Origin of the sequence: Fusobacterium perfoetens, assembly GCF_021531595.1 — a bacterium.
Classification (GTDB): domain Bacteria; phylum Fusobacteriota; class Fusobacteriia; order Fusobacteriales; family Fusobacteriaceae; genus Fusobacterium_B.
The window spans coordinates 1-57,671 of sequence record NZ_JADYUD010000010.1 but is presented as its reverse complement, the minus strand read 5'-3'; the positions used below and the strand labels follow the sequence as shown (position 1 = coordinate 57,671).

Genomic DNA, 57,671 nt, shown 5'->3' with positions numbered 1-57,671 from the left:
CTCTGCTTAAGAACTCCACCAATGTGATAAAGATGTATTATTTATATTTTTATTAAATTGATAAAACTTTTTCATAAATAACACACCTCCAATTTTTAGTCATAAAAATTTATATTCATTATGATATCATTGAGAGAAAAAAAATACAAGCATTTTTTTAATTACATTCATATTTTTTATTTTTTTACTTAATATAAAAATCATTAATAATTATTAAAAACTTTTATTGACGAAATTAATGGATTATGTTAAAATTCATTAGGTTATTTTTAATATATCTGTGTATACTTAAGTATTTTTTCAATAAAAAATTGAAAATCACAGCAACTTAAAAATTAAAATAAATTTATCTAGGGGGTAAAGATGAAAAACTTGAAATTAATTCACAAAGTTTTCATTGGTTTGGTTTTAGGTATTCTTGTAGGAGCTTTATTATATCCTATGAAAGAACAACCTTTTGTAAGCAAATATGTTATTGGATTTTTATTTGAACTTCTTGGACAAGGTTTCTTAAGACTTGTTAAGATGATCATTGTTCCTCTTGTATTTGCATCTCTTGTTACAGGTACAGCTGCAATGAATGATGTTAAAAAACTTGGAAGAATTGGAATAAAAACATTACTTTTCTTCATGGCTACTACAGCTCTTGGAATTATTGCTGCAATAATGGGAGCAAATATTTTAAAACCTGGTGTAGGAGTTGCTCTTGAAAATGTTCAGCAATCTCAATTTGTAGCAAAACAAGCTGATTCTTTTGTAAAAGTTCTGCTTAATATCATTCCTACAAATCCATTTGATGCTCTTGTGAAAGGAGAAATGCTTCAAGTTATATTCTTTGCTATAATGACTGGGGTTGTTATAACTCTTCTTGGAGACAAGGCTAAAAGACTTCAAGGTCTTTTTGAAGAAGCTAATGAATTAATGCTAAGAATGGTTAGTATTATAATGGAACTTGCTCCATTTGGAATATTTGGTCTTATTGGTAAAACATTCATAACTCTTGGATGGGCTGCTATGAAACCTCTTGCTTCATTTATAATAGTTACATATATACTTCTTATTTTCCATGGACTTGTTGTGTATCAAATACTTCTTCGTATTTATGCAAAAGAAAACCCTATAGTTTTCTTAAAGAAAATACTTGCTCCTATGACTCTTGCATTCTCTACATCAAGCAGTGCTGCATGTATTCCTCTTGCACTTAAAACATTAAAAGAAGAATTTAATGTTGAAGATAAAATATCTTCATTTACTATTCCTCTTGGAACAACTATAAATATGGACGGAACAGCTATTATGCAAGGAGTTGCTACTGTTTTCATTGCTCAACTTTACAATATTCATCTTACTACAAATGATTATTTTATGGTTGTTTTAACAGCAGTTTTAGCTTCAATAGGTACAGCTGGAGTTCCAGGTGTTGGAACAATCATGCTTTCTATGGTTCTTGCACAAGTAGGACTTCCTCTTGAAGGTATAGGACTTATCCTTGCTGTTGATAGAATTGTTGATATGGGAAGAACAACAGTAAATGTTATTGGAAACTTAGTATGTTCTGTTGTTATTGACAGAATTGAAAAGAGAACTGAAGAAAAAGAAAGAAGAAAAGCTGCTTAAGAATTATAAAATAATAGTTTTTGAAAATTGAAAAAAGAAAAAAAATATGCTATAATAATTCAATAAATAATATTGGAGATGAGGCTCTCCATGAAATTAGATTTAATTTCAGAATGCTTTTCTTAATTTATAATAAAAAAAGATGATAGCTTCTGCAGGTGTAATTTTTATATTTGCAGGAGCTTATTTTTTAATTTTAGGAGGATTTTTTATGCTTTTTAGTTTCGCTGTTTTTATTCTGACCGCTATGCTTCTAGCAAAAGGATTTGAAAAACTTCATATGCCCCCTCTTCTTGGAATGCTTTTTACAGGAATTCTTTTAGGATCTTATTCTAAAGATTATTTTGTAACTGAAAAAGGACTTACATTTTTAAATAGTTTTTTCATTTCTGACAAAATTCTTGATGTTTCTAATGAATTAAGAACTCTTGGACTTATTATTATCTTAATTAGAGCTGGACTTGGAATTGATAAAGAAGTTCTTAAAAAAATAGGAAAAACTGCTGTAAAAATGGCATCTCTTCCATGTCTTTTTGAAGGATTTACAGTAATGTTTGCAACTCATTTTATCCTTGGGTACTCTCTTCCTGTAGCTGGATGTCTTGGTTTTATTCTAGCAGCTGTTTCTCCTGCTGTTATTGTTCCTGAAATGCTTTCTTTAAAAGAAAAGGGACTTGGAAAAGAAAAAGAAATTCCTACTATAATTTTAGCAGGAGCTTCTATAGATGATGTTTTCGCTATCACACTTTTCACTGCTTTTCTTGGAATGTCTTTAGGACAAGAAATAAATATCTTTCAGGAAATTTTAAAAATACCTGTAAGTATTTTATCCGGTCTTTTACTTGGACTTGCTGCAGGATACATACTTTATCTTTTATTTAAATTTTTCCATATAAGAGATACTAGAAAAGCTCTTATTTTCATGACTGCTGCCATTATGCTTCACCATGTAGAAGAAATGAATATCTTTCCTATTGCAAGTCTTCTAGGAATTATGAGTATGGGATTTATTATTCTTGCTAAAGACAATTCTCTTGCAAAAAGAATAGCATTGAAATTTAATAAAATATGGGTTTTTGGAGAAATTCTTCTTTTTGTTCTTATAGGAGCTGCTGTAAATATTCGGGTTATTTTTGAATCAGGTCATATTGGAGTTCTTATTGTTTTAATTGGTCTTATAGGAAGACTTATTGGAGTCACAACGGCTCTTTATAACTCAAATCTTAATACTAAAGAAAAGCTTTTCTGTGGAATATCATATATTCCTAAAGCAACTGTTCAAGCTGCCACTGCTGGTATCCCACTTGCTGCAGGAGTCCCTCACGGAGATACAATTCTTGCTATAGGAGTCCTTGCTATAATAATAACAGTTCCTATAGGAGTTACTGGAATAAGACTTGGCAGAGATACCCTTTTATAATTTTTTAAAATTCTCAAATATAAAAATAAAATTTGGAGCTGTTGCATTTTCTAATTTATAAAAATAAAATTTTAGAATATTGAAAATATTTTCATAAGATAAAATTTTATTTTTATAGATTTGCAACAGCCCCTTCTATTTTGTTATCTTAATAATATCATTATTTATTTTCTAAAGTTTCTTTCATAAATACTTCCTGAGAATTTATATTCTCTTCATTTTCTTTAGGAAGCAATCTTATATATTTCTTATCATTTTGAAGTCTTCTTGCTTTAATATTATCTCTCATAATTACATCAAGAATATGTTCTATTTTTTCTTTATTTTCCTCTGAAGTAATAGGACATGAGATTTCAACTCTATGCTCTGTATTTCTTGTCATCATATCACCTGAAGAAATATATATTTTTCTCTCTTCTTTCATACCAAAAGCATAGATTCTTGAATGCTCAAGAAAGCGTCCTACAATACTTATTACTTTTATATTTTCAGTTTTTCCTATTACTTCTGGAATAAGACAGCATATTCCTCTCACAATAAGAGTCACTTGAACTCCTTTTTCAGAAGCTCTTACAAGGGCTTTTATAATATCTTTATCTGTAAAAGAGTTACATTTTATTATTACAGTTCCTGTCTTTCCTTCTTCACATTTTTTTATTTCCTCTTCAATAGAAGCAATTATATTATTTTTAAATCCTACAGGAGCAATCCATAATTTTTTATATACTCCTGAAAGATTTCCTATTGCCATATTCTTAAAAAATTTATCAGCATCTATACCTATTTCTTCATCAGATGTCATAAAAGAAAGATCTGTATAGATTTTTGCTGTTTTTTCATTATAATTTCCTGTTCCTATCTGAGTTATATATTTAAATTCATTCTCATCTTTATATGTTATAAGGCAAATTTTAGAGTGAACCTTAAATTTATCTGTTCCATATATAACTCTGCATCCTGCTTCTTCTAATTTTTGGGCCCATTCAATATTATTTTCTTCATCAAATCTTGCCCTTAGCTCCATTAACACTGTAACTTCTTTTCCATTTTCAGCTGCATTTATAAGATAACTAGCTAATTTAGATTCTTTTGAAATACGGTATAAAGTCATTTTTATTGCTTTTACCTTGGAGTTATTTGAAGCTTCTTTTATAAGATTTAAAAAAGGTTTCATCCTTTCAAAAGGAAAATGAAGTAATCTGTCTTTTTTTAAAATTTCTTCTATCATATTTTCTGTCTCTATAGTTTGAATTGGTGTAAAAGGAGTATAAGTAAGTTTTTCCTTTACATCTGCAGGAATAAAATTTTCTAAAGAAAAGCAATATATTGTGTCCAATGGAGTTTCTGAAATAAATAGCTGTTCTTTATTTAAATTTAATTTTTCCATAAAATATTTATTAAAATCTTTATTCATTTTCTTTTGCATTTCAATTCTTACTGGAGAAAGTTTTGAACGATTTTTTATAAGCTTTTTCATATGTTGTCTGTAATCTGTTGAATCATCATAGATTTCTAAGTCTGTATCTATATCTGCATTTCTTGTAATACACATTACAGTACTATCTATAAATTTATACATTGAAAAAATATCCTGTGCAAAATAGAGAATAATATCTTCTAATAAAAGAAAAGTATTTTTTTCTTTATCAAGAACAATTATTCTGTCAATACCTTCAGGTACAGGTATAATTCCTATAAGTTTATTTTTTTTATTTTCCAAATGAACTGCAATATGTAATTTCTTATTTTGTATAAATGGAAATGGATGCCATACATCTATAATTTGAGGAGATAAAATCGGAAGTATATTTCTTTTAAAATATTTTTCTATTTTTTTTATCTTATTTTCATCAAGATTTGACATTTTTTCAAAATTTATATTATTTTCTCTTAAAGAGACATCTAACTTTTTAAAAACATAATCACGAAGTCTGTAAAGAGTTTCTGTATTTTTATAAATTTCTAAAAGTTGTTCTTTAGCACTCATTCCTGTTTTATCATCTGAATAATCAGGAATATATTTCATATAATCATTAAGAGTACCAACTCTTACCATAAAAAATTCATCAAGGTTTGTTGTAAAAATTGAAATAAATTTAAGTCTCTCAAGAAGAGGGGTAGTTTCACAGTCTGCTTCTTCTAAAACCCTTTCATTAAATTTTAACCATGAAAGTTCACGATTGTCTATATAATCATATTTATTTTTAATTTTCATTATTTTCCGCCTTATTATTTATTTTACTTAAAATTCTATCTATAAAATATCCTTCTCTTATGCCATTTTTGCTTATATTTATTATTTCACAACCAAATCTTTTTACTACTTCATTTAAAATTACAAGTCCACCTGCAAGAGAAAAAATACGCTCAGGATTTATTTTATATATAGGTTTATATTCTTTAGGATCAGAACTTCTAAGTTTATTTACAATATCTTTAACATTTTCTTTATTAAAAGATTTTTCCTCAGAAGAAATTCTAAATAATTCTTTTGCTATCTCAAGAGCTGCCCTTGAAGTTCCTCCAACTGCATACATTGTTTCATAATCACTTTCAAAATCCCATTGAAGTTCATCTATTGCTTTGTTTATAATTTTTCTCATTTTTCTTATTTCTCTGTCTGTTGGAATAATTCCTTTTGTTGATTTATTTTGAAGATTTAAAGCCCCTATAGGTATACTTGCTAGCCTTTTTATTTCACCATTTTCAAATAAGACAAGCTCTGTACTTCCTCCTCCAATATCTATAAGAACACCTCTTGTTAATTCAGAACCATTTTTTACACCTATAAAATCAAGTCTTGCTTCTTCATCACCAAAAAGTATTTCAGGAACAATTCCTGTTCTTTCTTTTATCTCATTTAAAACTATTTCTCTATTATTAATATTTCTAAGAGAAGCTGTTGCAAATACAGAATATTTTTCTATTTTTTGTTCCTCTAAAATTGCTTTATATCTATTTAAAGCCATACAAGCTCTCACAACACCAATTTCTGTAAGGCCACCATCTTTTATACAAGATGCTAGACCTGCTATTGTTTTTTTGTTCTGAACAAGTCTTATTTTTCCCTCTTCATATCTAAATACAGATAATCTTATTGTATTAGATCCCAAATCTATTACACCATAATCCATAACACACATTCCTCCTCATACTTTTTAATATATGATAAAATCAATGTGTAATAAGAGCATATAACTTTTGTAAAGATAGTGTAAAAAAAATAAAAAATTGATAAAATTAAAAGGATTAACTTCTATAAATATAGAAATCAATCCTTTTTATAATTAAATATCATTTTTTAAAATCAACTAACTTTATTTATTTCATGCCAGTTCTTATTATAAAATATTTTCTAATTTTTATTTCGCTGTTAATGCAGCCATTGTTATATAATTATATGGTTGATTAAAATGTGGAAGGAATAAAATATCTAAAAGTTTTAATTTATCAATTGTCACTCCTTCTTGAATAGCTAGTGAGAACATATGAATTCCCATAGAAATATCTTCTTTTGAAGCCATTTGAGCTCCTAATATTTTTCTAGTATCAAAATCATAAACTATTCTTATTTTTACAGGATTATTTTTCTTAATAAATGCAGGCTTCTGAAGGTCTTCATAATCTGTTGCAACAGCATTCATACCTAATAATTTTGCTTTTTTCAAAGTTAAACCTGTTGAAACCATATTAAGACCATAGATAGAAATCCCATTAGATCCCTGTACACCTTCTGATTCTATTTCTGTACCACAAATATTATGAGCTGCTACAACCCCTGAACGAACTGCATTTGTTGCAAGAGCTATATAGTTTGTCTCATGAATAGAATTGTCAAATACTGTTGCACAATCTCCTATTGCATAAACATCTTTAATACTTGTTTCTTGTTTCAAGTCAACTTTATATGCTCCATTTTTATATAGTTCAAGTTTATCTTTTCCAAGAGCATTATTAGGTTTAAATCCTATTGCAAGAATTACCATATCTGACTTATATGTTCCTTTATCTGTAACAACTTCTTCTACTTTTCCATTTCCTTTTATTTCCTTTACTAGCTGTCCAAATTGAAGATTTATATTATGAGATTTTAAATTATTCTTCATCATTTCTGTAAATTCTTCATCATAATAATTTGGTAGACAAGTTTCAGCTGAATCTATAAGAGTTACTTTTTTTCCATGACGCTCAAAAGCTTCTGCAAGTTCTACTCCTATATATCCTGCTCCTACTACTGTTATATTTTCTATTTCTTTATGCTTTAATTTTTCAATTACTGAAGCTGCATCTTGATATAACTTTACAAATTGAACATTTTCTAAATCTTTACCTGGAATATTTGGAACTATTGGAAGAGAACCTGTAGCTAAAATAATTTTATCATAAGTTTCCTCTATATGCTTTCCTTCTTTTGTTACTGCATACACTATTTTATTATCAAAATCTATTTTCTCAATGTCAGTTTCCATATGGATTACTGCACCTTTAGCTTCTAATTTTTCCTTTGAAGAATAAAAAAGTCCCTCTGGTCCATCTATTTGATTTCCTATCCATAATGCCATTCCACACCCTAAAAAACTAATATTAGAATTTCTATCAAAAACAACTACTTCATTCCCTTTATAATTGTCAAGAATTGTGTTAATTGCAGCTGTTCCTGCGTGATTTGCCCCTACAACTACTATTTTACTCATAACTTTCTTTACCTCCTATTTCTTTATACTTTAATTATATACTAAAACACTATTTTATACAATGATTTTTAAATTTTTTTATTCTTAATATTTAGACTGAATTTATCTATAAAAAGACTATTAATAAAATATTTTTAAAAATATATTTGACATTCAAAATATTTTATGATATTATTAATTCAAGATTAATTTCTATTTCAAGGCAAGTGGTGATGAACAGCCTTGATTCCTACCCTAAACTTTAAAAAATAACAGAAAAAGCCGGCTTTCTTTGCAGAGTGAAAGGACGGCTTTTTCTGTTTAAAAATTTTTGACTTTTTCCTTAAAACCACTATAATAAAATAGAACATATATTAAAAATAAAAGGTAGTGATTTTATGACTAAAAAAAACTATGGATATGGCTCTTATTTTGAAAATGGAAAATTTTATGATAAAAGCGGAAATGAAATTAAAGATATAAAACTTTTTTATACAGAGCATAAAAAAATGTATTTAAAAAATAGTAAAAATAATATTAAGAAAAAATATGGTTATGGAGGAGACGGAAGTTATGAAAGAAATGAAAATATAAAAATAAATGATCTTGATGAAAATGATTTTCCTGAAAACTTATAAAATATAATATACAAAAGGGCTTATGAAACTTATCTTTCATAGCCCTTTATTAATTACTTATTTTTTAAAAAATTTTCTTTTCTTATTTTTATAATATATTCTGCCACCTGCATCATTTTTTCTATATTTCTTTCAAAAAAATATTTATAACTTTCACAAAATCTATTTTCAAGTAATCCATCTTCTACTATCTCTTTATGTCTTCTACATCCACCACGACATATTCTGAAATATCTGCACACTCTGCATTTTTTATCCACAGCAAGTGATGAATTTAAGAAAGCCATTTCCTTATCACTTTTAAATAGTTCTATGAAACTACTGTCATTTATATTTCCTACCTTATATTCATCAAGAACATAGAAATCACAAGGATACATACTTCCATCAGACTCAAGAACAGCATTCATATTGCAGTGTCCAACCATATCACAAGCTTCTGGTTCTTCACCTAAAAGGATTTTTATATAGTTATCAAAATGTCTTACACTTATCCTTTTTCCTGACATAATATCCTCATACCAAAGATTAAAAGTTTCATCTAAAAATTTTCCATAATCTGAAGCTGTAAGAGTATAGTCTTTTTCTTCTGAGTAGCTTAAACTGTCAAGACATGGTATAAATTGATAATACCTGAATCCATTATTTCTTAAAAAATTATATACAAGTTTTCCATTTTGAGCAGTAAGCTTATTTACTACACATAAAATGTTAAAATCTACATCTGCTTTCTTAAGCATTTTAGTAGCTTTTAATACTTTTGAAAAAGTTCCTTCTCCCTTGCTGTCTATTCTGAATGTGTCATGTATATCTTTATTTCCATCTAAAGAAAGACCTATCAAATAATTATATTTTTTAAATAATTCCAGCCACTTTTTATTAAGAAGTGTTCCATTTGTCTGAAGTGAAAAGTTTACAATAATATTTTTGGTATTATACTTCTCAACTAATTTATGAAATTTTTCAAAGTATTCCAATCCTGCTGCTGTAGGTTCTCCCCCTTGAAAAGCAAAATTTGCTGAATATTCTACATCTTCAAAAACTTTTTTGACCATATTTTCTAAAGTTCTATCATTCATAATTCCATAATTTTTTACTTCTCTGTTATCAGCTACATCATAATAAAAACAATATCTGCAACGAAGATTACAAGTACTTGACGCTGGCTTTATTAAAAGATTTAAATTTCTCATTATGCCCCCTAATTATACTTCTTTTTTACTGCTTATCTTTTATAATATCATCATTTTATCTATTTTCCAAGTCCAGTCAGAAAAATAAAAATTTATTTTAAAAATATATTAAATAAATTTGACTTTCATTTTATTTTGTAATACTCTTAAATCATAAATTATATCATTTAAGAGGTGACAGACATGTTTACAAAAGATATATACATTGAAAGAAGAAAAATATTAAAAGAAAAAGTTAAAAGTGGAATTATTCTAATATGTGGAAATGATCTTTCTCCTATGAATTGTGAAGACAATACTTATCCTTTTATGCAAGATTCTACATTCCTTTATTACTTTGGCCTTAATAGAGAAAATCTTTTTGGTCTAATTGACATTGATAATAACAAAGAATATATTTTTGGAAACGAACTTACTATGGATGAAATTATATGGATGGGACCTCAAATCACTCTTAAGGAACAGTGTAAAACTGTTGGAATAACAGAACTAAAATGCTTAAAAGAGCTTCCTGAATTTATTTCAAATGCACAGAAAAATAAAAAAACAATACATTATATTCCTCAATATAGACATAGCATTATGATAAAAATGGCTGATTGGTTAAATATTTCTCCTAACGATATTAATAAATATGTTTCTCAAGATTTATGTTTTGCTGTTGCTGATCAAAGAAATATAAAATCTGATGAAGAAATAAAGGAAATTGAAAAAGCTGTAAATGTTACTAGAAAAATGCATCTTACTGCTATGGAATATATTAAACCAGGAATGATGGAATACGAAATAGCTGCTCTTCTTGAAAATGTAGCAAAAAGTCAAAATTGTGGTCTATCTTTTCCAACTATCTGCAGTATAAATGGACAAACACTTCACAATCATTATCATGGAAATAAAATAAAAGAAGGAGATCTTTTACTTATTGATGCTGGTGCAAGACTTGAAAATGGATATTGTGGAGATATGACAACAACTCATCCTGTTTCAGGAAAATTCTCTGAAAAACAAAGAGATATTTATAATCTTTTAATTGCCATGTTTGATAAGGCTGAAGAATTAATAAAACCAGGAATAACTTATATGGATGTACATCTTGCTGTCTGCAAAGTACTTGCTGAAGGAATGATTTCAAGAGGAATATTAAAAGGAAATGCCGATGAAATTGTTAGGGAAGGTGTTCATGCTCTTTTCATGCCTCATGGACTTGGACATATGATGGGACTTGATGTTCATGATATGGAAAATATAGGAGAGCCTATTGTTGGTTATAATGGAAAAGAAAAAAGCACACAATTTGGTTTAAGTTCTTTGAGATTAGGAAGAATTTTAGAACCTGGATTTGTTTTTACTGTTGAACCTGGAATATATTTTATTCCTGAACTTATTTCTAAATGGAAATCTGAAAATAAATTTACTGAATTTATTAACTATGATATTCTTGAAAGTTATCTTGACTTTGGTGGAATGAGATACGAAGGAGATTATCTTGTAACTGAAGATGGAAACAGAAGACTTGGAGATTCTATGCCTAAATACGCTGATGAAATTGAAAAAGTAAGAGCAAAAGCTTTCTCAAAATAATATAAAAATTTATTGACAAAATAAAAAAATTGTTATATTATAATTGAGCATAAAGCAAATTGCCTGGATGGCGGAACAGGTAGACGCACGGGACTTAAAATCCCGTGGTACTTAGTACCGTGCCGGTTCGATTCCGGCTCTAGGCACCATTTGAAAATATTATTTTAGAAGCTATTTTCTAAAATATATAAATAGAAAAAGCAGAGAAAAATCTCTGCTTTTTATTTTTTCAAATTTAGTTTTAAAATCTTCATAAAATAATTTTGTGCTTCCTGAAAATCTTTTTCATTTGGATGAGGCTTTGCATCTTCTATTCTTTGAAGTCTTTCAGGAGTTAAAGGATGAATTAGTTTTAAAGGAAATTTTCCCATTTTTTCAACAAGTTTAGGATCTATTTTCCCTCTACATAGAAATTCTCCAAAAAGAGTATTATTTTCATTACATAATGCTGAGACTCTTTCTCTTACGGTTCTACCGTGATCTGAAGCTGGATCTGCCCCAAGAGTTCCAAAATATGCAACTTTTTTTCCTGATAACTTTTTAATAAATTCTCTTGTTCTCTTGTCAGCAGTTCCTTTATCAACCCAAAAACCAATGATTATTCTATCATATTCATTATAGTTTACACTATTAATTTCATTCAGAGAAATTATTGCTTTTTCTCCGTCTACTATTTCATAAATTTTTTCTGCTACCTTTTTTGTATTTCCTGTTAAAGAAGAATAAGTAACTAATGTTTTTTGTAACATTTTACCTCCTGTTTAAATTTATTTATTATCATTAATCATTTGTTCTGTAATACATGCTGTAATACTATTTCCCCAAAATACTCCATCTAATGTATATTCCATCATTTTATCATTTAACTTTATTAACCCTTCTTTTTCAAATCTCTTAAGTAAATTTAAAATATTTTCATAAGAATTACCTGATAATTCTTTTATTTCATCTAGTTTTACAGTCTTATACTGTAAAATTCCTGATAATTTTTTTACTCTCATTTTTAGTTCATTATCATAAGCATAAAAAGATATAAGTTTATTCAAATGGAAAAATTCATAGTTTTCTATTCTTCCTCCTGCTCCTATACCTATAGCTATAAGATCTGAAAAAGAATTTACATTTCTTATATATTTATATTTATCTTTTCCATTTGTAATTTTTGTATGCTCAAGAACAGAATATCCTCTTGAAAGAGCTATTTCAAGAAATTTATCATGAAGCTCTTTATCTCTTACAAGATTATATTTAAATACAACTTTATTCTCTTCTCTGTCTTTTGAAATCTGTGATCCTTCTTGAATCATAAGTGAATAAAAACTTATACTGTCTACTCCAAGTTCACATGCTGTTTCTGCATCATTTATAATTTCTTCATCTGTCTGATCAGGATAATTATATATTATATCTATACATATAAGACCTTTGAACTTTTTTCTTATATCTTTTATTTTAGATACAATATATTCTTTATCATATGTTCTGTTCAAAAGTTTTCTTCCTCTATCAGAAAAAGTTTGTATTCCTATGCTTATTCTATTAACTCCATATTTTTCCATAATCTCTAATTTTTCCCATGTAAGATTATGGAGAGTTGTTTCAAAAGTAAATTCACAATCTTCACTAATATTAAAATTTTCTTTTAGAGACAAAAGAATTTTTTCAAGCTGATGAGCTTTATATATAGTTGGTGTTCCTCCACCAAAAAATATAGTTGTTATCTTTTTTTCTTTTATATATTTTTTCTCTCCATATTTTTTAAATTCTTTACATAAAAACTCTGTGTAATCATCAAGATCATTATCTATCTGTTTTCTGTTCATATTGCAAAAAGAACAAATTTTATCACAGTAAGGAGTATGAACATATATTCCTCCCTCTTCTGATTCTGGCTTTCCTTTTAAAACTTTATTAAAAGTAAAAGGTGTTACAATTTTTCTTTTCATCATTTTTTCAATGACATTTTTCACATCATGGTGTGATTTATATCTTATTTTAAACATTTTCTTTCCCTTCTATATTGATTTTTTATTTTGGAGTAAATACAAACTCCTTATTAAAATAAACTTTTATTCCTTTACCATTATATTTAATAGGTTTAAATTTCCATTTTTTCAATGCAGAAATTACCTCTTTATCAAATCCAAATTTATTATGAGATTTTAAAATTTTTATATCTTCTACATCTCCTTCAAGATTCACTAGAAATTTAACTTCAACTTTTACAATTTGATTATATCTTGCAATTTCTGCTTGTCTTGGATAAGAAGGATCTATTTGATGTATAATTTCAAAATTTATACCTTTTGATGATACAGCTGTATAAGTTCCATCAGAATTAAGAGTAAAATTTCCATTTTCTGCAAGATTATTTTCTTTAACCTTTTCATCTTTTTTCGTTTTTATATCTTTTTTCTCTTGAAAATCAGATTTATTATTTTGCTTTTGCTTTTTAACTTCATTTTTCTTATTTTGACTTATCTTACTTTTAATTTCTGGCTCAGAAATTTTCTCTTTTTTCTTTTCTATTTCTTTTGGAGCAGATTCTGTATAAACTTTTTCAGAAGATTCCTTTTTCATTTTCATTCCATCTATTCTTTCATGAACACTTACAGTATTATAAGAAATAGGAATCTTACTTTTTTTTAAATTATCTGGCATTCCCAATGTTTTAGTTCTATCCATATTAAAGAAAAAAATTCCATGTAGAATAAAGGCTATTATAAAATATTTCATCATTTTCCTCAGCCCCTATTCATAAAAATTTATTCCTAAATTTTCTACACCTTGTTCTTTTACTTTAGTTATTGTATCCATAATTATTTGGTATTTTAAATTTTTATCTCCTGTTATTGAAACTTCTTTTATTCCTGCTAAATGATTTCCTAAATCTTCTATTTTTATAGGATATGTCTTTTCATCTTTTATAATAAAATAGTTTTGATTTTTATCTATTACAATTTCTATTTTAGATTCTTTACTTTCAGCTGTAACATTGGAAGTAGGAACATCTATTTCTATTTTTCCATATTTATTAAAGGTTGTTGATACCATAAAAAATATTAGAAGAAGAAAGACTACATCTATAAGAGGAGTTAAGTCCAATGACATTATATTTCTTTTTTTCCTGTATCTTCCCATTTTTTTCTCCTATTTTTGTCTTATGATATTTATTATGTTAGTAGTTACTTTATCTATATTTTCTTCTATTTCTTCTATCTTTTTATTTAAAAGATTATATACTACTATAGCTGGAATAGCTATTGAAAGTCCTGCTGCTGTTGTAAGAAGTGCTTTTGAAATTCCATCAGCAACAAGAGAAGGATCTCCTGCACCAAAAGTTGAAAGATTTCTAAAAGCATCAATCATTCCAGTTACTGTTCCAAGAAGTCCAATCATTGGAGCTATATAACCTATGATTGCAAGAAGATGAAGTCTTTTTTCTAAAGGTCCTATCTCCTCCATTCCTATTTCTTTTACAAGCTGATCAAAATGATGAAAATCCCCATTTTTATCGCATCTTGTAAGAAAACATTTCACAGTATCTCCTACTGTATTTTTTTCCCTCATGCAAATTTCAACTGCTCTTCCCATATCGTTAGAAGAAACTGACATAATAATATTAGATTTAAAGTCTTTACTAAGACCTCTTTCTCTTTTAAAGAAGAAAACAACCCTTTCTATAATAATAGCCGTAGAAGCTATTGAAAGACCAAATAAAATCCACATTAATGGTCCACCTACTTTTAAATAATACATCATTTTTTATTAACCCCCGTTTTTTAAAAATTAAATTTTTATTTTAATGTGCGAAGTTTCATAATATGAAAAGACACACTAATAAAAATAACTACAAAAAATATTCTTAAATATAAATTTTCAGTTTTCAATGTTGATATGCTCAAACTAACTGTAAGAAAAATAAAAGCATTTATTTTATTTTTCAGTGTTATTCCTCTTCTTTCTTGATAATCTTTTATATATTTCCCAAATAATTTATTATTTAAAATAAAATAATGCCATTTTTGAGATGATTTACTAAATAAATAAGCACTTAATAAAATAAAAGGTGTTGTTGGAAGAATTGGTGTTATTATCCCTATAATTCCAAAAGTTAAAAAAATAAAACCAAATAATATTAAAATATTTTTTTTCAGCACAAAGACCTCCTGTGTAGCATTTCAGAGGTATGATACTCTAAAATTAAAAATATGTCAATAGCAAAAAATTAAAATAAAAAATATTTTGACAAGCAAATTAAAATGTGATATAAAATTAGCAGAGTTTCAAGATAACAAACATCAATTTTTAGTAAAATCTATTCCTAATCATTTCAAAAGAAAAACAGAGATAATAAATTTCTCTGTTTTTCTTTTTTAATAAATATTAGATTTTTAATAATTTTATAAATATTCTCATTTAAATATCAGAAAGAATTATAAATTTATATCTAATATTATTTAATAAAATCCCAATTTGTGATATAATTCTTCGTATAGACTTATACGGGAGAGTATGAAAATGAAGAATGCAAAATACAGAATATATGGAAATATTTTATATTATTTACTTAAATTTATTTTTCTTACTTTAGATGTGAAAATACTAGGAGCAGAAAATAAAATTGACGGGAAAAAAAGTTATGTCTGTGGAATGTGGCATAATAAACTTCTTGTAATTCTTCTATGTCTTAAATCTCTGAAAAAAAGAGCTGGACTTGCAAGCCCTTCAAAAGATGGAGAACTTATATCTGTTCCTCTTGAAAAAATGGGATACAAAATGGTAAGAGGTTCTTCTGGAAAAGAATCAGTAAAAAGCCTTGTACAAATTATAAAACTTGTGAAAAATGAAGGATATAGCCTGGGAACTCCTCTTGATGGGCCAAAAGGTCCTGTTTATGAAGTAAAACCAGGAATGATATATGCTGCTCAAAAATCAGGGAAACAATTAGTTCTTGTTGGAGGAGCATACAGCAAAAAATGGATTTTTTCTAAAACATGGGATAAATTCCAACTTCCTAAACCTTTTTCAAAAGTTATATGTGTTGTAGGTGAACCTATTGATGTTCCAAATGATGCAGATCCTAAAGAATACAGTAAAATAATAAAAGAAAAACTTATGGAACTTGAAAGACAAGCAGAAGAAGAAATATTAAAATTAAAATAATAAGTTTAAAAATTACCGAGGGGGAAATATATGACAAAAAACTTTTATGTAACAACACCGATATATTATGTTAATGGAGATCCACATGTAGGAAGTGCATACACTACAATAGCTGCAGATGTAATTGCAAGATACAAAAAAACTATGGGATATGATGTTTATTTTCTTACAGGAACAGATGAACATGGTCAAAAAGTAGAGGAAACTGCTAAAGCAAAAGGAATGACTCCTCAACAATGGACAGATTCTATGGCTCCAAGATTCATGGAAATGTGGAAAAAATTAAATATAAAAAATGATGACTTTATAAGAACAACAGAAGAAAGACATAAAAAAGCTGTAGCAAAAATCTTAAAAACTGTTTGGGAAAAAGGAGATATATATAAAGGAGAATACGAAGGAAAATATTGTGTTTCTTGTGAAACTTTTGTTCCTGAAAACCAAGTTGTAAATGGAAACTGCTGTCCTGACTGTGGAAAAGAATTAAGAATGGTTAAAGAAGAATCTTATTTCTTTAGAATGTCTAAATACCAAGATGCTCTTTTAAAACACATAGATGAACATCCTGACTTTATTCTTCCTCGTTCAAGAAGAAATGAAGTAATCTCATTTATTAAACAAGGACTTCAAGACTTATCTATTTCAAGAAATACATTTGAATGGGGAATTCCTATTGAATTCGCTCCTGGTCATATTACTTATGTATGGTTTGATGCTCTTACAAACTATATTACAGCTGTTGGGTATGAAAATAATGCTGAAGAATTTGCAAAAAGATGGACAAATGGTGAAGTAGTTCATCTGTTAGGAAAAGATATTGTAAGATTCCATGCTATAATTTGGCCTTGTATGCTTCTATCTGCAGGAGTAAAACTTCCTGATAAAATAGTTGCACACGGATGGTGGACTTCTGAAGGAGAAAAAATGTCAAAATCTAAAGGAAATGTTGTTGCACCTCTTGAAGAAGTTGCAAAATATGGACTTGATGCTTTCAGATATTATCTTCTAAGAGAAGTTACTTTTGGAAACGACGGAGACTATTCTACAAAAGGGGTTATAACAAGAATCAATTCTGATCTTGCAAACGATCTTGGAAACCTTTTAAACAGAACTCTTGGAATGTATAAAAAATATTTTGGAGACGAAATTGTAAAAGGTGGAGTATACGAAGAAATTGACAATGAAATAAAAACACTATTTACAGAAACTCTTGCTTCTGTTGATGATGCAATGTCAAGACTTGAATTTTCAAGAGCATTAGAATTTATTTGGAAATTTATTTCAAGAATGAATAAATATATTGATGAAACTATGCCTTGGATTTTAGTAAAAGATGAAAGTAAAAAAGAAAGACTTGCTACTGTAATGAATATGTTAGTTGAATCTCTATATAAAATAGCTGTGCTTGTATCTCCATACATGCCTGAATCAGCTCAAAAAATATGGAATCAATTAGGATTTAATGAAGATATTGAAAAAGCTCTTATTGAAAATGTAAGAAACTGGGATATAATTCCTGCTGGACATAAGCTTGGAGAAGCAACACCTATTTTCCCAAGAATAGAAGTCCAAAAAGAAGTAAAAGAAAAAAATCCTGTAAATAAAGATTTAAAAATTGAAAATCCTATTTCAATAGATGAATTTGGAAAAGTTGATATAAGAGTAGTTGAACTTTTAGAAGCTGATAGAGTTAAAGGTTCTGATAAACTTTTAAAATTTAAAGTTAATGATGGAAAAAATATAAGACAAATAGTATCAGGAATTGCAAAATACTATCCAAATCCTGAAGAACTTGTTGGGAAAAAAGTTTTAGCTGTAGTAAACTTAAATCCTGTAACTTTAATGGGAGAACTATCACAGGGAATGCTTTTAAGTTCTGAAGAAAAGAAAAGAATAAAACTTGTTGAAATAGACAGTTCAGTAAAAGTTGGATCAAAAATAAAATAAGATTTTAATTAGGAGGGGACTATGAAAAAAGTAACTAAAGCAATAATTCCAGCAGCAGGACTTGGTACAAGAGTTCTTCCGGCTACAAAAGCACAGCCTAAAGAAATGCTTGTAATAGTAGATAAACCTTCTCTTCAATATATTGTAGAAGAGCTTGTTCAATCAGGAATTGAAGATATTATAATTATTACAGGAAGAAATAAAAATTCCATTGAAGATCATTTTGATTATTCTTTTGAGCTTGAGGAAACTTTAAAGGAAAAAGGAAAAGAAGAACTTCTTGAAAAAGTAACTCATCTTTCTTCAATGGCAAATATATTTTATGTAAGACAAAACCATCCTCTTGGACTTGGACATGCTATCTTAAAAGCAAAACCTTTTATTGGAGATGAACCTTTTGTAATAGCTCTTGGAGACGATATTGTTTATAATGATAAAACTGCTACAAAACAACTTATAGAAACTTATGAGAAATATGGTGGAAGTATTCTTGGATGTCAAGAAGTGCCTGAAGATGATGTATCAAAATATGGAATAGTAAAACCTGTAAAAGTCCTTGATGAAAGAACAACAGAAATAGAAGATTTTATTGAAAAGCCATCAAAAGAGGAAGCTCCTTCAAGACTTGCCTGCCTTGGAAGATATCTTTTAAGTGGAAAAATATTTGAATATCTTGAAAAAACAGAAGCTGGAAAAGGTGGAGAAATTCAGCTTACAGATGGTATTTTAAAAATGATGAAAGATGGAGAAAAAGTTCTTGCTCATAACTTTATAGGAAAAAGATATGATATAGGTAATAAAATAGGACTTCTTAAAGCTAATATTGAATTTGGTCTTAGAAATGAAGAGACTAGAGAAGAATTAATTAATTATCTTAAAAATGAACTTATAATAAAATAAATTTTTAAATAACAAAAAATATTTTAATATTTAAAAACAAACGAAATAAAGACCTAAATTATTTTTGAATTTAGGTCTTTTTTCATTTTAAAATATATGGTAAAATATTTTCATTGTTTTTTATTTTATAAAAAACAATGAAGTTATATAATTAGGAGGAATTACTTTGCCATTTTTTATTACTATTTTAGTTGGATTTATAGGGTCACACATTGCTCTCAAATTAAAATTTCCTGCAGGAGCTATGACTGGTTCTCTTTTTGCAGTAGCTATATTTAATATTATCACAGGAGATGCTTATATTCCACAAAATATTAAAATTATAACTCAAATAAGTACAGGAACTTTTATTGGAGCAAAAATAACTTCTGCAGATATTAAAGGACTTAAAGATATTTTTTTTCCTGCTATTTTCCTTGTAATTTCTATGGCCATTTTTAACTTTATAATGGGATTTTTTATTTATTATACAACTAATATTGACATAGTAACTGCTCTTTTTGCAACTGCCCCTGGAGGAATTACAGATATGAGTATATTATCCTACGATTTTGGAGCTGACTCTTCAAAGGTTGCAATTCTTCAGCTTATTCGTGTTATTTCAGTATTAGGATTTTTTCCTTTTTTCATAAAATTTTTAGTTAAAAAATTTGACAAAGCTGGGCAAAATAAACCTTCTTCTTATAATGGTATCAATGTAAATACAAAGAAAAAGCTTCCTTTTTCTATTATGTTAAAAAAATCTCTTATTACTGTTTTTATTGGAGTAATAACAGGACTTTTAGGATTCTTTTTAAAAATTCCTGCTGGTGCTATGAGTATTGCTATGACGGGAACTGCCCTTTACAATATTTTTTCAAATAATGCTTATATGCCTTTAAAATTAAGACAATTTATTCAAACTTTTGCTGGTGCTCTTATTGGAGCAAAAATGACAATGGCTGATGTTATAAGTTTAAAAAGTATTGCTATTCCTGTTTTAGTTGTTATTATTGGTTTTTCTCTTATGAACTTTATACTTGGAATGTTTATTTATAAAATTACAGATTTTTCTGTACAAACTTCTCTTTTTTCTGCTGCTCCTGGAGGAATTTCTGATATGTCAATTATTGCAGGAGAGCTTGGAGCAGATACACCAAAAGTTGCTGTTATGCAATTTTGTAGACTTGTATCAGTAATAGCATTTTATCCTATACTAATTAAAATAATTTCAACATTTTTTTAGAAAAATTTTTAATATAATATATTTTTTATTTATTATTTTCACATTTTTCTATTTTTTTTACTAAAGCCCCTTGATTAATCATGATTTACAAATTATAATTAATTATACAAAAAATTTCGGAGGGGATAATATGGAGAAATTTAAGTTAATAGGATTAGAAATGAAATATTTTATTCCTATAACAATTATTTTAATCGTAGCAATAATTTTAGGAAAATTGCCGCCAGGAATGTTAGGAGCCTTTCCTTTAATGATGATAATAGGAGCTGTATTAGATTATATTGGAAATAAAACTCCTCTTGTAAAAGATTACTTAGGAGGAGGGCCTATTGTTATAATCTTTGTATCTGCTGCTTTACTTTATTTTAATATACTTCCTGCCAAAGAAGTAAAAATTATAACAGATTTTATGATTTCACAGCGCTTCTTAGATTTTTACATAGCTGCTTTAATAGTTGGAAGTATTTTAGGAATGAATAGAAAACTTTTGATAAAAGCAGCTGTTGGTTATCTTCCAGTCATTCTAGGAGGAGTTCTTGTATCTCTTTTACTTACTGGAGTAGTTGGCGCTCTTTTAGGTTATGGTTTTAAAAAGGCAATATTTTATATTGCTATTCCTATAATGGGTGGTGGAATGGGAGCAGGTGCTGTACCATTATCTCAAATATTTGGACAAGCTTTAAATAAAGAACCAAGTGAATTACTATCTGTTATGGTTCCAGCAGTAGCTCTTGGAAATGCACTAGCAATTGTTTCCGCAGGACTTTTAGACAGAATTGGGAAAAAATATAAAAATCTTTCAGGAGAAGGAAAACTTTTAAAAGTTCAAGATGATTCAATGTGTCAACAAAAAGAACTTTCTGTTCCTACTTATAATGAATTGGGAATAGGTCTTATAATCGCTACTACATTCTTTATTTTAGGAAATATTTTAAGTAAATTTATCCCTATTCATTCTTATGCTTTAATGATTATATCAGTAGCTATTGCTAAAATATTAGGTATTATAAATGATTATTATGAAGAATGTTGTGCAAAATGGTTTAACTTTATAATGAAAAATTTTACAGCAGCTCTTTTAGTTGGAATCGGAGTAGCTTATACAAATCTTGGAGAGGTAATTTCTTCTTTCACACCTATATATCTTTTATTAGTAGCAACAACAGTAGTTGGAGCTATTATTGGGACTGCAATAGTAGGGCATTTAGCCGGATTCTATGTAGTTGAAGCTTCAATAACAGCTGGACTATGTATGGCTAACATGGGAGGAACAGGGGATGTAGCTGTAATGTCGGCCTGTCATAGAATGGAACTTATGCCATTTTCTCAAATCTCTTCAAGAATTGGAGGAGCATTTATGCTATTGTTAACTTCTCTATTAATTAATTTATTATAAACCACTTGAAATAAATTATTATTTTATATAAGTTTATTTTTTAATTTTATTATATCAAGGATTAATTTTTATTAAATATAAAGATTAATCCTTTTAATTTCTTTAAATTTTATTTTTTATAAAAAAAATGCATTTAAAAACTTAACTTTTAAGCTTTTAAATGCATTATAAAATTAATAATTAAAAATATATTATTTCTTTTATATTTATAATCTTATATTTTTAGGAATAGTTCCAAATGCAATATCTTTTCCTGCTGAAATTGATGAAATTAAAGATAAATTTAAAAGGAATTTATCTTCTTTTTTATTTTCTATCAACATAAAATTATCTTTTACCTCTAATATTTTTACATTGTAATATACTTTTTTACTGCACACAATATCATAGACTTCCGTATTAAGTTTTTTTAATAATTCTAGCATAATAATCCAGCCTCCTTTAATTGAGTATACTTAATTTTACCTTACAATTTTTGTTTTTTCAATAGAAGTCCTGAAATTTTTATTAAAAACTAATTTTATTCTGATTGAATATAATTTTTTTCTCTTATTCCTCTTTTCTTTATCCATAAATATCCAACTAATGTCATTATAAAAACCGTAAAGTCTGCTAAAGGAGGAGTAAGCCAAACACCATAAATATTAAATATTTTAGGATAAATAAGGATTCCTACAACTACAAAAAAGAAACTTCTTCCAAAAGACATAAGATTTGAAATTAAAGCTTTTTCCATTGATTGAAGATAAGAAATATTTATAAAGTTGACTGCTAAAAATACCATTCCACTTGTATAACAAACTAATCCTGAAGAAGCAAGTTTTACTAATTCTTTATTATTTTCAGTAAATACAGCAACTATTTCTTTATTAAAAATATTTACTATAAATATTATAATTACAGCTATTACTAGTGCTGTTCTATGCCCAAGAAGAAATATCTTTTTTAATCTATCTTTTCTTCCTGCCCCATAATTAAAACTTACTATTGGTTGAATTCCCTGTGCTAATCCATTAAATAACATTCTGAAAATATAAAATACATAAGCTACTATTGAAAAAGCTGCTACTCCTATTTCTCCTGTCATTTGCATTAAAACAATATTAAATAATAAAGTTACTATTGCTATAGCAAATTCTATAATAAAAGATGGAAATCCATTTATTATAATTCTTATTATAATCTTTATAGAAAACTTAAGTTTTTTCTCTATCTTTATATCTGATGTTCCATTATAAAAATGAAGCCATAAAAAAATAAATGAACATACTTGTGATATTCCTGTTGCTGTAGCTGCTCCCCACATTCCCCACTTAAATACAATAATAAATAGAGCATCTAATAATATATTTATAAGTGCTCCTAAAATCATAGCAAACATAGCATGTTTTGGTGCATTATCATTTCTTACTACAGCATTAAGCCCCATAGAAAGCATAAAAAATATATTAAACCATGCACTTGGAATAAGATAAGCTCTAATATCATTATATAAAATATCATTTCCACCTAAAAAGAAAATCAATTCTTTTTCAAATAATATAACTGCCATAAGAGCTACTATATAAGTAAAAAATGTGAGCAAAATTGTATGAGTAAAAATTCTATTTACCTCTTGATTTTCCTCTTTTCCTCTGGCAATTGAGATCATTGTTGCTCCTCCCACACCAAACATAAGACTCAATCCCACTAAAAAATTTGTAATCGGATAAGCTATATTTATAGCAGCAAGTCCATTGCTTCCTATTCCTCTTCCTATAAATATTCCATCTACAATTACATATAAGGCACTTACCATCATTCCTGTAACTGCTGGAAAAGAAAAATAAAAAAATAATTTTCCTATACTGTCTCTTTTTAAATCTACACTAGACATTTTTTCCTCCAGTTTATATAATCTATATTATAAATTATATATTTTAAATTCAATAAAATCAATTTTTAAATTATATCATTTAATATAAAAATAATTTTATATTAAAAAAGAGGAAAATAAAAGCAAATTTTTATAGATCTATAATCTATAAACTTACTTCTATCTCCTCTGGAAAAGTATTTAAAATCTAATTTTTAATTTTAGAAAAACTTAAATAATCCTGCTCCTATTCCACCACCTATATAAGGTCTTATCACAGGAGTCTTTCTTGTAAAATCAACACCAAGCCCAACACCTATTCCTGCTCCTGCTCTTGGTGTTACTCCTGAACATCCTCCTAAAATAAAAAGAAGTAGTCCTATTGTAATCAATTTTAATTTATTCATAAAATTCCTCCTTATTTATCCAATACATTTATAAAAAACTTTTAAATGTTACTTTCTAAATATTATTATATTATATCTAAGAAAAAATTTTAAGAATAATTATGAAATTTTTTCGTATATATAAAAATAGACGGACTGCTATATAAAATAAGCAACAGCCCGTCTGAACTATTTTAATTATCTGTTTACGCTTTCTTCTAACATTTTTCCAGCTTTAAATTTAATTACTTTTTTAGCTTCAACATTTACAGCTTCACCAGTTCTAGGGTTTTTACATACTCTTGCTGCTCTTTCAGAAACTTCAAATTTTCCCCATCCAGTAAAAGTAACTCCATCTCCATTTACAAGAGCTTCTTCAATTGTTGCTAAAAATGCCATAGCTTTTTTTTCTGCATCAATTTTTGTCTCAAATCCACCTTTTTCAAAATAAAGATTAACAAATTCCTTTTTAGTCATTTTTCCCTCCTCATTGTTCTTTCTTTCTGTAAAAATACCTTCTAGTAAAGGTTATATCATATTTCACAGTCTCTTGCAATGAGTTTTTTAATAAAATCATAAATTTACTTAAATAAGTCAAATATAGTACTTCTTTTTTATGAAAAAATTTATTTTTAATATAAATTTACAGACAAGTAACAAAAAAATAAAAAGATGATTTTAAAATTATTTTTAATTTAATCTATCATCTTTTTATCATTATTTTCAATTTTAGAAATTTTGTTCTAATATCTGTGCAAGTTGATCTGGACATGAAGTAGATTTTGCACCACATCTTATTCCTCTAAGTTTTCTCTTTACTTCTTCAACTTTCATTCCTTTTATAAGGCTTGCAAGTCCTTTGGTATTACCATCACAGCCACCTAAAAATTTAATATCTTTAATTATTCCATTTTCTACTTCTAATTCTATTCCTCTTGCACAAACTCCTGATGTTCTGAACATTGTCATAAATATCACCCCTAAATTTTTATAAAATATAATTATTTTTATTTGTTTTACATATAAAGAATTACTCCTAAAATACCTGAACCTATTATAAGAGGAATAACTCCTATATTCCATTTAAGAGAAAGAATTATAGATAATATAAAAATTATACAACTCTTAAAATCTATAAAATTTTCAGGCTTTAACAGGGAAAGCCCTGCAGCAAGAATAAGCCCTAAAACGACAGGTCTAAGTCCTTTAAATGCTCTTTCCACTACAATTGATTTTTTAAATTTATTTAAAAATATCACTATAAGAGACAACACAAGAAAAGAAGGCATTACAACTCCTAATGTTGTAAACAAAGATCCAAAAACACTGCCTGTAACTCTATATCCTATATATGTTGCTGAGTTTATTGCTATAGGTCCAGGAGTTATTTGTGAAAGTGCTACTATCTCTGTAAATTCACTTGTAGTTATCCATTGAAACTTTTCAACTACATCTTTCTGAATAAGAGATAGAATTGCATATCCTCCTCCAAAACTAAATAATCCTATTCTAAAAAATACATAAAAAAGCTGAAAGTAAATCATTTTTTACCTCCTCTTTTTTCTATATTCTTATCTTTTATTTTAAAATAAACATTTCCTAAAATCATTGCAAAAATAATAACAACAATAGGAGATACAGGAGTATAAGCTACAAGAATACCTACTCCCAGAGGAATTATTGCTGTTTTCATATTAATTTTTGTACTCTTTGCCATTTTTATAACAGATATAAAAATAAGAGCCACTGTTACCGGTTTTATTCCATTAAAAAATGAAATAAATATTTTAGAATCTCTCACTCCTGATAAAAAAGTTGCCAAAGCAAGAATCATTAAAAATGATGGAAGAACAGCTCCTAAAGTTCCTGCTATCGTTCCAAAAGGGCCTGCTATTTTATTGCCCGTAATAATAGCTGTATTAACTGCAAGTATTCCTGGTGCTGACTGTGCAACTGCAAGACCATCTACAAATTCTTCATCATTCAGCCATTTTTTCTTATCAACAAGAGCTTCTTTTATAAGAGGAACCATTGCATAACCTCCTCCTATAGTAAAAGCTCCTATTTTAAAAAATACAAGGAATAATTCAAAATATACACTTTTTTTCATATACAATATCCCTCTTCAAAATAAAATAGATACATAATAAGTTCAATAATGATTATAACATATATCTATATATTTTAAAATTTTTCTTTAATTATTTTATAAAAAAAGTTAAAATTCTCTACTAATTATGATATACTATTTAATAGTGTAAAAATAAACAGTATTTAAAGTGAGTGAGGAAAAATGAAAAAAGAAATACTAAAATATGTTAAACTTATGAGTGGACTTATATTATGTTCTTTCGGAATAGTCTCTATTCTTAATTCAAATTTAGGACTTTCTCCGTGGGATGTTCTTAATCAAGGGCTTAACAAACAAATTGGAATTACTTTAGGTCAAGCAAATATAGCTGTTGGATTTATTGTAATATTTATAGGTCTTTATTTTAAACAGCCTCTTGGCAGTGGAACAATTTTAAATGTAACTTTTGTAGGACTTTTTGTAGATTTATTTATATATCTTGATATAATCCCAGTCGGAAATACATATTTTCAGCAGGCTCTTCTTTTTGCTGAAGGAATAACTGTTTTTTCTCTTGGAAGTTATATGTATATATCTACAGGATGTGGTTGTGGACCTAGAGACGGACTTATGGTTGTCTTTACAAAAATGACAGGTTTTCCTCTTGGAACAGTAAGATTATGCCTTGAAGCTATGGCTCTTACTTTAGGATATTTTCTTGGAGGAAAAGTTGGAATAGGAACTGCTGCTTTTTCTCTTACCGCAGGATATATCATTCAATTTTTCTTCAAAATTTTTAAAGATGATGTCAAAAAAATTGAACATAGAAGTATTGTTTCTGAAGTTAAACTTCTTAAAGCATATTTATTTAAAAACTCAATAAAAGCAACTAAATAGAATTATAAAATAAAAATCTCTGATATTTAAACAGAGATTTTTATTTTTATATTAGTTATTCCTTGGAAAACTCATTAAATTTTTTATATAACATTTTAAAGCTTCTCTTTTTAATCCAAATTTATCAGTCTTTGTTATATAAGGGCTATCAAATAAAATATTAACAATATTCATAGACTTATTAAATTCATTCAATTCCTTATTAGTCAGCTCTAACTTTTTTTCCTCATTATTTTCATAATAGTGAAATGCTATTTTCCCTATATTTATAATATCAAAATATAATTCTTTTCCATCTTCAAGAATAACATCTGGCTTTAAAAATTTTTTGTTTGTATCTTTTTTCTTTCCTTCTGAAATACTTTGACATAATATTTCTTTAGAAGTTTTTAAGACTTTCACAAACTTAGAAATTTTAGATTCAGGAATAAATGAAATTCCTTCTTCTATCTCTTCTATTTTCTTCTTTGTTTTATAACCTGTAAGTTCTGCAAGTTGCTCTTGAGAAAAACCTTGTTCTTCTCTTAATCTTTTTACTATATTTATTTCTTCTGTAGTCTCATTTAAATCACTTCCATTATCTTCTTCCTGCCTGCTTTCAATAAGACTAGCTATATAACCTGAACTTATATTAAAATATCTTGCATAAGCCGAAAGATAAATTCCTGTAGGAGTTATTTGACCACTTTCCCATTTTGAAATCATATTTCTATTTATTTTTAAATCATATTCTTTATTAAATATTTCACAAAGCTCCTCTTTAGAAAATCTTTTTTCCAGTCTCAGTGTCCTTAAAATTCCGTTCTTACTCATTTGATGCCTCCTTTACACTCCTGCTATTTTACTATTTTATCAGTTAAAATTCAAATAAATTTTCCCGATAAAATAAACAACTTATAGAAAACATCAATATCATTTCTAATTTATTTTTTATATAAAATATTAAATTAAAATTCTTAATAAATATTTTATCTTTTGAAAATAAAATATTTTTATTTAATTGCTATAATTAAAAATAACCTTAATGCTTGAACAAGTACTAAGGTTATTAAAATTTTCTATAAATTCAAGATTATTGTATTATCCTAGAAGTTCAAGGAAAGCTTCTAATCTTATTTTTACTTGTCCTGAATCAGATAAAGAATAATCTGTTTCAAGAGCAAGATAAGGTATTTCTTTTTCTTTCATTACAAGTTTTTTAATGTTATATGCCTCAATATTATATGTGTGGCATGCTTGAAGAATTACTTCAACAACACCATCTATTTTATATTCTTTTATTACTTGTTTTAAAAGTTCTTCTCTTCCTTTATTAGGAGTCATTACAGAACATGGAATATTAAGATATTTTTCAGCTATTGCATCAATTGGATCTATATCTTCTCTCACAAGTTCTTCTAAGTTTTTCATACCACTGCAACTTTCATATGCAACTACAACTGCTCCCATTTCCTCTATAGGCTTTGCTACTTTATCAATAACTCCTCCCATAGGACAACCTGTAATAAGAATACGAGGAGCTGATGTAGGTATTTTACTTTCTCCTCTTTCATGAATTTTTTTAAGTTCTTTTATCATTTCTCTTATTCTTGCATTTTGTTCTTCTTTATCAAAAGTAAATTTTGCTCCATCAAGAACTTTATACATATCATATCCAGAAATAGGAGGAGGTACAAGTTTTCCTAGTGAATATAATTCCTTTAAGACTCTTCTTTCCTCATTACATAATTTTATTGCAGATTTCAGTTTTTCATCATCAATAACTACACCAAATTTTTCTTCCATTTTTTTTATAAATGCTTTTATCTCTGATTTCCAAAGTTCAAGAGAAAAACTATTGTTTTGAGAATTTGGAAGGTTCATAACATAAGTATCTTTTAATTCTCCAAGTAATTCATACATTTTTTTCTTTCCATCACAAGTAGTTTCACCTATAATTAAATCTGAAAAATACATATAAGGACATTTATCAGTCAGTGCAAAACCATAACTTGCTTTAATAAGTGGACATAAATTTTTAGGAAGATGTCTTTCTGCATCTGGAATAGTTTCTTCACTTGAAGCACAAAGAGATACAGGGTATGCCCCTGCTGCATATATTACTTCCTTAGGAGTGTATGTACAGTAAGTTCCTACAACATTTTTTCCAGCATCTTTAAGTTCTTTTACTTTTAAAAATCCTTGTCTTCTGGCATCGGAAAAAGTTTCAAAATTTTTAGGTAAATTATTCATTAGTTTTAGTTCCTCCATTAATATATTTTAATTTATTTTTTTATTTTTCCTGCTACAACAGCTGCTCCAACAGCTCCTGCATATCTTCCCATTTCATTTGTTACAACTTCACTTTGAAGTTGTTCCCTTAAAAGAGAAAGAATATATTTATTGCTGCTAAGTCCTCCTGTAAGGAAAAAAGTATTATTTTTTCCATGTTTTTTGCATAATGAAACAACTCTAGTCACAACTGAATTTATAATTCCAAAAGCAATATCTTCTCTTTTTTCACCACGCCCTATAAGGCTTATAACCTCTGATTCTGCAAATACTGTACACATTGAAGTTATTTTTACATCTTTACCTTTTTCTGCCAATTCTGTTAATTCATCTATTGACACTCCCAAAGTATTTGCCATAACTTCAATAAATCTTCCTGTTCCTGCAGAGCATTTATCGTTCATAGTAAAATCTGAAACCATACCATCTTGTATAGTTATAATTTTAGTATCTTGTCCCCCTATATCAATAACTGTACAATCTTTATCATAAAAATAATATGCACCTGCTCCATGACATGTTATCTCAGTTACAGTTTTATCTGCAAAAGGAACTGAAATTCTTCCATATCCCGTTGCAACATACTTTGAATTTCCTTTATTATAACCTTTCTCATTTAATTTTTTAAAAATATTTTCAGCAGTTTCAACACTGCTCCATCCTGTAGGCATAACAAAATAATCAATAATGTCATTTTTTTCCATAACAGCTACTTTAGCTGCAGTAGATCCTATATCTATTCCTATCTTATACAATTTTTCCTCCTAAAATTTAGTTTTTTTAGCTGTAATTTCTTTAAAAAAGGCTACCATAAATGGTATTGAACACAAAGCATTTAAAACATCTGCTATTGGCTGTGTTATTTGTATACCTGTAAGCCCAATTGTCTGTGAGAGAATCAAAATAACTGGAATAAAAAATATTCCTTGTCTTGCTGCTGAAAGAAATGTTCCTTGCCATGATTTTCCTACCATTTGCAATGTCATATTTGAAACAACAATCATTGGATGAATAGGAAGAGCAAGACACTGAGCTCTAATAGCAAAAGTTCCTATTGCAATTACAGCCATATCTTCTTTCCTAAAAAATTCCATTATATTCTCTGCAAATATAAAACCTAAAACAGCAAAAGATGTCATCACAAAAGTACCTACTTTACCAGTAAAAAAGATAGCTTCCTTTACTCTATCGTATTTTCTTGCTCCATAATTATATCCTACAACAGGCTGAAATCCTTGTCCTAAACCTATCATAGCAGACATAGTAAACATAAATATCCTTCCCACTATTGACATAGCTGCAACAGCAGAATCTCCATAAAAAGCAGCATTCACATTTAAAACTATAGTAGCAATACTTGCTAAAGCCTGTCTACATAAAGAAGGAAGACCTGTTTTTATTATTAAAAAATATGTCCCTATCTTCTTTGAAATATTTTTTACACGAAGCTTCGTAGTACTTTTTCCTTTTATGAAACATGATAACAATAAAGAAAAACTTACACATTGACTTAAAAGAGTGGCTATAGCAGCTCCTGAAATTCCTAATTTAAATACAAAAATAAAAATTGGATCTAAAACTATATTAAGAATTCCACCAAAAGTAATCCCTACCATAGAAAGAGCCGCTTTTCCCTCTGAACGAAGAATATTATTCATCACAAATGAGGCACACATGATAGGAGCTCCAAAAAGAATATATTTTGCATAATCCCTCGCATATGGAAGAATTGTTTCTGTAGCTCCTAAGTTTCTCATAAGTATATTTATAAAAATAGTTCCTGTAATAGTAAGAATTAACCCAAAAGTTATAGCTGAAAAAAATCCAGTAGATGCAATCATATCTGCATCCTTATTTTTCTGTTGTCCTAAAAGTCTTGAAATGTTACTTCCAGAACCCATCCCAAGTCCAAAACCCACAGCTTGTATTACAGCCATTAAAGAAAAAACTATTCCAACTGCTCCTGCTGCACTTGTTCCTAACTTAGCAACAAAAAATGTATCAGCCATATTATATATTGAAGATGTTAGCATACTTATAATTGTAGGGACAGCTAATGAACTTACTAATTTAGGAATAGGTGTTTCTGTCATTTTTAAAAATTGTATCTGTGAGTTATTTACCATAATTCCCATCACGCCTCCTTCCCTCTTAATATACCTATATTATGACAAAATTTTTTTAATCTGTAAATAAAATATAAATATTAAAAATAATCTTTTATAATTAAGGACGCGGCGGCACTGAAAAATTTTTCAAAAACAAATATCTCTTTTTAAAAATTTTTCTGATATACTATATAATAAAATCTATTTTTAATTTGAAAGGAAGATCTAATGAAAATAAATAAAATTTTAAACTGTGATATCATAGTTGTAGGAAGTGGGATAGGAGGACTTACTGCTGCTAAGAAAGCTGCTGAAAGAGGAAGAAATGTCATTCTTGTCACAAATGGAAAATTATGTGGAGGAGCTAGTTATTTCCCTCTAAAAGGAACTTTAGGAATACAAGCAACAGCTGACCAAAAAGAAGATTTAGATTTTTTTAAAAATGATATAAGAACAATAGGAAGAGGAATGGAAAACCCTCATATGATTGACACATATATAAAAGATATCAAAGAAAGTATAACTTCTCTTAATGAAATTGGTTTTAAACCATGGCTAAGAAACGATAAGAGACCTGCATGTTTTGCTAAATATGCCAGAGATATTTTCCTTATAAATGAATGGGAAAAGGCTAAAGAAGAAGCAAAAATAATATTTAAAAATATTGAAAATATAAAAATAAAAGAACAAGCTAAAATAATAAAAATTTTAAAATATAATAACAAAACAGCTGGAGCTGTTTTTCAAAGTAACGAAGGAGAACTTTTTATAATAAAAGCTCCTGTAATAATAATGGCTTCAGGAGGAATAGCTGGACTTTATGAGCACAATCTTTATCCTTCAGATATTGATGGATCAGGACATGTTGTTCTTCTTGATGCAGGAGCTCAACTTCAGAATATGGAATTTATTCAATTTATTCCTGCATTTATAAAACCTGTATATAATACTCTTTTTGGAGAACATACTTTAAAATATTGTCTTGGAATGTATACTCATGATGATAAAAAATTATTTTCAGGAATTGAGGATAAAAATATAAAAGATTTATGGCTGGAAAGAAGTTCCTATGCTCCATTTAGCTGTGATTTTAAAAGTTCTGTAATAGATTTAAAAATGGCAGATAATATAAATGGAGTAAAACTAAAATTTCATAAAGATTTATATTTAGATGAAGGAGAATTTTATAAAGTTTATCTTGATTGGCTAAAAAAAAGTATAGGTATAGATATGTGCAATGATGAAGTTGTTGTTGCTCCATTTGCCCACAGTTGTAATGGTGGAGTAAAAGTCAGCTGTAATGGAGAAACAAATATTCCTGGAATTTTTGCTGCTGGAGAAATTATATCAGGAGTTGAAGGAGCAAACAGACTTGGAGGAAACTCTGTAGGAGGTGCTTTAGTATTTGGAAGAAGAGCTGCCTGCACTGCTGATGAATATATAAAAAATAATCCTTTAGAAAATATTTCTAATGAGTATTTAAAAAATGAATTCACAAACTGGGTTAATTCATTAGAATCTAACAATACTACAAAATCTTCTTCTAAAAATGACATCATTAAATCTATAAAAAAACTTATAACAGAAAAAGGTGGAATTAAAAGAAATGGTGAAAAATTAAAAGAAGCTCTTATAGAAATTGAGAAAATAAAAAAAGACTACAATATAAAAACTTCTAATAAAATAGATTTTGAAATATATTTTAAAACAGAAACTGCTAAAGTTTTATTTACTGCAATGCTTAACAGAGAAGAAAGCAGAGGGGCTCATTATAGAGAAGATTTCCCTAAGCAATCAGATATAGTATATAAAATTATAGTTTTTAAAGAAAATGGCTATATAAAAGTAAAAAAAGAATATAATTAATTTTTATTAAAAAACAATTATTTCAAAAGATAGACAATCTCCTTTAAAATTGCAAAAATAATTTTAAAGGAGATTTTTATTATATCCTTTTTCATATCTTTATTAATTTTAAAAAAAGTTGGATATAAAACTAAATTTATGGTAAAATTTTTAGATGAGGGAGGAGGATAAAATGAAAAATAAAAAGCTGGAAAATACTCTTTTCAGTTATATTTCCAGGATAAGAATAAAAAGTTGTTGTTTTATTGAAAAAGAAGCTAAAAAAAAAGGTATAACTTTAAGTTATTCTTATATGAGAATAATTATTATACTTCACTTTAATAAAAAACTTTCTATGAAAGAACTTACAGAACATTTAGGACGAGATAAATCTACTGTTACAACTCTTATAAACAAACTTGAATCTGAAGGATATATCAAAAAAACAATATGCCAGTCAGATAAAAGAATAACTTATATAGAGCTAAAAGAAAAATCTCAAGAATTACTTGACACAATTTTTGAAGTATCAGAAATATTTCAAGATAAAGTGAAAGAAATAATAGGAGAAGAGGATTTAGAAACACTCTATAGAATAAATAAAAAACTTCTTGATAGTTGGAATGTATAATTTTTTTAAAGGAAAAAAGGATGGAAAAATAATATGAGTAGCGATGTCAAACATAAATTTATGGGAACAGAAAAAATTACAAAACTTTTGGTGCAGTTTTCAGTACCTGCAGTTATAGGAATGCTTGTTAATGCTTTGTATAATATTGTAGATAGAATTTATATAGGAAATATTAAAGAAATAGGACACTTTGCAATAGCTGGAGTTGGACTTACTTTTCCTGTAGTTATTTTATCTTTTGCTTTTGCAGTTCTTATAGGACTTGGTTCTGGAACAAATATATCACTTAATCTTGGAAGAAAGAAAAAAGAAGAGGCAGAATGTTTTCTTGGAAATGCTATAGGATATGGAATAATTGTTTCAGTAATTCTGATGATTCTTGTCTTAATTTCTATGGACAGCCTTGTTGATATTCTTGGTGGAAGTGAAAATACAGGAATTTTTACAAAACAATATCTATCTATTGTTGCATTTGGATTTCCTGCTGCTATTGTAGGATATGTAGCAAATGTTGGAATCCGTTCTGATGGTAACCCAAGAATGTCTATGGCAACTCTTCTTATAGGAGCAATAATAAATATAGTTCTTGATCCTATTTTTATTTTTTATTTTGAAATGGGTGTAAAAGGAGCTGCTCTTGCTACAATTATATCTCAGTATGCTTCAGCTGCATGGACAATATTTTATTTTAATTCTCGTTTCAGTGGATTAAAATTATATGCTTCAAATCTTATTCCAAAATTAAAAAGAGTTAAGGACATTACTATGATGGGATCTGCTCCTTTTGCTCTTCAGCTTGGATCTAGTTTTGTAAATTATACATAATAACAGTACTTTAAAAATTTATGGTGGTGATGCTTCAATAGGAGCAATGGCAATTATTCAAGGAATAGTAATCTTCCTAGCTATGCCTATTTTTGGAATAAACCAAGGTGTTCAGCCAATTTTAGGATATAACTATGGTGCAAGACTTTATGGAAGAGTAAAAGAGGCTCTTTTCAAAGCAATCTTTGCTGCAACTGCTATATGTGTTGTTGCTTTTATAACAACTCAATTTTTATCAAAGTATTTTATTTTTATTTTTACAAGAGAGCAAGAAATTTTAGATATAGCTATTAATGGTCTTAGAATAAATACTATAATGTTTCCTATAATAGGTTTTCAAATTATTTCTTCTGTATACTTTCAAGCTGTTGGAAAACCAAAATTAAGTTTATTTATAAGTCTTTCAAGACAAATAATCATTCTTATTCCATGTATTAAAATAATGGGAAAATTATTTGGCCTTACTGGAATATGGTTCTCTGCTCCTGTTGCAGATTTTCTTTCAACACTTCTTACTTATCTTCTTATAAAGAGAGAAATGAGAATTTTAAAAGAACAGCTTAGAAAAAGACATAAAGAACTAGTTAAATCTAAAGTAGAAGGAAGACTTCTTGAAGAAGAAGAAATTGAACTTAGAGCAAAAATAGATTAAAAATATATATTATTAAAATGGGGGCTATTGTAAATTCACAAAAATACAACAACCCCATTTTTTAATAATAAACTATATTGCTTTAAAATATTTCTCCAGCCTTTTAACTGCTTCTTTAAGTTTTTCCATATCAACAGTAAGAGCAATTCTTATATATCCCTCTGTTCCAAATGATATTCCAGGAACAACTGCCACTTTTACTTTTTCTAAAATATCCATTGTAAATTTAAAAGAATCTAATTTTGAAAGATCAGTATAATCTGCAAAAATATAAAAAGCTCCTTTAGGTTTTAAAACCTTAAAACCTATCTTCTCTAAAGCAGAAGCCATATATTCAGCCCTTTCTTTATAAATATCTGCTGTATTAAAATCTGAAAATTTTTCTAAGGCTATTTCAGCACCTTTAAGAGATAATGACATAGGACAGCTCAAAGTATAAAAAGTTGCATTTAAAAAATTTTTTCTATATCTTTCAGGACATAATGTGTAGCCTATTCTCCATCCTGTCATTGAATATGATTTTGAGAAACCATTTATTATTATAAGTTTATCCTTTATCTTCTCAAAAGAAGCAAAAGAATAAAATTCATAAAAAACAAGACTGCTATAAACTTCATCTGCTATTAAGAAAATATCTCTTTCTGATATAAAGTCTGCTACTACTTCCATTTCTTCCAAGGTCATAACATTCCCTGTAGGGTTACATGGATTATTTAATAAAATTGCTTTTGTTTTTGGTGTTATATATTTTTCTAATGTTTTACGGGTTATTTTAAATTTTGTTTCATGTATATTTAAAATTACTGGTATCCCATAACACAATTCAATCATTGGAGGATAAGCAGGATAAAAAGGTGAGGTTATAACCACTTCATCTCCTGGATTTATAATTGTTTTAAAGCATGAAGAAAGAGCCTCAGAAGCACCTACATTCATTACAACATTTTCTGCATTATAAGTTGATTTATATTTTTTATTATAATATTCAGCTACAAGAGTTCTTATTTTTTCACTTCCTCCTGCCTGTGCATAATTAAGCTGATTATTTTTTCCATATTCCATGGCTTCTTCAACAAGATTTTTAGGAGTAGGAATATCTGGCTCTCCTATTGTAAGATTTATTACATCCGAATATTTAGTTGCTTCTTCTTTAAGAACTCTTATTAAAGAATATTTTAATTTTTCTGTTTTTTTATTTAATCCTATCATAAAAAATATACCTGCTTACTCTTATTTTCTTAAGTCTTCTACAAGCTGTGTCTTTTCTAAAGTTTTTTTATCAACAGTTTTTATTATTTTAGCAGGATTTCCTGTTACAACTGCTCCTGCTGGAACATCTTCAAGAACAACTGCTCCTGCTCCTACAACTGCTCCTGCTCCTACTTTTACCCCCTCAATTATAACTGCATTTGCTCCTACAAGAACGCCATCTTCAATAATTACAGGATTTGCTGAAGGAGGTTCTATTACTCCTGCTAAAACTGCTCCTGCTCCTATATGACAATTTTTTCCAACAGTTGCTCTTCCACCTAGAACTGCTCCCATATCAATCATTGTATTTTCACCAATAACAGCTCCAATATTTATAACTGCTCCCATCATTATAACAGCATTTTTTCCTATTGTTACCTTATCTCTTATTATAGCTCCAGGCTCTATTCTTGCATCTATATTCCTCAAATCAAGAGTAGGGACTCCTGAATTTCTTCTGTCATTTTCAATATAGAAATCTAGTATTCTATCCTTATTTTCTTCTATTATTCTATCAATTTCAGAAGACTCACCTATTAAAATATAAGATTCGTCTCCCTTAAAAATTTTTGCTGAAGTTGAAATTCCTGAAAGATTTCCATTTATATATGCTTTTACAGGTGTTTTTTTCTCTGAACTTTTTATAAAAGCTATTATCTCTTCTGCTGTATTTAAACTGTTCATCTATTTTTGTCCTCCAAACATTTCATTAGTATCTAATTTAAAATATATCTTTCATTGAATAAAGTCCTGCTTTTTGTTTCACTAAAAATTCAGTTGCCTTTAAAGCTCCTTCTGCAAAAATCTTTTTAGATAGAGCTGTATGCTTTATTTCAAATATTTCATCATTTCCATAAAAGAAAACAGAATGTTCTCCAACTACTGTTCCTCCTCTTAAAGAATGTATACCTATTTCTTTTTTTTCTCTTGGATTATTTCCTTCTCTTCCATATTGTCTTTTTAAAATTTCTCTACAGTTTCTTTCTATAACTTCTGCAAGAGTTTTTGCTGTTCCACTTGGCGAATCTATTTTTTTACTATGATGAGTCTCAACAATTTCTATATCATAATTTTCATAAAGGACTGGAACTATTCTTGAAAGTATCTCTTGCATAAGATTTATTCCCAATGACATATTTGAAGAAAGAAGAATAGGTATTTTCTGAGATGCTTTTTTTATTCTTTCAAAAATTTCTTCTGAATATCCAGTTGTAGCCAAAATAACTGGAAGATTTTTTACTTCTGCAAATTCAAGTAAAGAGCTTATTCTTGAAAAATGAGAAAAATCTATAATAATATCTCCTTTTTCATTTGTAAGTTCATCTGCAAATCCAGTTACAGTAAAATTTTTACTTTGTTCTGCAGTTTCTTTTAAAATTTTCCCCATTGTTCCTGTTCCATGTATTATTATTTCCATTCAGATACCCCATGTTCCTTTAAAATATCATAAAGTATTTCTTTATTTTTATCACTCATAGAACCAAGAGGAAGTCTGCATCCACCTACTTCATATCCTAAAAAATTCATAGCTTCTTTTATAGGAACTGGATTTACCTCTATGAAAAGAGAATTTACAAGATTATTGTATTTAAGCTGAAGCTCTCTTGCTTTATCAATATCTCTATTAAAAAATGCCATAACCATATTGTGAACTGTTTCTGGGATTATATTTGCTGATACAGATATAACTCCCTTTCCTCCTATTGAAAGAAGAGGAACAGTCATATCATCATTTCCTGAATAAAGATCTAATTCTGGAACTTCTCTTGCAATTTCTGCTGCATAAGATATATTACCACTGGCTTCTTTTATTCCTGTTATATTTTCTATTTCTGAAAGAATTTTTATAAGATTTACAGACATATTTACTCCTGTTCTTCCAGGAACATTATAAAGAATTATAGGAATTTTTACACTTTCAGCTATTGCTTTATAGTGACTGTAAATTCCGCTTTCATTTCCTTTATTATAATAAGGAGTAACTACAAGAAGTCCATCTGCTCCTAATTTTTCTGCTTCTTTACTAAGCCATACAGCATGCTTCGTATTATTTGAACCTGTTCCTGCTATAATAGGAATTCTTCCTCCTGCCACATCAACAGAAAACTTTATTACTGCAAGTTTTTCTTCGTCAGACATTGTAGAACCCTCTCCTGTAGTTCCTGTAACTATTATTGCATCTGTTCTGTTTGCAATGTGAAACTCTAAAAGCTCTCTTAATTTTTCAAAATTTACCTCATTATTTTCATTAAATGGAGTTACAAGTGCAACCCCCGAACCTGTAAATAGTGCCATTTTTTCCTCCTTAAAATTTTTCTGTATTTTTAAAAAGTTCAGCTATCTGAACTGCATTTGTTGCTGCCCCTTTTCTTATATTATCAGCAACTACCCATAAATTTATACTTTTTTCTTTACTGAAATCTCTTCTTACTCTTCCAACCAAAACTTTATCTTGTCCTGTTGCATCAGCTGCAAGAGGATACATATTTTTTTGAGGCTCATCTATAAGAATTATTCCTTCAAAAGCAGCAAAATCCTTTTTAATCTCATCTATATCAAAATCATTTTCCAATTCTGCTGTTATTGATACTGAATGAGAATTTATAACAGGTACTCTTACACATGTTGCTGTTACTGGAAGATTTGGAAGACCAAGAATTTTTTTTGTTTCATTTATCATTTTCATCTCTTCTTTAGTATACCCATTATCAAGAAAAGAGTCTATATGTGGAAGACAGTTATTTACTATATCATGTGGGTAAGTCTTTGCTTTTAAACCTTTTAATCCATTCTGAAGATCTTCTATTCCTTTGTGTCCTGTTCCAGATACGGCTTGATATGTACTGTATATTACTCTTTTAAGTCCATATTTTTCTGAAAGTACTTTTAATGGAAGCATGCATTGGATTGTTGAACAGTTTGGATTCGCAATTATTCCCATGTGTTTAAAAGCAACTTCTTTATTTACTTCTGGTACAACCAAAGGCACTTTCTCATCCATTCTCCAAGCTGATGAATTATCAATAACTAAAATCCCTTTTTCTGCTGCTATTGGAGCATATTTTTTACTGATATCTCCTCCAGCTGAAAATAATGCTATATCTATTTCTAAATCAAAACTTTTTTCTGTAAGTTCTTTTACAATATATTCTCTTCCTTTAAATTCTATTTTTTTACCTGCACTTTTTGCAGAAGCAAAAAGATAAAGCTCAGTAATTCCTAAATCTCTTTCTTCCAAAACTTTTAAAAATGTTGTTCCTACAAGACCTGTTGCTCCTACTATCGCTATTTTCATAATGCCTCCTTACTTAATTCTCACAAGCAAAATTCTTCTGCTGCTGCATTTACAGCCTGTTCTATCATTCCTCTGTCTATGCTACATGAAATACTAATTTCTGATGTCGTCACTTGATAAAAATTAACCCCTGCTTTACTTAGAGCAGAAAAAAATCTTCCTGCTATTCCTGAATTATTAATCATTCCAACACCTATTACTGAAATCATACCAAGCCCTTCTCTATATTCAATATCAGCTTCTGGAAATATTTCTTCTACTCTTTTTATTACCTGATTAAGAAGATACTTTTCTGATGCTTGACAGCTAAAAGAAATTTCAGTTGTTCCGTCTCTTAAAATATTTTGAGTTATCATATTTATATTAAGTCCATAATTATCAACTGCAGTAAAAATTTCTGCAATTTTTTCTGATGAATAAGGTATATTTAAAATTGTTGTTATTAAAATATCTTTTGCAATACTAATTCCTGTCACAAGTTTTTCTTCTAAAGCTGTACTTCTGTTCATAATATATGTTCCTCCTGTTTCACTTAAAGTTTTTCCTACAAAAATAGGTATATCAAATTTTTTGCCAATCTCAACAGCTCTAGTTTCCATTACACCAGCTCCCAAATTTGACATTTCCATCATTTCTTCATAAGAAATTTCTTTTAAAAGTTTTGCTTTTGAATAAATTCTAGGATCTACATTATAAATTCCATCAACATCAGTATATATTCTACACTGGCATTTAAGAGAAGCAGCAAGAGCAACTGCACTTGTATCTGAACCCCCTCTTCCTAAAGTTGTAATATCTCCTTTCTCATTTATTCCCTGAAATCCTGCAACAATAACTATATATCCTTTCTTTAGATAGTTCTCTATTTTTTCAGTTCCTATACTTTCTATTTTACTTTTTGTATGGACTCCCATTGTTTTTATTTCTGCTTGATATCCTGTTAATGAAACTGCTTTTTTACCTTTTGAATTAATCGCCATTGAAAGAAGAGCAACTGTTTGTTGTTCTCCAGTTGCAAGGAGAGAATCAAGTTCTCTTTGATCAGGATTTTCTGATGTATCTTTTGCCATTTTAATAAGAAAATCTGTTGTTTTTCCCATTGCTGAGGCTACTACTACTATTTCATCACATATTTCTTTAAAATTTACTATATAATCTGCTATTGCTTGTATTTTTTTTATATCAGCAACACTTGAACCACCATATTTAAGTACAGCTCTCATTATATTCGTCTCCTTTACATAATTTTTTGCATAAAAAAACCAGCAGATTGTTCTCTGCTGGGTAATTTTAAAAATAATCTAAAAAAAATTATATTAAAAAAAACGCAACAGAAAGCACAACACTAGAACTCCTGCAAATTCTAGTGACAGTTATACAGATATTATCTGCATTCCCAGCATAAAATCTATCCCCATAAAATTTTACACTTCGGCAGTTTCTCCTTTCACTGTATATCAAAGCCGGGAAGCTCTATACAGCTACTATTATCAACTGCGCCTCAATCTGTTCATATTGATTTTGTAAGAATTTTACAGCAAATACTAAAAAAATAAAAGTTTAAAATATAAATTTTAAATATATATAAAATATATTGTACTTTTAAATATCTCCGTCTTACAATTATCAAAAATATAAAATAAAGGAGACCAACTATGGAAATTCAAAATATATTTTTAAAAGACAGTGAAAAATATTTACCTTGGGTTATTAATATAAGACATGAGCTTCACAAATATCCTGAACTTGATTTTAATCTTCCTGAAACAATAAAAATAATCACAACTTCACTTAAAGAATTAAATATTCCATTTAAAACAGGAATAGGGAAAAGTGGAATTATTGCTGAATTAAAAGGAAAAAATAAAAATATAACAATTGCACTAAGAGCAGATATGGATGCTCTTCCAATTATAGAAAAAAATAAATGTCCTTATACTTCCAAATTTCATGGAAATATGCATGCCTGTGGTCATGATGCTCATATGGCTGTTCTTCTTGGAGTAGCTAAAATTTTATCTGAAAATAAAGAATACCTTCCATGTAATGTAAAATTCTTATTTCAGCCAGCAGAAGAAACAACTGGAGGAGCTCTTCCTATGATAAATGATAATTGTCTTAAAGATGTAAGTGCTATTTTTGGACTTCATATGGATCCATCTTTAGAAACAGGAAAAATAGGAATAAAATATGGGGCAATGAATGCTTCTTCAACTAGAATAAAATTTAAAATAACTGGAAAAAGCTGTCATGGAGCATATCCAAGCAAAGGAGTAGATGCTATTGTAACTGCTGCACAAGTTATAAGCAGTATACAATCAATTATAAGTAGAAATATAGATTCTAGGGATTCTGCTGTAATAACTTTTGGACAAATATCTGGAGGAGAAACTGAAAATATAATTGCTCAAGAAGTTACATGTATAGGAACTATGAGAACCATATCAAATCATACAAAAGAAGTTTTAAAAAAACGACTTGAAGATATGGTTAAAATGATAAGCAATGCTTATGGTGCAAAAGGTGAAATTCTTTTTAAAGACAGCTATAATGCTCTTATAAACCATGATGAATATGTTAATATCATAAAAGAAAACAGTGAAAACCTTTTAGGTAAAGAAAATACTATTATAAAAGCATTAACTGATATGGGAGTTGAAGACTTTGCATATTATTTAGAAAAAGTTCCAGGTGCTTTTTTTCATCTTGGAACAAAAAATAAAGAAAAAGGAATCACAGCCCCTCTTCATAGTGAAAACTTTAGTATAGATGAGGATTCTCTTTTAATTGGAATAAAAATTCAAATACTTAACATTCTTTCAACATATAAAAAATTAAAATAATTTTCTTAAAAAAAAGGATTTTTTTATTTTTTTAGAAAAATTAATTAAATATTTTGTTAAGGGAGGATTTTTATGTTTATCAGAAAATTTAAAAAAGAAGATGCTGAAATTATTTCAAAACTTATAGAGCGAAATCTTATGGAAGTAAATATAAAAGACTATCCAAGAGAACATATGATTGAATTTGCTTCATATTATAACCCTGAAACAGTTAAAAAAACTGCTCAGGAAGGACATATGTATGTGGCATGTGAAAATGAAAAAATTATAGGCTGTGGAGCTATTAAACCTTTTAACAGTGAAAACGAAAGTATTATTGTCGCTTTTTTTATTCTTCCTGAATATCATGGAAAAGGAGTAGGAAAAAGTTTAATCAAAGAGCTTGAAAAAGATGAAATATTTTTAAGAGCAGAAAGAATTCAAGTTGATGCTTCTCTTTCTTCACATATTTTTTATAAGAAGATGGGATATGAGTATTCTGGTGGAATTGCAAAATCATGTAATGGTGAAAACTACAAAATGGAAAAATTTAAATAAAACCGGGAATTTTTATTTCCCGGTTTTATTTTGTATAAGCTTTATAAATTTTCATCTGAAAAAATCTTTGAACTTAAAGGTTCTATTGTAAAGTTTATTTCTTCTTCTGTTATTTTTATATTTTCCTTATCAAAAAATGATTTTAAAGAATCTGAAGAAATGTTTTTAAATATATAAGGATAATCTTTTATACTCAATTTTACATTAAACGAAAGAAGCGGATTTCTGTTAATAAATACAAAAGCAAAATGACTGTTGCTTTTTTTCAAATTTTTATTAAAAGAATCTTTTTCATTTAAAGAATAACGAAGAATTCCATAAACATCTTCATTTATCGGTATTTGTTTAAAATATCCTGTTGTAAAAAAATCATTTCTATTTCTTAAAGATGTAAGTGACTTATACCAATCTTGAATATTCTTATCTTCATTTCCCCAAGGGAATGTACGCCTGTTATCAGGATCAGCTCCTCCCCTTACTCCAGCTTCATCTCCATAGTATATGATAGGAACTCCTGGGAAAGTCATTTGCATAAGAATTATAAGCTTGAAAATTTTAATCTCAAGGTTTCTTAAAAGCCCTCCCTTTTGAAGAATCTTTTCCCTGTAAAGTTCTTTTTTATAAACTATATCTTGCATAGTTCCAGCTACACCTTCAGTCATAGTAAGTATTCTTACAACATCATGTGTACCTAATATATTTACAAGAGAATAAAAATTTTCTTTGGGATAATTTTCTTTCATTTTTTCAAAAAAGCCTGCCAATTTAAAACTGTCAAATTTATTTGAGAAAAAGTCAATAAAATAATTTCTGAAAGGATAATTTGTGACAGAATCAAGTTCTTCTCCACACATATATTCCCTTCTTACATTATAACTTATTTTATTTGTAGCATCTTCCCATACTTCTCCAAGAAGAATTGAATCTTTATCTGTTTCATGACATTTTTTTCTTAAAGCTTTTAAGAAAAGTCCTGGAAGTTCATCAGCCACATCAAGACGCCATCCTTTAATTCCCATCTTCATCCATTTATTTACAACACTATCTTCATCATTTATTATATAATCCATAAAAGATGGAGATAATTCATTTACACATGGAAGATCTTTAACTCCCCACCAACACTCATAATCATTTGGGTGTTTATAGAAAGTATACCAATCGTAATATGGAGATCCTACTGAATTGTAAGCTCCCACTGAATTATAAGTTCCACAGGCATTAAAATATCTGCTGTCCATTCCAGTATGATTAAAAACTCCATCAAGTATTATATTAATTCCTCTTTTTTCAGCCTCTTTTATAAGCTGTTTAAAATCATCTTCTGTACCAATCATAGGATCAATTTCTTTATAATCCCCTGTATCATATCTATGATTACTTCTAGCTTTGAATATAGGATTAAGATAAATAAGATTTATCCCCATTTCTTTTAAATAATCAAGTTTTTTTGTTACACCAAGAAGATTTCCTCCAAAAAAATCCCAACGAAGAATCTCTCCATTTTTACCTTTTATATATAAAGGAGTGTCACTCCAATCACCATAAATAAAACTATTTTTTTTATGGCAATTTATTTTCCCATCTGGATTTCCATTAAAAAATCTGTCTGGAAAAATTTGATAAATAATAGATTTTTTAAACCAATCTGGAGTTGTACTTTCAGGATAATATGTTGTTATTTGATATGATTTAGGAAAAGAATCATAAACATTTCCTCTTCCACTCATTTCATCATAATTATTACCGTAATACTTAATTACTCCTCCTGTAAGTTTTAATTCAAAATAATAGAATAAAAGATTTGGAACACTTGGAGAATCAATAGTGCATATATATTCCAAATATACTTCTTCTCCTTCTTTCTCTAGTTTATTTTTAACAGGAAGCTGTTCCATAGAATATTCTACTCTATTGGGGCAATTTGGATTAGCTTTGTTATCTTCAAGCACATGAAGTCTTACATTTTCAGGCATAGCCTTTTCATTGATTTTTATTTTAAAAGTTATTTTTTCCCCACAGGGTACAGCTCCATAAGGAGCTTTGTACTCTGTATCCTGTGAGTTAAATATTACATATTCATCTTTCCAGTTTAAAGCAAGATATTCCATAATTAGTCCTCTCTGTTTCAGATATAAGAATATTAAAAACTATTCACTTATTTTATGAGGTTTTATATTCCAGATTTCATCTGCATATTTCTTAATAGTATTATCAGATGAGAATATACCTGAATTTGCTATATTTGTTAAGCTCATTTTCAGCCATCTTTCTTTGTCTTTATATAATTCATCAACTTTTTCCTGAGCTTTTACATAAGAGTCAAAGTCTTTGAATACAAAGAATTCATCATTAGTATCAAATAAGTTTCTAAGTATAAGATTAAATTCATCTGCTCCTACTCCAAAGAAACCATTCTTTAATTGACTGATAATAAGCTGTAATCTTGGATCATTATTAAATGTTTCATAAGCATTATATCCTCCATGAGCATAATAATCCATAACTTCTTCTGAAGTTAATCCAAATACAACAATATTGTCTCTTCCAACAGCTTGATCAATTTCTACATTTGCTCCATCAAGAGTAGCCATAGTAATTGCACCATTCATCATAAACTTCATATTTCCTGTTCCTGATGCTTCTTTTGAAGCAGTTGAAATTTGTTCACTAATATCTCCTGAAGGAATTACTTTTTCAGCAAGAGTTACTCCATAGTTTTGAAGGAAAACAACTTTTATTTTTCCATTAATTTCAGGATCATTATTAACTTTGTCAGCTACACAGTTTATAAGTTTTATAATTTGTTTAGCTAAATAATAAGCAGGTGCAGCTTTTGCTCCAAAGAAGAATGTTCTTGGAACAATATCTTTTGATGGATTAGCTTTCAGTTCATTATATAAATTCATTATATGGAATATATTAAGAAGCTGACGCTTATAAGCATGAAGTCTTTTTACTTGAATATCATAAATAGAATCTGGACTTATTTCTATACCATAAGCTTTTTTAACAAAAGCAGCAACTTCTGCTTTTCTTTTGTATTTAATATTTCCTAATCTTTCAAGAACTTTTTTATCATCTATAAAATTCATTAATTTTTTTATTTGAAGAGGATTTTCTACCCATTCATCTCCAATTGTATCAACTAGAAGATCTGCAAGATCTGTATTTGCTTTTATAAGCCATCTTCTATGTGTTATACCATTAGTTTTATTATTAAATCTTTCAGGATACATTTCATAGAAATCTTTCAATTCTCTATGTTTTAAAATTTCAGTATGTAACCATGCAACTCCATTTATAGAATGTGATCCTATAATAGCAAGATTGGCCATTCTTATATTTCCATTTTGAATAATGGCCATATTATTTATCTTGTTCCAGTCTCCATAATATTTTTTAGAAACTTCAAGACAGAATCTTCTGTTTATTTCCTCAACAATCATATATATTCTAGGAAGAAGTTTTGCAAACATATCTTTAGGCCATTTTTCAAGAGCCTCTGCCATTATTGTATGGTTAGTATAAGCAAGTGTTTTCACTGTAATTCTCCATGCTTCATCCCATTCAAGTCCTTCTTGATCAAGAAGAATTCTCATAAGTTCAGCAACGGCAACAGCAGGGTGAGTATCATTTATATGAATAGCTATATAATTATGTAATTCAGTTATAGGCTCTCCTGTTTTCTTAAATCTGTTTACTATAGTTTGAATTCCAGCACTTACAAAAAAGTATTCCTGTTTAAGCCTTAATCTTCTTCCTGATTCGCTAGAATCATCAGGATATAAAACTTGAGAAATCTCTTCAACAGAATATTTATGTTCTAGATATCTTAAATAATCTCCTCTTTGAAGTGATGATAAGTTAATATCACTTTCATCAATTTCTGCACTCCAAAGTCTTAAAGTGTTAACATTTTTAGTGTGGAATCCTACAATAGGAACATCATAAGGGACAGCTCTTATAACTTCACAGTTTTCATAAACAGGCTGAAGCTTGTTTCCCACCTTTCTCATATAAACATTTCCACCAAAATTTATATTAATACCTCTGTTTGCTTTTTTAACTTCCCATACAAAGTCTGTTTTTAACCAGTCATCTAGTTTTTCTACTTGATAACCATTAACAATTTTTTGTTTGAAAAGACCGTGTTTAAAACGAATTCCACATCCATGTGCTGGTAAAGAAAGAGATGCCATAGAGTCCATAAAGCATGCAGCAAGTCTTCCAAGACCTCCGTTTCCAAGTCCTGCATCAGGTTCCATAGCAGCTAACTCATCTAAATCTATTCCTAATTCAGCAAGAGCTTCTGAACATAAATCTTTAATTCCTAAATTAATTAAATATGTATCTAAAAGTTTACCTATTAAGAATTCCATTGAAAAATAATAAGTTTGCTTTACTTTTCCCTCAGTATAAGCTCTGTTAGTTTCAGCCCATCCTTCTGTCACATAATCTTTGATTAGCTTACCAAGAGCTAAGTATTTATGGTCAATAGATGCTTCACTTACTCCCTCTGCAAAAGTAAATGTCAGTCTTTTTAAATAATCTTGTTTAATTTGTTCTTTTGTTATTTGCAATTTGTTCCACTTCTCCTTATCTTTAGCTAAATTACTGTAATTTGCTATACAAGTTTTTTGTAAAGCTCGTTATATTTTTTAGCAGAATCTTTCCAGCTAGTTTCAGCTTTCATACCATTCTTCTGAATAGCAAGCCATTCTTTTTTATTTTTATATGTTTCAATAGCAAGCTGAATAACATTAAGCATGTCATGTGCATTATAATTTGTAAATGAGAATCCATTTCCTTCTCCTGTATATTTATTATAAGGAGTAATAGTGTCTTTAAGACCTCCTGTTTCTCTTACAATAGGCACTGTTCCATATCTTAAAGCTATAAGTTGTCCTATTCCACAAGGCTCAAATAGTGATGGCATCAAGAACATGTCTGATCCAGCATATATAAGTTTTGCTAGTTTATCGCTGAAACCAATATTTGAAGATAATTTTTCTGGGTAGATATGTGAGTAGTATTCAAATAAATCTTCATAAGCCTGATCTCCTGTTCCTAATATTACAAGTTGCATATCAAGATGCAGGATTTCTTCGATTACACCTTTAATAAGATCTAAACCTTTTTGATTAACAAGTCTTGATACAAGCCCTATAACAGGAATATCTTTGTCAATAGGAAGACCTAATTGTTTTTGTAATTCAGCTTTATTTACTAATTTGTTTTTCATTGTAGTCAGTCCGAAATTTTTCGGAATATCTTTATCTCTTCTAGGATTATAAGCATCGTGATCTATACCATTTACAATACCGTAAAGTTTATAACTTATACCATTTAATAATCCATCAAGATTTTCTCCATAATATGGAGTTCTTATTTCATCAGCATAAGACTGGCTTACTGTATTTACTATATCAGAGTAAATTATTCCACCTTTCATAAATGAAATTGCATCATAGAATTTTAATTTATCTTCAGTAAAGTAAGAATCATCAAGTCCAAGAAGCTCATTTAAAACAGTTTTTGAGAAAATTCCTTGATATTTAAGGTTATGTATAGTGTAAATAGTTTTAATATCTTTGAATCTTACATCATATCTGTAAAAAGCATCAAGAAGAACAGGAACCATTCCTGTATGCCAGTCATTACAATGAATAATATCAGGAATAAAACCATCAATATATTTTATTGATTCTAAGACACCTCTTGAAAAGAATGAAAAAATTTCTCCATCGTCAAAGTGTCCATAAGGCTCATTTCTTTTAAAATAATATTCATTATCCATGAAGTAAAAGTCAACTCCATCATGTTTTAAATGATCAAGTCCACAATATTGATTTCTCCAACCTACAGGAACAGTATACTCAGCAATATGATCCATTTTTTCTTTAAATTCATCTGAGATTTTTCCATACTTAGGCATAATCACTCTAATATCAACACCTGATTTTTTCAGATATTTTGGAAGAGCATGTGCCACATCTGCAAGTCCTCCTGTTTTTAAAAATGGAGCAGCTTCAGACGCTACAAATAATACTTTCATCTTTGGTGCCTCCTAAATTTCTAAAATTACTATCCTACATAGAAAATTCTTTTTCTATTACAAGAGGATAGATGTCACTTCCTTTTAGCTCTGTTCCTGCATCAAGAGTAACATTTTTATCTATAATAACATTTTTAATTTTAACTCCACTTTTAATAGTGCAGTTTTGAAGAAGAATACAATTTTCTATTTCAGCTCCCTCTTCAATAACAGTATATCTTGAAACAATACTATGTTTTACAGTTCCTTTTATCACACATCCATTTGCAACAAGAGCATTTTTTACAACAGATCCATCATAATATCTTGTAGGAGGTGAATCTTTTGACTTACTGTAAATTGGGTTAGATTCGTTAAAGAAAAGTTCTCTTGTTATATCTACTGAAAGCATATCCATGTTTGTTTTATAATAAGCAAGAAGTGAATTTATACAAGCAAGATATCCTTTGTATTCATATCCTTTAACTACAAGTTTATCTATATTTTCATATATAACAGCTTTTAATTTGTAAGCATAATCTATATATGCACATTTTTCAACTAAAGATAGAAGAAGTTCTTTCTTCATTATAAAAATTTCAGCACATATATTTATATCCTTTTCATTTCCTGTATTTTTACAAACATCTATGACTCTGTTATCACTGTCAAATTTTAAACAGTCACATCCAATAAAGTTTTTATCTCCATCATTTATTTTTTTATAGATTACAGTTATATCTCTTCCAGATGATTCATGTTCAGCAACAGCTGCTTTTAAATCAAGATTTGCTATCATATAAGTAGAAGAAAAAATAACATTTTCTTCTTTTGCTTTATATAAAAACTCAAGATTATCTTTAATCATTTGTACATCATAATTAGCATTCATACTTCTGTTAAAACTGAATACAAAAATTCCTCCATGTCTTCTGTTTAACTCCCATGCTCTTCCTGTTCCTACATGGTCTCTTAAAGAACGAGAGTCATTATCTGTAAAAATTCCAATAGTTGTAATTCCTGCATTAGACATATTAGAAAGCATGAAATCCACTACTCTGTATTTTCCAGCTAATGGTATAGAAGCTACTGCTCTATGTGCAGCAAGTCTTCTTAAATTTTCTTTATTTTCAATAGCACTTAATATTCCAATATAATTTTTAAGCATAATTTACCTCTCCCTTCAATTATTTAACTATATTTTCATTTACTATTCTGTCTTCTTCAATAAGAAGGATTTCAGACTTACCTGCAACTTCAAGGTTATCCCCTACAACAACCTTTCTTCCAAATATAGCTTTATCTACTTTTGAATTTTTTCCTATTCTTGTATCACACATAATAACAGAGTTTGTAACCTTTGCTCCTTCTTCAATATATACTCCTGAGAAAAGAACTGAGTTATCAACTTCACCTTTTATTACGCACCCTTCTGTAATAAGAGAGTTTTTAATTGTTGCATTTTCACCTATAACTTGCCCTGGCTTATTTGGAGCTTGTGAATAAATTCTCCAGTTTTTATCATAGATGTCAAAATCAATGTCTTCATTAATTAAATCCATATTTGCTTCCCAAAGGCTTTCAATTGTACCAACATCTTTCCAGTATCCCTTAAATGGATATGCCATAAGTTTACGACCTTCTCCAAGCATTTTAGGGATAATATCTTTACCAAAGTCATTAGAAGAATTTGGATTTGCTTCATCTTCAATCAGTGCTTGTTTAAGAGCTTTCCAGTTGAAAATATAAATTCCCATTGAAGCAAGTGTGCTCTTAGGATGAGCAGGTTTTTCCTCAAATTCATAGATTTGTTTATCTTCTCTAACATTCATAATACCAAATCTTGATGCTTCTTCAAGACTTACTTCAATAACAGCTATTGTTGCATCAGCATTATGCTTTTTATGATATTTAAGCATTTCATTGTAGTCCATTTTATAAATATGGTCTCCTGAAAGAATAAGAACATATTCTGGATCATATTCATCAATAAAGTCCATATTTTGATATATAGAGTTAGCAGTTCCCTTATACCACCAACCACCATTTTCCTGCATATATGGAGGTAATAAACTGATTCCTCCAAAGTTTCTGTCTAAATCCCAAGCTCTACCTATACCAATATAGTTATTTAAAATCTGAGGCTTATATTGGATAAGAACTCCAACAGTATCAATTCCTGAGTTTGTACAGTTACTTAAAGGGAAGTCAATAATTCTGTACTTTCCACCAAAAGGAACAGCAGGTTTTGCATTATTTTTAGTAAGCAGTTTAAGTCTGCTTCCTTGTCCACCGGCTAGTACCATTGCAACCATTTCTTTTTTCATAAATATCTACTCCTTCCTAGTTTTTCAGTTTTATATGAATTACCAAATTATACATTTTTTAATATATATTTTATTTTATTAAACTATGCTTTGAAACAAATTTAGGCTTTAAAATTATAGTAGACAACGGAGGAATCTCTAAAGATACAGAATATGGCATTCCATGTTTTTCCTCTATTAAAGGTTTTATAATTCCTATATTTCTTATATTTGATCCTCCATAAATATCTCTGTCACTGTTAAATATCTCTTCATAATCTGTTATTCTAGGTATTCCTACTTTAAAATTAGAATAGTGAACTGGGGTGAAATTACATATAATCACAAGATAATCATCTTTATCTCTGCTTTTTCTGACATATGAAATTATACTTTGATCAGCATTATTATGGTCTATCCATTGGAAACCATCACTTGTACAATCTAATTCCCATAAAGATTTCTCTTTCTTATAAAGATGATTTAAATCTCTTACATATGATTTCATACTATCATGAATAGGATATTTAAGAAGTTTCCACTCAAGTTCTTCATAATATCTCCATTCTATAAACTGACCAAATTCCCCTCCCATAAACAGAAGTTTTTTACCAGGATGTGTGTACATATATCCATAGAACATTCTAAGTGAAGCAAATTTATTTTCATAATGTCCAAACATCTTGTCTAAAAGTGATTTTTTACCATGTACAACTTCATCATGTGAAAGTGATAAAACAAAGTTTTCAGAAAAGCTATACATTAAAGAAAATGTAATAAGATTATGATTATACTTTCTATAAATAGGATCTAACTCCATATATTTAAGCATATCATTCATCCAACCCATATTCCATTTATAATTAAATCCAAGTCCCCCTATATATGCAGGTCTTGTAACAAGAGGCCACGCTGTAGCTTCTTCAGCAATCATAAGAGGATTTTTGAAATATTCAAAAACTATCTTATTGAGAAGTCTTAAAAATTCAATGGCATCTAAATCTTCATCTCCTCCATATTTATTTTTAAGACCATGTATTTCTGGTTTTCCATATTCCATATATATAACATTGGAAATAGCATCTGCTCTTATACCATCAATATGATATATCTCATAAAGAAAAACAGCATTAGAAACTAAAAAACTTCTTACTTCTGGTTTTCCTAAATCAAAATTTGCAGTTCCCCAGCCATAATTTTCCCCTCTTCTATCATCTTCATATTCAAAAAGAGGTGTTCCGTCAAATCTATATAATCCGTGAGCATCTTTACAAAAATGCCCTGGCACCCAGTCCATTATAATTCCTATTCCTGCTTTATGAAATTCATTAACAAAATATTTAAATCCTTCAGGATCACCATATCTACTTGTTATTGAAAAATATCCTGTTACTTGGTATCCCCATGAAGCATCAAGAGGATGCTCTGCCAACGGCATTATTTCTATATGAGTATAGCCCATTTCTAATATATATGGTAAAAGTCTATCTGCTATCTCTTTATATGAATAGAATCCTCTTCCATCTTCTTCTTTTTCTTTCCCTAATTCTTTTTCAACAGCTCTTTTTCTCCACGATCCCAAATGAAGCTCATAAATATTCATAGGATTTTCATAGGAATTAAAACTTTCTCTTTTCTTTAACCACTCTTCATCTTCCCATTTATATGGAGAAAAAACATTTTTTACAACTGAAGCTGTATTTGGTCTAAGTTCAGAATAAAAAGCAAAAGGATCTGCTTTCAGAAATCTTTCTCCATTTTGAGGAAGTATCTCGTATTTATATATGTCCCCTTCTTTTATCCCTGGAATAAATAAAGACCAAATTCCATTTTCAGAATCTAGTTCCATCAAATGTTTTTTCCCATTCCAATTATTAAACTCTCCTACTACCCTCACTTCTTTCGCATTTGGAGCCCAAACTTTAAATTCTGCTCCTTTTCTATTTTTCTCAATAATAACTTTGCATCCAAGAAGATGATGAAGTCTAGGATTAATTTCCTGGTGAAATTTTTTCATTTCATCGTTAAAATTTAAAATATTTTTTGAAACCATATTTTCACCTCATTAATTTTGATGAATGACATTTGTTATATTAATAGATAAACAAAAAACCAAGTTCTTATACTTGGTCATTGAAAGACTGTTTTAAATAATTTTCATCAGAAAAAACTTTTATACCATTTTTAATAAATAATTCTGCAGTTATTCCATTACCATCTATTAAACATTTTGTAAAAGTACCATCATAAACAACACCGCAGCCACATGAAGGACTTCTTCTTTGAAGAATAGCCACCTTTATCCCAAGTACCTTCGCAACAGCAAGTGCTCTCTCTGCCCCAAGTATATATTCTTTTGTAACATCTTTCCCATCTTTTGTAACAACTCTTATTTTTCCCTTTGTATCCCTTACAATTTCAGCAGGTACTCTTGGTGTAGTAAGCCCTCCTAACTGTTCTGGACAGATAGGAATAGCTTTTCCCTCATTTACTAAATCTCTTATTGAAGGAACAAGATTATTTGCTCCACTATATTTGCAATTAATACCTGCAAGACATGAACTTACTAATATCATTTTAATCTCCTCCATATTAAAATGCAGGCCTATTATTTTTTAAACATTCCTAAAAACTTAACAGGTATTCCTGTTTGAAAAGAAAGAACTTTTCCTGTTTTAGGATGCTTGAATATTATTGATTTTGCATGAAGCCCAAGACGACCTAAAGGATTTGTTGATGCTCCATACTTTTTATCTCCCACAACACTATGTCCTATAGTCTGCATATGAACACGAATTTGATTTTTTCTTCCTGTTTCTATTTTTGCTTCAACAAGAGAAAAACCTCTGCTTCTCTTTAAAACAGTATAATGAGTAATCGCTTTTTTAGATCCCTCTATTTCTTTATCACTTGAAAAAGTAACAAAAGCTGAATTTTCTTTAAGATATGAAATAATAGTATCATTATCTTTTTCTACTTTTCCTTCAACTACTGCCACATAAGTTCTTTCAAGAACCATATCCTGCCAATTTGTCTGAAGAATCTGTTGAATTTCTTCTGTTTTTGCAAAAATCATAACTCCTGATGTTTCTCTATCCAATCTGTGAACAATAAACAACTTTTCAAGAGGATTTCTTGACTTAACATAATTTTTAACCATGTTATAAGCTGTTTTATCTCTTTCTTTATTTGTAGCTATTGAAAGTATCCCTGAAGCTTTTTCTACTGCAATAAGATATTCATCTTCATATACTACTTTAATTCCTTTCATGTCCTTATCTGAAAGTCTTGATTCAGTTATCATGACTTCTTGCCCAGGACTTAGAGGATGATTAAATTGAGATATTGCTGCTCCGTCAACTAATACTTGTTTATTTTTTAAAAGTGACTTTATATTATTTCTATTTTTTTTTGGTAAACTTTCTATAAGAAACTTCATTAACTCATTTTGTTCTTTTACCTTAAATTTTAAATTTCCTTTTTCTTTCAATGTTCCTCCTGTAATTTTACTGATTCTAAAAGATTAGAATATATTAAGTTCATATATATCTGATAAATCTTTATATATTTCAACACCTATAATACTATTTCCTTGATTAGTTATAACTGGGCTGAAACTACATATTCCCATTCTTTTTGGAACCACTCCAAGTATTCCCCCGCTGACACCACTTTTTGCAGGAATACCAACACTGGTAGCAAAACTTCCTGAATGATCATACATTCCACAAGTAGTCATAAGCGCTATCATTATTTTGCATATTTTTGATGAAAGAACTCTTTCTCCTTTTAAATTTACTCCCCTTGAAGCAAGCACAAGACCAGCTTTAGCTAAATCACGAGTAGAAAGTGTTATAGAACAAGCCATTGTATAAAACGACAAATTCTCTTCAACATCATTTTCAAGAACACCTATACTTTTTAAAAGATATGATATGGCTCTGTTTTTATTAGCTGTTTTATATTCAGATTCGTATATATCTCTATCTATATCAATATCTTCTCTATCAGTAAAATTGCTTATAAATTTTTTTAATCTTTCTATTTTTTCTTCAGCATTTTTTCCTTTTATCATTGAAGCACTGGCAAGAGCTCCTGCATTAATAAAAGGATTAAATACCTTTTGATTTGTTTCCAGTCTTAAAGTAGAATTAAAAGGATCTCCTGTAGGTTCAACACTTATTTTACTAAATACTTCTTCTTCACTATTATCTATTAACGCAAGAGCTAAAAGAAATATTTTTGAAATACTTTGTATCGTAAATTTATAATTATAATTACCGATATTTATTTCTTCTTTTTCACTTGTAATTATACTTAATGCTTTAAGATTAGGATTTATTTTTGCAAGTTCTGGAATATATGATGCTAAATGCCCTTCACAGCAATCTCTTTCTTTATTGAAAATATCATATACTCTATTGTCAAAAAAATTTTTCTTCAACTACTCCTCCTTATTTTAAACTATATTAAGACTATGTTATTAATAATTCTATCATATTTAAAAGAATTTTTTTAGAATTATTTTCTAAATTTCAGCAATAGTACAAGAAAAGGAAGAGCTTTTATATCTAAACTTTGATTTTTATTAAAGTAAAATTTTTATAAAAAAAACAACACAGCCTATAATGTTCATTAAATTTTAATGTAAAATCCTACTGTAAAAAAATCATGCCCTAAAATTGTATGTTATCGTAAATAAAAAAGTCGCTAAACGAAATAGCGACTTTTAAGTTCAAATTTAATTATCTTTGATATTTTACATTTCCATTTACGATGGTCATGTCCACATTATAACTGTCATCAAGAACAGCAAAGTCTGCATCTTTTCCTACTTCAATAACACCAGCATTTAATCCAAATTCTTTTGCTACATTTGTACTTGTTAATTTTACTGCTTCATAAACAGGATATCCAAGCTCTATTACATGTCTAAATGCTTTATCAAGAGTAAGAACACTTCCTGCAAGAGAGTCATTTGATTTTAATCTTGCTTCTCCATCTTTAACATAAACATCAAGTTCACCTAATTTGTAATCTCCATTAGGAAGACCTGTTGCTGCCATTGCATCTGTTATACATACAACTTTATCAGTTCCTTTTGCTTTTATCATAAGTCTTACTATTTCTGGATGAATATGAACTTTATCAAAAATAACTTCTGCATTTATTTTATCACTTATAAGAGCAGCACCTGCAACACCAGGTTCTCTATGGTTTATTCCTCTCATTCCATTAAATGTATGAGTAGAGTGAGAAAGACCTGCTTCTACAGCCTTCATTACATCGTTAAATTTAGCTGCAGAGTGACCTACAGAAATAATTACACCATTTTCTTTTAAAAATTTAACTGTCTGAATAGATTGTTCTGTATGCGGAGATAAAGACATAAGTTTTACTAATCCAGGTTTTACATCAAGATATTCTTTTATCTCTTTTTCAGCTGCTGGTTTCATATATTTTTCATTTTGAGCACCTTTATACTCAACATCAAAATACGGTCCTTCCATGTGAACTCCAAATATTGTAGCTCCATCTAATTCTTTATTTTGAAGTTCTCCTGCTATTCTTAAAACATTTAAAAGTTCTTCTTTTGAACTTGTAAGTGTTGTTGCAAGAAATTTTGTTGTTCCTTTAGTGACTATATATGAAGATATAGTTCTTAAAGCCTCTTCTGTTCCATCCATAGCATCTGCACCATTTGAACCATGAATATGTACATCTATAAATCCTGGAATAAGATATTTTCCATTAAGGTCAATTGTATTTTCAATTTCAAGAGTTTCGGCCTTTACTGGACTCTTTTTTTCAATAATGTCTCTTATAATGCCATCAGCAACAAGAACATCACCTTCAATTACTCTGTCTTTTAAAACTATTTTAGCATTTTTTAAAAGTAATTCTTTCATGGATTGTCTCCTTTATTATTAAAATATATTTATTGTGTTTTTTTATAATTATATTATAAAATATTTTATAGAATATTACAACTTATTTTGCATTTAAAATACAAGTTTTAATTACATAAATGAATTTTTCTTTCATGTATTTAAAACATCTTTACATATAAAATATATATTTTATAAAAGATATAGTTTGTAAAAT

51 protein-coding genes, 1 tRNA gene, 1 pseudogene and 1 riboswitch are annotated in these 57,671 nt (G+C 28.4%); of the genes and pseudogenes, 16 read left to right on the top strand and 37 right to left on the bottom strand.

Translation table 11 applies throughout. The annotated features are described in order from the left end of the window. Positions 1–363: 363 nt before the first annotated feature. Together I6E17_RS07100 and I6E17_RS07095 are read left to right on the top strand one after the other, a co-directional pair. Complete coding sequence (locus tag I6E17_RS07100; protein WP_235236392.1) at positions 364–1,617, top strand: dicarboxylate/amino acid:cation symporter; 1,254 nt, start codon at positions 364–366, stop codon at positions 1,615–1,617. 211 nt (positions 1,618–1,828) lie between these two features. Continuing rightward, the gene (locus I6E17_RS07095; protein WP_235236391.1) at positions 1,829–3,037 is read left to right on the top strand and encodes a cation:proton antiporter; all 1,209 of its coding nucleotides are present in this window, start codon (positions 1,829–1,831) and stop codon (positions 3,035–3,037) included. Between the two features lie 160 nt (positions 3,038–3,197). Here I6E17_RS07095 and ppk1 read toward each other — a convergent pair whose 3' ends face one another. The 3 genes from ppk1 to nox all read right to left on the bottom strand — a co-directional run bounded on the left by ppk1 (position 3,198) and on the right by nox (position 7,731). Further along, positions 3,198–5,252, bottom strand: coding sequence for a polyphosphate kinase 1 (gene ppk1 / locus I6E17_RS07090; RefSeq protein ID WP_235236388.1), 2,055 nt, complete (start codon positions 5,250–5,252; stop codon positions 3,198–3,200). Next, entirely contained in the window at positions 5,242–6,171 is a 930-nt protein-coding gene (locus I6E17_RS07085) for a hypothetical protein (protein WP_235236386.1), read from the bottom strand. The genes ppk1 and I6E17_RS07085 overlap by 11 nt, the downstream gene beginning before the upstream one ends. A gap of 228 nt (positions 6,172–6,399) precedes the next feature. Beyond that, positions 6,400–7,731, bottom strand: a complete 1,332-nt coding sequence (gene nox / locus I6E17_RS07080) for a H2O-forming NADH oxidase (RefSeq protein ID WP_235236384.1) — start codon at positions 7,729–7,731, stop codon at positions 6,400–6,402. A gap of 377 nt (positions 7,732–8,108) precedes the next feature. Between nox and I6E17_RS07075 the strand changes: the two genes are divergently transcribed. Further along, on the top strand, positions 8,109–8,348 hold the full coding sequence (locus I6E17_RS07075) for a hypothetical protein (protein WP_235236382.1): 240 nt from the start codon (positions 8,109–8,111) through the stop codon (positions 8,346–8,348). Between the two features lie 53 nt (positions 8,349–8,401). Here I6E17_RS07075 and I6E17_RS07070 read toward each other — a convergent pair whose 3' ends face one another. Continuing rightward, positions 8,402–9,541 (bottom strand): anaerobic sulfatase maturase, encoded by a 1,140-nt coding sequence (locus I6E17_RS07070; protein WP_235236380.1) that lies wholly within the window; start codon positions 9,539–9,541, stop codon positions 8,402–8,404. Positions 9,542–9,724: 183 nt separating this feature from the next. On the opposite strand from I6E17_RS07070, the gene I6E17_RS07065 reads away from it, so the two are divergent. Next, entirely contained in the window at positions 9,725–11,122 is a 1,398-nt protein-coding gene (locus tag I6E17_RS07065; protein WP_235236378.1) for an aminopeptidase P family protein, read from the top strand. Positions 11,123–11,183: 61 nt separating this feature from the next. Further along, a tRNA-Leu gene (locus I6E17_RS07060) sits at positions 11,184–11,271 on the top strand. Positions 11,272–11,343: 72 nt separating this feature from the next. Here the strand turns inward: I6E17_RS07060 and I6E17_RS07055 are convergent. From I6E17_RS07055 to I6E17_RS07030, 6 genes are read right to left on the bottom strand one after another with little or no spacing between them, the layout of a single operon-like run. Then, on the bottom strand, positions 11,344–11,871 hold the full coding sequence (locus I6E17_RS07055; RefSeq protein WP_235236376.1) for a flavodoxin family protein: 528 nt from the start codon (positions 11,869–11,871) through the stop codon (positions 11,344–11,346). 18 nt (positions 11,872–11,889) lie between these two features. After that, on the bottom strand, positions 11,890–13,125 hold the full coding sequence (locus tag I6E17_RS07050) for a coproporphyrinogen-III oxidase family protein (protein ID WP_235236374.1): 1,236 nt from the start codon (positions 13,123–13,125) through the stop codon (positions 11,890–11,892). A 25-nt stretch (positions 13,126–13,150) separates the two neighbouring features. After that, positions 13,151–13,861, bottom strand: a complete 711-nt coding sequence (locus I6E17_RS07045; RefSeq protein WP_235236372.1) for an energy transducer TonB — start codon at positions 13,859–13,861, stop codon at positions 13,151–13,153. A gap of 12 nt (positions 13,862–13,873) precedes the next feature. Beyond that, positions 13,874–14,263 carry an ExbD/TolR family protein gene (locus tag I6E17_RS07040; RefSeq protein ID WP_235236370.1) on the bottom strand — a complete coding sequence of 130 codons (390 nt, stop codon included), beginning with the start codon at positions 14,261–14,263 and terminating at the stop codon, positions 13,874–13,876. A 9-nt stretch (positions 14,264–14,272) separates the two neighbouring features. Next, on the bottom strand, positions 14,273–14,884 hold the full coding sequence (locus I6E17_RS07035; RefSeq protein ID WP_235236368.1) for a MotA/TolQ/ExbB proton channel family protein: 612 nt from the start codon (positions 14,882–14,884) through the stop codon (positions 14,273–14,275). Positions 14,885–14,919: 35 nt separating this feature from the next. Then, entirely contained in the window at positions 14,920–15,282 is a 363-nt protein-coding gene (locus I6E17_RS07030) for a YbaN family protein (RefSeq protein WP_235236367.1), read from the bottom strand. 355 nt (positions 15,283–15,637) lie between these two features. On the opposite strand from I6E17_RS07030, the gene I6E17_RS07025 reads away from it, so the two are divergent. The 5 genes from I6E17_RS07025 (at position 15,638) to I6E17_RS07005 (ending at position 21,756) form a co-directional block, all read left to right on the top strand. Further along, positions 15,638–16,288, top strand: coding sequence for a lysophospholipid acyltransferase family protein (locus I6E17_RS07025; protein WP_235236366.1), 651 nt, complete (start codon positions 15,638–15,640; stop codon positions 16,286–16,288). 30 nt (positions 16,289–16,318) lie between these two features. Next, positions 16,319–18,235, top strand: a complete 1,917-nt coding sequence (gene metG / locus I6E17_RS07020; protein ID WP_235236365.1) for a methionine--tRNA ligase — start codon at positions 16,319–16,321, stop codon at positions 18,233–18,235. Between the two features lie 21 nt (positions 18,236–18,256). Continuing rightward, positions 18,257–19,135 carry a UTP--glucose-1-phosphate uridylyltransferase GalU gene (gene galU / locus I6E17_RS07015; RefSeq protein WP_235236364.1) on the top strand — a complete coding sequence of 293 codons (879 nt, stop codon included), beginning with the start codon at positions 18,257–18,259 and terminating at the stop codon, positions 19,133–19,135. Between the two features lie 166 nt (positions 19,136–19,301). After that, complete coding sequence (locus tag I6E17_RS07010) at positions 19,302–20,360, top strand: AbrB family transcriptional regulator (protein WP_235236363.1); 1,059 nt, start codon at positions 19,302–19,304, stop codon at positions 20,358–20,360. A 130-nt stretch (positions 20,361–20,490) separates the two neighbouring features. Next, positions 20,491–21,756 (top strand): 2-hydroxycarboxylate transporter family protein, encoded by a 1,266-nt coding sequence (locus tag I6E17_RS07005; protein WP_235236361.1) that lies wholly within the window; start codon positions 20,491–20,493, stop codon positions 21,754–21,756. Positions 21,757–21,962: 206 nt separating this feature from the next. Here the strand turns inward: I6E17_RS07005 and I6E17_RS07000 are convergent, their stop codons facing one another. The 7 genes from I6E17_RS07000 to I6E17_RS06970 form a co-directional block, all read right to left on the bottom strand. After that, entirely contained in the window at positions 21,963–22,181 is a 219-nt protein-coding gene (locus tag I6E17_RS07000; protein WP_235236360.1) for a hypothetical protein, read from the bottom strand. 95 nt (positions 22,182–22,276) lie between these two features. After that, complete coding sequence (locus tag I6E17_RS06995; RefSeq protein WP_235236358.1) at positions 22,277–23,632, bottom strand: MATE family efflux transporter; 1,356 nt, start codon at positions 23,630–23,632, stop codon at positions 22,277–22,279. A gap of 200 nt (positions 23,633–23,832) precedes the next feature. Beyond that, positions 23,833–24,018 carry a hypothetical protein gene (locus I6E17_RS06990; RefSeq protein ID WP_235236356.1) on the bottom strand — a complete coding sequence of 62 codons (186 nt, stop codon included), beginning with the start codon at positions 24,016–24,018 and terminating at the stop codon, positions 23,833–23,835. Between the two features lie 177 nt (positions 24,019–24,195). Continuing rightward, positions 24,196–24,474: an HU family DNA-binding protein gene (locus I6E17_RS06985; RefSeq protein WP_235236354.1), complete on the bottom strand. Its 279-nt coding sequence runs from the start codon at positions 24,472–24,474 to the stop codon at positions 24,196–24,198. Positions 24,475–24,726: 252 nt separating this feature from the next. Further along, positions 24,727–24,966, bottom strand: coding sequence for a TIGR03905 family TSCPD domain-containing protein (locus I6E17_RS06980; RefSeq protein WP_235236352.1), 240 nt, complete (start codon positions 24,964–24,966; stop codon positions 24,727–24,729). A gap of 47 nt (positions 24,967–25,013) precedes the next feature. Continuing rightward, positions 25,014–25,541, bottom strand: a complete 528-nt coding sequence (locus tag I6E17_RS06975) for a chromate transporter (protein WP_235236350.1) — start codon at positions 25,539–25,541, stop codon at positions 25,014–25,016. Next, the gene (locus I6E17_RS06970) at positions 25,538–26,107 is read right to left on the bottom strand and encodes a chromate transporter (protein ID WP_235236348.1); all 570 of its coding nucleotides are present in this window, start codon (positions 26,105–26,107) and stop codon (positions 25,538–25,540) included. Before I6E17_RS06970 ends, I6E17_RS06975 begins: the two co-directional genes overlap by 4 nt. A 183-nt stretch (positions 26,108–26,290) precedes the next feature. Between I6E17_RS06970 and I6E17_RS06965 the strand changes: the two genes are divergently transcribed. Further along, positions 26,291–26,965 (top strand): YczE/YyaS/YitT family protein, encoded by a 675-nt coding sequence (locus I6E17_RS06965; RefSeq protein WP_235236346.1) that lies wholly within the window; start codon positions 26,291–26,293, stop codon positions 26,963–26,965. A gap of 51 nt (positions 26,966–27,016) precedes the next feature. Here the strand turns inward: I6E17_RS06965 and I6E17_RS06960 are convergent, their stop codons facing one another. The 4 genes from I6E17_RS06960 to I6E17_RS06945 form a co-directional block, all read right to left on the bottom strand. Further along, the gene (locus I6E17_RS06960) at positions 27,017–27,778 is read right to left on the bottom strand and encodes a helix-turn-helix transcriptional regulator (RefSeq protein ID WP_235236344.1); all 762 of its coding nucleotides are present in this window, start codon (positions 27,776–27,778) and stop codon (positions 27,017–27,019) included. Between the two features lie 267 nt (positions 27,779–28,045). Then, the gene (locus tag I6E17_RS06955; protein ID WP_235236342.1) at positions 28,046–29,197 is read right to left on the bottom strand and encodes a double-cubane-cluster-containing anaerobic reductase; all 1,152 of its coding nucleotides are present in this window, start codon (positions 29,195–29,197) and stop codon (positions 28,046–28,048) included. Between the two features lie 32 nt (positions 29,198–29,229). Further along, positions 29,230–29,991, bottom strand: a complete 762-nt coding sequence (locus tag I6E17_RS06950) for an acyl-CoA dehydratase activase (protein WP_235236340.1) — start codon at positions 29,989–29,991, stop codon at positions 29,230–29,232. Positions 29,992–30,000: 9 nt separating this feature from the next. After that, complete coding sequence (locus I6E17_RS06945; protein ID WP_235236338.1) at positions 30,001–31,371, bottom strand: MATE family efflux transporter; 1,371 nt, start codon at positions 31,369–31,371, stop codon at positions 30,001–30,003. Between the two features lie 201 nt (positions 31,372–31,572). Here I6E17_RS06945 and I6E17_RS06940 point away from each other — a divergent pair, with 201 nt between their 5' ends. The 3 genes and pseudogenes from I6E17_RS06940 (at position 31,573) to I6E17_RS06930 (ending at position 35,297) form a co-directional block, all read left to right on the top strand. Then, complete coding sequence (locus I6E17_RS06940) at positions 31,573–33,210, top strand: FAD-binding protein (protein WP_235236337.1); 1,638 nt, start codon at positions 31,573–31,575, stop codon at positions 33,208–33,210. Positions 33,211–33,382: 172 nt separating this feature from the next. Then, positions 33,383–33,820, top strand: coding sequence for a MarR family winged helix-turn-helix transcriptional regulator (locus I6E17_RS06935; RefSeq protein ID WP_176828463.1), 438 nt, complete (start codon positions 33,383–33,385; stop codon positions 33,818–33,820). 33 nt (positions 33,821–33,853) lie between these two features. Beyond that, positions 33,854–35,297 (top strand): annotated as a pseudogene (locus I6E17_RS06930) (MATE family efflux transporter). Between the two features lie 72 nt (positions 35,298–35,369). On the opposite strand, the gene I6E17_RS06925 reads toward I6E17_RS06930, so the two are convergent. Genes I6E17_RS06925 through I6E17_RS06900 form a run of 6 tightly spaced genes read right to left on the bottom strand, consistent with a single transcriptional unit; the run spans position 35,370 to position 41,066 of the window. After that, positions 35,370–36,506, bottom strand: a complete 1,137-nt coding sequence (locus I6E17_RS06925) for a pyridoxal phosphate-dependent aminotransferase (RefSeq protein ID WP_235236335.1) — start codon at positions 36,504–36,506, stop codon at positions 35,370–35,372. 21 nt (positions 36,507–36,527) lie between these two features. Continuing rightward, positions 36,528–37,232, bottom strand: coding sequence for a 2,3,4,5-tetrahydropyridine-2,6-dicarboxylate N-acetyltransferase (dapD, locus tag I6E17_RS06920; RefSeq protein WP_235236333.1), 705 nt, complete (start codon positions 37,230–37,232; stop codon positions 36,528–36,530). Between the two features lie 37 nt (positions 37,233–37,269). Then, positions 37,270–37,965, bottom strand: coding sequence for a 4-hydroxy-tetrahydrodipicolinate reductase (gene dapB / locus I6E17_RS06915; protein ID WP_235236331.1), 696 nt, complete (start codon positions 37,963–37,965; stop codon positions 37,270–37,272). Further along, the gene (gene dapA / locus I6E17_RS06910) at positions 37,956–38,843 is read right to left on the bottom strand and encodes a 4-hydroxy-tetrahydrodipicolinate synthase (RefSeq protein WP_176828459.1); all 888 of its coding nucleotides are present in this window, start codon (positions 38,841–38,843) and stop codon (positions 37,956–37,958) included. Before dapA ends, dapB begins: the two co-directional genes overlap by 10 nt. A gap of 10 nt (positions 38,844–38,853) precedes the next feature. Continuing rightward, on the bottom strand, positions 38,854–39,843 hold the full coding sequence (locus I6E17_RS06905; protein ID WP_176828458.1) for an aspartate-semialdehyde dehydrogenase: 990 nt from the start codon (positions 39,841–39,843) through the stop codon (positions 38,854–38,856). 20 nt (positions 39,844–39,863) lie between these two features. Further along, the gene (locus I6E17_RS06900) at positions 39,864–41,066 is read right to left on the bottom strand and encodes an aspartate kinase (protein WP_235236329.1); all 1,203 of its coding nucleotides are present in this window, start codon (positions 41,064–41,066) and stop codon (positions 39,864–39,866) included. A 104-nt stretch (positions 41,067–41,170) separates the two neighbouring features. Beyond that, a riboswitch (Lysine riboswitch) is annotated at positions 41,171–41,356 on the bottom strand. 142 nt (positions 41,357–41,498) lie between these two features. Between I6E17_RS06900 and I6E17_RS06895 the strand changes: the two genes are divergently transcribed. Next, a complete protein-coding gene (locus I6E17_RS06895; RefSeq protein ID WP_235236327.1) occupies positions 41,499–42,686 on the top strand; it encodes a M20 metallopeptidase family protein in 1,188 nt (395 codons plus the stop codon). Between the two features lie 72 nt (positions 42,687–42,758). Further along, positions 42,759–43,223, top strand: coding sequence for a GNAT family N-acetyltransferase (locus I6E17_RS06890; protein ID WP_176828455.1), 465 nt, complete (start codon positions 42,759–42,761; stop codon positions 43,221–43,223). 41 nt (positions 43,224–43,264) lie between these two features. Here the strand turns inward: I6E17_RS06890 and I6E17_RS06885 are convergent, their stop codons facing one another. From I6E17_RS06885 to nagA, 10 genes are all read right to left on the bottom strand, one after another. Beyond that, entirely contained in the window at positions 43,265–45,334 is a 2,070-nt protein-coding gene (locus tag I6E17_RS06885) for a glycoside hydrolase family 13 protein (RefSeq protein WP_176828454.1), read from the bottom strand. Between the two features lie 39 nt (positions 45,335–45,373). After that, complete coding sequence (locus tag I6E17_RS06880; RefSeq protein WP_176828453.1) at positions 45,374–47,806, bottom strand: glycogen/starch/alpha-glucan phosphorylase; 2,433 nt, start codon at positions 47,804–47,806, stop codon at positions 45,374–45,376. A 44-nt stretch (positions 47,807–47,850) separates the two neighbouring features. Next, positions 47,851–49,281 (bottom strand): glycogen synthase GlgA, encoded by a 1,431-nt coding sequence (gene glgA, locus I6E17_RS06875; protein ID WP_176828452.1) that lies wholly within the window; start codon positions 49,279–49,281, stop codon positions 47,851–47,853. Positions 49,282–49,315: 34 nt separating this feature from the next. Further along, on the bottom strand, positions 49,316–50,428 hold the full coding sequence (gene glgD, locus I6E17_RS06870) for a glucose-1-phosphate adenylyltransferase subunit GlgD (protein ID WP_176828451.1): 1,113 nt from the start codon (positions 50,426–50,428) through the stop codon (positions 49,316–49,318). A gap of 19 nt (positions 50,429–50,447) precedes the next feature. Then, positions 50,448–51,587: a glucose-1-phosphate adenylyltransferase gene (locus tag I6E17_RS06865; protein ID WP_268825966.1), complete on the bottom strand. Its 1,140-nt coding sequence runs from the start codon at positions 51,585–51,587 to the stop codon at positions 50,448–50,450. Between the two features lie 70 nt (positions 51,588–51,657). Beyond that, positions 51,658–53,619, bottom strand: a complete 1,962-nt coding sequence (gene glgB, locus I6E17_RS06860; RefSeq protein WP_176828450.1) for a 1,4-alpha-glucan branching protein GlgB — start codon at positions 53,617–53,619, stop codon at positions 51,658–51,660. Positions 53,620–53,686: 67 nt separating this feature from the next. Next, positions 53,687–54,142 carry a DUF523 domain-containing protein gene (locus I6E17_RS06855; RefSeq protein WP_176828449.1) on the bottom strand — a complete coding sequence of 152 codons (456 nt, stop codon included), beginning with the start codon at positions 54,140–54,142 and terminating at the stop codon, positions 53,687–53,689. A gap of 32 nt (positions 54,143–54,174) precedes the next feature. Then, positions 54,175–55,056, bottom strand: a complete 882-nt coding sequence (locus I6E17_RS06850) for an RluA family pseudouridine synthase (protein WP_235236325.1) — start codon at positions 55,054–55,056, stop codon at positions 54,175–54,177. A 33-nt stretch (positions 55,057–55,089) separates the two neighbouring features. Continuing rightward, positions 55,090–56,010, bottom strand: a complete 921-nt coding sequence (gene glsA, locus I6E17_RS06845; RefSeq protein ID WP_235236323.1) for a glutaminase A — start codon at positions 56,008–56,010, stop codon at positions 55,090–55,092. 301 nt (positions 56,011–56,311) lie between these two features. Beyond that, a complete protein-coding gene (gene nagA, locus I6E17_RS06840) occupies positions 56,312–57,475 on the bottom strand; it encodes an N-acetylglucosamine-6-phosphate deacetylase (RefSeq protein ID WP_235236321.1) in 1,164 nt (387 codons plus the stop codon). Positions 57,476–57,671 lie beyond the last annotated feature (196 nt).

What these genes read in the sequence shown, in the direction of transcription:
- I6E17_RS06965 (WP_235236346.1), top strand. Translation starts at nt 26,291, where the DNA reads ATGAAAAAAGAAATACTAAAATATGTTAAACTTATGAGTGGACTTATA.
- I6E17_RS06975 (WP_235236350.1), bottom strand. Translation starts at nt 25,541, where the DNA reads ATGATTTACTTTCAGCTTTTTTATGTATTTTTTAGAATAGGATTATTT.
- I6E17_RS06970 (WP_235236348.1), bottom strand. Translation starts at nt 26,107, where the DNA reads ATGAAAAAAAGTGTATATTTTGAATTATTCCTTGTATTTTTTAAAATA.
- nox (WP_235236384.1), bottom strand. Translation starts at nt 7,731, where the DNA reads ATGAGTAAAATAGTAGTTGTAGGGGCAAATCACGCAGGAACAGCTGCA.
- I6E17_RS07070 (WP_235236380.1), bottom strand. Translation starts at nt 9,541, where the DNA reads ATGAGAAATTTAAATCTTTTAATAAAGCCAGCGTCAAGTACTTGTAAT.
- I6E17_RS06995 (WP_235236358.1), bottom strand. Translation starts at nt 23,632, where the DNA reads ATGTCTAGTGTAGATTTAAAAAGAGACAGTATAGGAAAATTATTTTTT.
- I6E17_RS06905 (WP_176828458.1), bottom strand. Translation starts at nt 39,843, where the DNA reads ATGAAAATAGCGATAGTAGGAGCAACAGGTCTTGTAGGAACAACATTT.
- I6E17_RS07075 (WP_235236382.1), top strand. Translation starts at nt 8,109, where the DNA reads ATGACTAAAAAAAACTATGGATATGGCTCTTATTTTGAAAATGGAAAA.
- I6E17_RS07045 (WP_235236372.1), bottom strand. Translation starts at nt 13,861, where the DNA reads ATGATGAAATATTTTATAATAGCCTTTATTCTACATGGAATTTTTTTC.
- I6E17_RS06855 (WP_176828449.1), bottom strand. Translation starts at nt 54,142, where the DNA reads ATGATATTAGTAAGTTCATGTCTTGCAGGTATTAATTGCAAATATAGT.
- I6E17_RS06935 (WP_176828463.1), top strand. Translation starts at nt 33,383, where the DNA reads ATGAAAAATAAAAAGCTGGAAAATACTCTTTTCAGTTATATTTCCAGG.
- glgD (WP_176828451.1), bottom strand. Translation starts at nt 50,428, where the DNA reads ATGCTTAAAAATTATATTGGAATATTAAGTGCTATTGAAAATAAAGAA.
- I6E17_RS06960 (WP_235236344.1), bottom strand. Translation starts at nt 27,778, where the DNA reads ATGAGTAAGAACGGAATTTTAAGGACACTGAGACTGGAAAAAAGATTT.
- I6E17_RS07085 (WP_235236386.1), bottom strand. Translation starts at nt 6,171, where the DNA reads ATGGATTATGGTGTAATAGATTTGGGATCTAATACAATAAGATTATCT.
- I6E17_RS07100 (WP_235236392.1), top strand. Translation starts at nt 364, where the DNA reads ATGAAAAACTTGAAATTAATTCACAAAGTTTTCATTGGTTTGGTTTTA.
- galU (WP_235236364.1), top strand. Translation starts at nt 18,257, where the DNA reads ATGAAAAAAGTAACTAAAGCAATAATTCCAGCAGCAGGACTTGGTACA.
- I6E17_RS06980 (WP_235236352.1), bottom strand. Translation starts at nt 24,966, where the DNA reads ATGACAATGTTCAGAACATCAGGAGTTTGTGCAAGAGGAATAGAATTA.
- I6E17_RS06895 (WP_235236327.1), top strand. Translation starts at nt 41,499, where the DNA reads ATGGAAATTCAAAATATATTTTTAAAAGACAGTGAAAAATATTTACCT.
- I6E17_RS06955 (WP_235236342.1), bottom strand. Translation starts at nt 29,197, where the DNA reads ATGAATAATTTACCTAAAAATTTTGAAACTTTTTCCGATGCCAGAAGA.
- dapB (WP_235236331.1), bottom strand. Translation starts at nt 37,965, where the DNA reads ATGGAAATAATAATACATGGAACAGGAACAATGGGGAAAATTTTAAAA.
- I6E17_RS07065 (WP_235236378.1), top strand. Translation starts at nt 9,725, where the DNA reads ATGTTTACAAAAGATATATACATTGAAAGAAGAAAAATATTAAAAGAA.
- I6E17_RS07095 (WP_235236391.1), top strand. Translation starts at nt 1,829, where the DNA reads ATGCTTTTTAGTTTCGCTGTTTTTATTCTGACCGCTATGCTTCTAGCA.
- I6E17_RS07005 (WP_235236361.1), top strand. Translation starts at nt 20,491, where the DNA reads ATGGAGAAATTTAAGTTAATAGGATTAGAAATGAAATATTTTATTCCT.
- I6E17_RS06940 (WP_235236337.1), top strand. Translation starts at nt 31,573, where the DNA reads ATGAAAATAAATAAAATTTTAAACTGTGATATCATAGTTGTAGGAAGT.
- I6E17_RS07040 (WP_235236370.1), bottom strand. Translation starts at nt 14,263, where the DNA reads ATGGGAAGATACAGGAAAAAAAGAAATATAATGTCATTGGACTTAACT.
- nagA (WP_235236321.1), bottom strand. Translation starts at nt 57,475, where the DNA reads ATGAAAGAATTACTTTTAAAAAATGCTAAAATAGTTTTAAAAGACAGA.
- ppk1 (WP_235236388.1), bottom strand. Translation starts at nt 5,252, where the DNA reads ATGAAAATTAAAAATAAATATGATTATATAGACAATCGTGAACTTTCA.
- I6E17_RS07050 (WP_235236374.1), bottom strand. Translation starts at nt 13,125, where the DNA reads ATGTTTAAAATAAGATATAAATCACACCATGATGTGAAAAATGTCATT.
- I6E17_RS06945 (WP_235236338.1), bottom strand. Translation starts at nt 31,371, where the DNA reads ATGGGAATTATGGTAAATAACTCACAGATACAATTTTTAAAAATGACA.
- I6E17_RS06990 (WP_235236356.1), bottom strand. Translation starts at nt 24,018, where the DNA reads ATGAATAAATTAAAATTGATTACAATAGGACTACTTCTTTTTATTTTA.
- I6E17_RS06900 (WP_235236329.1), bottom strand. Translation starts at nt 41,066, where the DNA reads ATGAGAGCTGTACTTAAATATGGTGGTTCAAGTGTTGCTGATATAAAA.
- dapD (WP_235236333.1), bottom strand. Translation starts at nt 37,232, where the DNA reads ATGAACAGTTTAAATACAGCAGAAGAGATAATAGCTTTTATAAAAAGT.
- I6E17_RS06865 (WP_268825966.1), bottom strand. Translation starts at nt 51,587, where the DNA reads ATGAAAAAAGAAATGGTTGCAATGGTACTAGCCGGTGGACAAGGAAGC.
- metG (WP_235236365.1), top strand. Translation starts at nt 16,319, where the DNA reads ATGACAAAAAACTTTTATGTAACAACACCGATATATTATGTTAATGGA.
- I6E17_RS07055 (WP_235236376.1), bottom strand. Translation starts at nt 11,871, where the DNA reads ATGTTACAAAAAACATTAGTTACTTATTCTTCTTTAACAGGAAATACA.
- dapA (WP_176828459.1), bottom strand. Translation starts at nt 38,843, where the DNA reads ATGGCACTATTTACAGGTTCGGGGGTTGCACTTGTAACTCCATTTAAT.
- I6E17_RS06925 (WP_235236335.1), bottom strand. Translation starts at nt 36,506, where the DNA reads ATGATAGGATTAAATAAAAAAACAGAAAAATTAAAATATTCTTTAATA.
- I6E17_RS06985 (WP_235236354.1), bottom strand. Translation starts at nt 24,474, where the DNA reads ATGACTAAAAAGGAATTTGTTAATCTTTATTTTGAAAAAGGTGGATTT.
- I6E17_RS06890 (WP_176828455.1), top strand. Translation starts at nt 42,759, where the DNA reads ATGTTTATCAGAAAATTTAAAAAAGAAGATGCTGAAATTATTTCAAAA.
- glgA (WP_176828452.1), bottom strand. Translation starts at nt 49,281, where the DNA reads ATGAAAGTATTATTTGTAGCGTCTGAAGCTGCTCCATTTTTAAAAACA.
- I6E17_RS07025 (WP_235236366.1), top strand. Translation starts at nt 15,638, where the DNA reads ATGAAAATGAAGAATGCAAAATACAGAATATATGGAAATATTTTATAT.
- glgB (WP_176828450.1), bottom strand. Translation starts at nt 53,619, where the DNA reads ATGGTTTCAAAAAATATTTTAAATTTTAACGATGAAATGAAAAAATTT.
- I6E17_RS06885 (WP_176828454.1), bottom strand. Translation starts at nt 45,334, where the DNA reads ATGGAATATCTTGCTTTAAACTGGAAAGATGAATATGTAATATTTAAC.
- I6E17_RS07035 (WP_235236368.1), bottom strand. Translation starts at nt 14,884, where the DNA reads ATGATGTATTATTTAAAAGTAGGTGGACCATTAATGTGGATTTTATTT.
- I6E17_RS07000 (WP_235236360.1), bottom strand. Translation starts at nt 22,181, where the DNA reads ATGCTAGAATTATTAAAAAAACTTAATACGGAAGTCTATGATATTGTG.